General features: G+C 44.1%; 54 protein-coding genes (1 of these 54 running past the window's edge). 3 read left to right on the plus strand and 51 right to left on the minus strand.

What is annotated here, in order from left to right; translation table 11 throughout:
• Both tnpA and BUB35_RS01915 read right to left on the minus strand, forming a co-directional pair.
• Positions 1 to 191 (minus strand): IS200/IS605 family transposase (gene tnpA, locus BUB35_RS01910; protein ID WP_143158921.1); only part of this gene is annotated, 191 nt, incomplete at its 3' end.
• Positions 192 to 363: 172 nt separating this feature from the next.
• Positions 364 to 849: an S-ribosylhomocysteine lyase gene (locus BUB35_RS01915; RefSeq protein ID WP_072848744.1), complete on the minus strand. Its 486-nt coding sequence runs from the start codon at positions 847 to 849 to the stop codon at positions 364 to 366.
• A gap of 160 nt (positions 850 to 1009) precedes the next feature.
• On the opposite strand from BUB35_RS01915, the gene BUB35_RS01920 reads away from it, so the two are divergent.
• Complete coding sequence (locus BUB35_RS01920; RefSeq protein ID WP_022254980.1) at positions 1010 to 1570, plus strand: hDIG domain protein; 561 nt, start codon at positions 1010 to 1012, stop codon at positions 1568 to 1570.
• Positions 1571 to 1612: 42 nt separating this feature from the next.
• Here BUB35_RS01920 and BUB35_RS01925 read toward each other — a convergent pair whose 3' ends face one another.
• The 7 genes from BUB35_RS01925 to BUB35_RS01955 all read right to left on the minus strand — a co-directional run bounded on the left by BUB35_RS01925 (position 1613) and on the right by BUB35_RS01955 (position 9458).
• Positions 1613 to 4702 (minus strand): SbcC/MukB-like Walker B domain-containing protein, encoded by a 3090-nt coding sequence (locus BUB35_RS01925; RefSeq protein ID WP_072848543.1) that lies wholly within the window; start codon positions 4700 to 4702, stop codon positions 1613 to 1615.
• Positions 4699 to 5838, minus strand: coding sequence for an exonuclease SbcCD subunit D (locus BUB35_RS01930; RefSeq protein WP_072848545.1), 1140 nt, complete (start codon positions 5836 to 5838; stop codon positions 4699 to 4701). Before BUB35_RS01930 ends, BUB35_RS01925 begins: the two co-directional genes overlap by 4 nt.
• Positions 5839 to 5942: 104 nt before the next feature.
• The gene (locus tag BUB35_RS01935; RefSeq protein WP_072848746.1) at positions 5943 to 6989 is read right to left on the minus strand and encodes an alcohol dehydrogenase; all 1047 of its coding nucleotides are present in this window, start codon (positions 6987 to 6989) and stop codon (positions 5943 to 5945) included.
• Between the two features lie 32 nt (positions 6990 to 7021).
• A complete protein-coding gene (locus BUB35_RS01940; protein ID WP_072848547.1) occupies positions 7022 to 7612 on the minus strand; it encodes an FMN-dependent NADH-azoreductase in 591 nt (196 codons plus the stop codon).
• A gap of 24 nt (positions 7613 to 7636) precedes the next feature.
• Entirely contained in the window at positions 7637 to 8557 is a 921-nt protein-coding gene (locus tag BUB35_RS01945) for a ribokinase (RefSeq protein WP_072848549.1), read from the minus strand.
• Positions 8554 to 9018, minus strand: a complete 465-nt coding sequence (locus BUB35_RS01950; protein ID WP_072848551.1) for a DMT family transporter — start codon at positions 9016 to 9018, stop codon at positions 8554 to 8556. Before BUB35_RS01950 ends, BUB35_RS01945 begins: the two co-directional genes overlap by 4 nt.
• A gap of 14 nt (positions 9019 to 9032) precedes the next feature.
• The gene (locus BUB35_RS01955; protein ID WP_022254973.1) at positions 9033 to 9458 is read right to left on the minus strand and encodes a DMT family transporter; all 426 of its coding nucleotides are present in this window, start codon (positions 9456 to 9458) and stop codon (positions 9033 to 9035) included.
• Positions 9459 to 9595: 137 nt separating this feature from the next.
• On the opposite strand from BUB35_RS01955, the gene BUB35_RS01960 reads away from it, so the two are divergent.
• Positions 9596 to 10339: a nucleoside phosphorylase gene (locus BUB35_RS01960; RefSeq protein WP_072848553.1), complete on the plus strand. Its 744-nt coding sequence runs from the start codon at positions 9596 to 9598 to the stop codon at positions 10337 to 10339.
• 184 nt (positions 10340 to 10523) lie between these two features.
• Here BUB35_RS01960 and BUB35_RS01965 read toward each other — a convergent pair whose 3' ends face one another.
• The 33 genes from BUB35_RS01965 to BUB35_RS02125 form a co-directional block, all read right to left on the minus strand.
• Positions 10524 to 12173, minus strand: a complete 1650-nt coding sequence (locus BUB35_RS01965) for a D-alanyl-D-alanine carboxypeptidase family protein (protein WP_072848555.1) — start codon at positions 12171 to 12173, stop codon at positions 10524 to 10526.
• Positions 12170 to 13102, minus strand: a complete 933-nt coding sequence (locus BUB35_RS01970) for a putative ABC transporter permease (RefSeq protein WP_072848557.1) — start codon at positions 13100 to 13102, stop codon at positions 12170 to 12172. Before BUB35_RS01970 ends, BUB35_RS01965 begins: the two co-directional genes overlap by 4 nt.
• Before the next feature lie 3 nt (positions 13103 to 13105).
• Positions 13106 to 14068: a tRNA (adenosine(37)-N6)-dimethylallyltransferase MiaA gene (gene miaA, locus BUB35_RS01975; RefSeq protein ID WP_072848575.1), complete on the minus strand. Its 963-nt coding sequence runs from the start codon at positions 14066 to 14068 to the stop codon at positions 13106 to 13108.
• Positions 14069 to 14077: 9 nt separating this feature from the next.
• A complete protein-coding gene (mutL, locus tag BUB35_RS01980) occupies positions 14078 to 16066 on the minus strand; it encodes a DNA mismatch repair endonuclease MutL (RefSeq protein ID WP_072848577.1) in 1989 nt (662 codons plus the stop codon).
• 18 nt (positions 16067 to 16084) lie between these two features.
• On the minus strand, positions 16085 to 18706 hold the full coding sequence (mutS, locus tag BUB35_RS01985; RefSeq protein WP_072848579.1) for a DNA mismatch repair protein MutS: 2622 nt from the start codon (positions 18704 to 18706) through the stop codon (positions 16085 to 16087).
• A 100-nt stretch (positions 18707 to 18806) separates the two neighbouring features.
• On the minus strand, positions 18807 to 19211 hold the full coding sequence (locus BUB35_RS01990) for a YlbF/YmcA family competence regulator (protein ID WP_072848581.1): 405 nt from the start codon (positions 19209 to 19211) through the stop codon (positions 18807 to 18809).
• Positions 19212 to 19222: 11 nt separating this feature from the next.
• Complete coding sequence (gene miaB / locus BUB35_RS01995; RefSeq protein ID WP_072848583.1) at positions 19223 to 20653, minus strand: tRNA (N6-isopentenyl adenosine(37)-C2)-methylthiotransferase MiaB; 1431 nt, start codon at positions 20651 to 20653, stop codon at positions 19223 to 19225.
• A 125-nt stretch (positions 20654 to 20778) separates the two neighbouring features.
• Positions 20779 to 21267, minus strand: coding sequence for a prolyl-tRNA synthetase associated domain-containing protein (locus BUB35_RS02000; RefSeq protein WP_072848585.1), 489 nt, complete (start codon positions 21265 to 21267; stop codon positions 20779 to 20781).
• A 338-nt stretch (positions 21268 to 21605) separates the two neighbouring features.
• Positions 21606 to 22682: a PTS sugar transporter subunit IIC gene (locus BUB35_RS02005; RefSeq protein WP_072848750.1), complete on the minus strand. Its 1077-nt coding sequence runs from the start codon at positions 22680 to 22682 to the stop codon at positions 21606 to 21608.
• Positions 22683 to 22844: 162 nt separating this feature from the next.
• Entirely contained in the window at positions 22845 to 23357 is a 513-nt protein-coding gene (locus BUB35_RS02010; RefSeq protein ID WP_072848587.1) for a transcription repressor NadR, read from the minus strand.
• Between the two features lie 108 nt (positions 23358 to 23465).
• Complete coding sequence (locus tag BUB35_RS02015; protein WP_072848589.1) at positions 23466 to 24062, minus strand: lactate utilization protein; 597 nt, start codon at positions 24060 to 24062, stop codon at positions 23466 to 23468.
• Positions 24062 to 24856: a DUF2238 domain-containing protein gene (locus BUB35_RS02020; RefSeq protein WP_308758924.1), complete on the minus strand. Its 795-nt coding sequence runs from the start codon at positions 24854 to 24856 to the stop codon at positions 24062 to 24064. Before BUB35_RS02020 ends, BUB35_RS02015 begins: the two co-directional genes overlap by 1 nt.
• A gap of 30 nt (positions 24857 to 24886) precedes the next feature.
• Positions 24887 to 25822: an AEC family transporter gene (locus tag BUB35_RS02025; protein WP_072848590.1), complete on the minus strand. Its 936-nt coding sequence runs from the start codon at positions 25820 to 25822 to the stop codon at positions 24887 to 24889.
• A gap of 152 nt (positions 25823 to 25974) precedes the next feature.
• A complete protein-coding gene (locus BUB35_RS02030) occupies positions 25975 to 26889 on the minus strand; it encodes an AEC family transporter (RefSeq protein WP_072848594.1) in 915 nt (304 codons plus the stop codon).
• 98 nt (positions 26890 to 26987) lie between these two features.
• Positions 26988 to 27344 carry a 50S ribosomal protein L20 gene (gene rplT / locus BUB35_RS02035; RefSeq protein WP_022254957.1) on the minus strand — a complete coding sequence of 119 codons (357 nt, stop codon included), beginning with the start codon at positions 27342 to 27344 and terminating at the stop codon, positions 26988 to 26990.
• Positions 27345 to 27375: 31 nt separating this feature from the next.
• Positions 27376 to 27576, minus strand: coding sequence for a 50S ribosomal protein L35 (gene rpmI, locus BUB35_RS02040; protein WP_022254956.1), 201 nt, complete (start codon positions 27574 to 27576; stop codon positions 27376 to 27378).
• Between the two features lie 50 nt (positions 27577 to 27626).
• Positions 27627 to 28121, minus strand: a complete 495-nt coding sequence (gene infC, locus BUB35_RS02045; RefSeq protein ID WP_054329437.1) for a translation initiation factor IF-3 — start codon at positions 28119 to 28121, stop codon at positions 27627 to 27629.
• 294 nt (positions 28122 to 28415) lie between these two features.
• Positions 28416 to 30323, minus strand: coding sequence for a threonine--tRNA ligase (gene thrS / locus BUB35_RS02050; protein ID WP_087989018.1), 1908 nt, complete (start codon positions 30321 to 30323; stop codon positions 28416 to 28418).
• A gap of 400 nt (positions 30324 to 30723) precedes the next feature.
• A complete protein-coding gene (locus BUB35_RS02055; protein WP_159432849.1) occupies positions 30724 to 31632 on the minus strand; it encodes a magnesium transporter CorA family protein in 909 nt (302 codons plus the stop codon).
• Positions 31633 to 31659: 27 nt separating this feature from the next.
• Complete coding sequence (locus BUB35_RS02060; RefSeq protein ID WP_072848600.1) at positions 31660 to 31971, minus strand: YbjQ family protein; 312 nt, start codon at positions 31969 to 31971, stop codon at positions 31660 to 31662.
• 235 nt (positions 31972 to 32206) lie between these two features.
• Positions 32207 to 32821: an MntP/YtaF family protein gene (locus BUB35_RS02065; protein WP_143158923.1), complete on the minus strand. Its 615-nt coding sequence runs from the start codon at positions 32819 to 32821 to the stop codon at positions 32207 to 32209.
• 138 nt (positions 32822 to 32959) lie between these two features.
• Positions 32960 to 33547 (minus strand): TetR/AcrR family transcriptional regulator C-terminal domain-containing protein, encoded by a 588-nt coding sequence (locus BUB35_RS02070; RefSeq protein WP_159432850.1) that lies wholly within the window; start codon positions 33545 to 33547, stop codon positions 32960 to 32962.
• 139 nt (positions 33548 to 33686) lie between these two features.
• On the minus strand, positions 33687 to 34688 hold the full coding sequence (trpS, locus tag BUB35_RS02075) for a tryptophan--tRNA ligase (RefSeq protein ID WP_159432851.1): 1002 nt from the start codon (positions 34686 to 34688) through the stop codon (positions 33687 to 33689).
• Between the two features lie 27 nt (positions 34689 to 34715).
• On the minus strand, positions 34716 to 34937 hold the full coding sequence (locus BUB35_RS02080) for a PspC domain-containing protein (RefSeq protein ID WP_072848608.1): 222 nt from the start codon (positions 34935 to 34937) through the stop codon (positions 34716 to 34718).
• A 16-nt stretch (positions 34938 to 34953) separates the two neighbouring features.
• Complete coding sequence (gene radC / locus BUB35_RS02085; protein WP_072848612.1) at positions 34954 to 35640, minus strand: RadC family protein; 687 nt, start codon at positions 35638 to 35640, stop codon at positions 34954 to 34956.
• Positions 35637 to 36119, minus strand: coding sequence for a DUF402 domain-containing protein (locus tag BUB35_RS02090; protein WP_072848615.1), 483 nt, complete (start codon positions 36117 to 36119; stop codon positions 35637 to 35639). Before BUB35_RS02090 ends, radC begins: the two co-directional genes overlap by 4 nt.
• 18 nt (positions 36120 to 36137) lie before the next feature.
• A complete protein-coding gene (locus BUB35_RS02095; RefSeq protein ID WP_072848619.1) occupies positions 36138 to 36434 on the minus strand; it encodes a putative quinol monooxygenase in 297 nt (98 codons plus the stop codon).
• 168 nt (positions 36435 to 36602) lie between these two features.
• A complete protein-coding gene (gene sstT, locus BUB35_RS02100; protein ID WP_072848622.1) occupies positions 36603 to 37832 on the minus strand; it encodes a serine/threonine transporter SstT in 1230 nt (409 codons plus the stop codon).
• Between the two features lie 92 nt (positions 37833 to 37924).
• Positions 37925 to 38809, minus strand: a complete 885-nt coding sequence (gene sdaAA / locus BUB35_RS02105) for an L-serine ammonia-lyase, iron-sulfur-dependent, subunit alpha (protein ID WP_072848624.1) — start codon at positions 38807 to 38809, stop codon at positions 37925 to 37927.
• Positions 38810 to 38825: 16 nt separating this feature from the next.
• The gene (sdaAB, locus tag BUB35_RS02110; RefSeq protein ID WP_072848626.1) at positions 38826 to 39488 is read right to left on the minus strand and encodes an L-serine ammonia-lyase, iron-sulfur-dependent subunit beta; all 663 of its coding nucleotides are present in this window, start codon (positions 39486 to 39488) and stop codon (positions 38826 to 38828) included.
• Between the two features lie 379 nt (positions 39489 to 39867).
• A complete protein-coding gene (locus tag BUB35_RS02115) occupies positions 39868 to 41274 on the minus strand; it encodes a uracil-xanthine permease family protein (protein WP_072848628.1) in 1407 nt (468 codons plus the stop codon).
• Between the two features lie 125 nt (positions 41275 to 41399).
• Complete coding sequence (locus BUB35_RS02120; protein WP_084730515.1) at positions 41400 to 41972, minus strand: 5-formyltetrahydrofolate cyclo-ligase; 573 nt, start codon at positions 41970 to 41972, stop codon at positions 41400 to 41402.
• 65 nt (positions 41973 to 42037) lie between these two features.
• Positions 42038 to 43426 (minus strand): MATE family efflux transporter, encoded by a 1389-nt coding sequence (locus BUB35_RS02125; RefSeq protein WP_072848630.1) that lies wholly within the window; start codon positions 43424 to 43426, stop codon positions 42038 to 42040.
• A gap of 279 nt (positions 43427 to 43705) precedes the next feature.
• Here BUB35_RS02125 and BUB35_RS02135 point away from each other — a divergent pair, with 279 nt between their 5' ends.
• The gene (locus BUB35_RS02135) at positions 43706 to 45055 is read left to right on the plus strand and encodes an MATE family efflux transporter (RefSeq protein WP_072848650.1); all 1350 of its coding nucleotides are present in this window, start codon (positions 43706 to 43708) and stop codon (positions 45053 to 45055) included.
• A 56-nt stretch (positions 45056 to 45111) separates the two neighbouring features.
• Here the strand turns inward: BUB35_RS02135 and BUB35_RS02140 are convergent, their stop codons facing one another.
• From BUB35_RS02140 to fusA, 9 genes are all read right to left on the minus strand, one after another.
• Positions 45112 to 45618, minus strand: coding sequence for a hypothetical protein (locus BUB35_RS02140; RefSeq protein ID WP_072848653.1), 507 nt, complete (start codon positions 45616 to 45618; stop codon positions 45112 to 45114).
• Positions 45619 to 45645: 27 nt separating this feature from the next.
• Positions 45646 to 46551: a hypothetical protein gene (locus BUB35_RS02145; protein ID WP_072848654.1), complete on the minus strand. Its 906-nt coding sequence runs from the start codon at positions 46549 to 46551 to the stop codon at positions 45646 to 45648.
• A gap of 221 nt (positions 46552 to 46772) precedes the next feature.
• Entirely contained in the window at positions 46773 to 46898 is a 126-nt protein-coding gene (locus BUB35_RS19425; protein WP_242949176.1) for a PF20097 family protein, read from the minus strand.
• A gap of 12 nt (positions 46899 to 46910) precedes the next feature.
• Positions 46911 to 51242 carry a PolC-type DNA polymerase III gene (locus BUB35_RS02150; protein WP_072848655.1) on the minus strand — a complete coding sequence of 1444 codons (4332 nt, stop codon included), beginning with the start codon at positions 51240 to 51242 and terminating at the stop codon, positions 46911 to 46913.
• A 30-nt stretch (positions 51243 to 51272) separates the two neighbouring features.
• On the minus strand, positions 51273 to 52322 hold the full coding sequence (ispG, locus tag BUB35_RS02155) for a flavodoxin-dependent (E)-4-hydroxy-3-methylbut-2-enyl-diphosphate synthase (protein ID WP_072848656.1): 1050 nt from the start codon (positions 52320 to 52322) through the stop codon (positions 51273 to 51275).
• Between the two features lie 194 nt (positions 52323 to 52516).
• Positions 52517 to 54148, minus strand: a complete 1632-nt coding sequence (gene groL / locus BUB35_RS02160; protein WP_072848657.1) for a chaperonin GroEL — start codon at positions 54146 to 54148, stop codon at positions 52517 to 52519.
• A 38-nt stretch (positions 54149 to 54186) separates the two neighbouring features.
• Entirely contained in the window at positions 54187 to 54474 is a 288-nt protein-coding gene (locus tag BUB35_RS02165; protein WP_022364353.1) for a co-chaperone GroES, read from the minus strand.
• A gap of 250 nt (positions 54475 to 54724) precedes the next feature.
• Positions 54725 to 55594: an NAD(P)/FAD-dependent oxidoreductase gene (locus tag BUB35_RS02170; RefSeq protein ID WP_084730516.1), complete on the minus strand. Its 870-nt coding sequence runs from the start codon at positions 55592 to 55594 to the stop codon at positions 54725 to 54727.
• A 253-nt stretch (positions 55595 to 55847) separates the two neighbouring features.
• On the minus strand, positions 55848 to 57671 hold the 3' portion of the coding sequence (gene fusA / locus BUB35_RS02175; RefSeq protein WP_072848658.1) for an elongation factor G. Its footprint extends 249 nt past the window's final position; the window shows 1824 of its 2073 coding nt (coding positions 250–2073); the start codon falls outside the window, past its right edge; it ends in the stop codon at positions 55848 to 55850.

Consider the following 57671-nt stretch of genomic DNA (forward strand, 5'->3'; position numbering starts at 1 on the left):
CGAATCAGCATATGTATATGATCCGGACAACATTCTGCTGCTATGATCTCTATCCCTTTTCTTTCGCATAATTCTCTAAGAATTTTCCCTATTTCAGCTTTCATTTTTCCATATATTACCTGTCTTCTATACTTTGGTGCAAATACAATATGATATTTACATTCCCAACTCGTATGTGCTAAACTATTCATATAAAAACCTCCTATGCTTTCTTGTGTCTTGGCGGACTCAAGATGATGATAGCATAGGAGGTTTTTGCTTGAAGCTGAAGCTCACTGATTCCCCCGGCATAGCCGGGGGTTTTTATTGGATTCACCAACAAAAAGCCGCCAAACCTCTCGGTTTGACGGCTTTTTTCCTTGATTATCCCTGCTGTCTGGGATAAACCATATTTTCTTCTTTGATCTGTTCCAGCACTTCTTCCAGGAACTTTCTGCATTCAATTTTTGTAATTTCCAGATTATGATCCAGATAGTTACCGCACATTTCCGCTTTTGCCGCAGGAATTTCACCTGTAAATTCAGCCATATAGCGGTATGCGTCTGCCATGATCGGCGCAACATCCTTGGATTCCAAATCGCCTTTGAAAATCACATACATCCCTGTACGGCATCCCATGGGACCAACATAAATGGTCTTATCTGCCCACTGGTCATGTCCGCGGAAAAAGGTTGCCATCAGGTGTTCAATGGTATGCATCACAGAAGTATCCATAACCATTTCACGGTTGGGTTCTTTCATTCTTACGTCGAATGTGGTCAGTACACCATCACCCACGGTATCTTTTCTGGAAACATAAATTCCTCTCAACAAACGATTATGGTCAATGCCAAAACTTGTAACGTCCATAATGATCCTCGCTTTCTGTACTCTGTTCTGTTTTCCTATTGTATCTTTTTTTGACAGAAAAAGCAATAGCGCACGCCTTTGGAAAAACCATTGCTTTTTATACTACAAACCGTTATAATGTATAAAAATAGAAACATCACCAAGGAAAGAGGGAAAGATTATGGCAAAAGAACTGACAAGAGATGAAGCATTTGCATTATTAAAGGAATATAACAAAGAACCTTTCCACATTCAGCACGGCGAAACCGTAGAATGTGTTATGCGCTATTTTGCACAGGAACTGGGCTATGGCGATGATGTAGAATTCTGGGGTATGGTAGGTCTGCTCCACGACCTGGATTTCGAACTTTATCCCGAACAGCACTGCATCAAATGCCAGGAAATCATGAAAGACCTGGATCTGGATGAAAAACTTATCCACGCTGTTGCCAGCCACGGCTATGGTATCTGCTCCGATGTAGAACCCGTTCACGAAATGGAAAAAGTGCTCTTTGCTACAGACGAACTGACAGGGCTTATTGGTGCTGCTGCATTGATGCGTCCTTCCAAGAGCGTACAAGATATGGAACTGAAATCCCTGAAAAAGAAATTCAAAGACAAATCCTTTGCTGCTGGCTGTGACCGTGACATCATTCGCCGTGGTGCAGAACAGCTTGGCTGGGAACTGGATGATCTGCTGAACCGCACATTGCAGGCAATGAAATCCAATCCCAATTACTAAAGCATAAAAAGGCTAGAATCTTCTATGATTCCAGCCTCTTTTTTATACTTCGAAAGAAACGGTGCTGCCTCTGCTGCTCTTTTTCACGATTAACTTCTTTTCAATGCTTTCCTTCAGTTCTGTTACATGGGAAATGATACCTACCATACGATCTCCGTAAGAAAGCTGCTGCAAAATCCGTACGGCCTGTTCTCTGGATTCTTCATCCAATGCGCCAAAGCCTTCGTCAATGAACATGGCTTTGATTTCCACACCGCCAGCTGTCTGCTGGATCAAGTCAGACAGTCCCAGTGCCAGACTCAAAGAAGCCTTGAAAGCTTCACCGCCGGAAAGGGATTTGACTCCTCTGGCCTTGCCTGTGAAATAGTCCATAACTTCCAGTTCCAGACCAGACTGAGAGCGTTTATTGGCTGCCACTTCCGCACGGCGCAAATGGTAGCGTCCATTGGTCATTTCCGCAAAACGCAGGTTGGCTGCTGCCAGAATCCGGTCAAAATAGAATCCCTGTACAAACTGCTCGAAAGCAATCTTATCTTTCTGTGCCAATTCCCCATTGGCTGTCTTAGACAGTTCCACAATAGGAAGATAATCCTTTTCTGCTTTTTTCCAAGCCTGCAATTCTTTCTGTGCGCTTTCTGCTGCCTTTTTTCGAGTTTGCCACAGGGCTTTCTGCTCCTGTACTTTTTCCTGAATTTCTTCCTTTTCCACGCCCAGGCGTTTCATTTCTTCTTCCAGTTCTGTCAAATCCTGATAGATTTTGCCTGCTGCTTCTGTTTGTTTATTCTCCAGGTTTTGTTTACTTGTCTGCAACGCCACAAAATACGCCCGGTTTTTCTCCTCGGTCTGCTCCAGAATTTCTCTGGAAACAAGGGAATTTGCAAAATCCGCTTTATCTTTGAATTGCTGTTCTTCCAGTGTTTTCAGGAAAGCATCTTTTGCCTGTTCCTTCGCTTCGCAGCTTTCTTTAAAATTATCTCCTGTCTGCTGCAAAAGGGCTTGCGTGCCTGCCAATGCTGTTTCTGCCTGCTGTTTTTTGTCTGCCACATCCTGCAACGCTTTTTCTTTTTTTCTAATAGCATCACAAAGTTTTTTCCATTCTGCCTGGGCTTCTGCCAAAGTACCATTGCCAATGCGCTGTACTAATTGATTGAATTCCCCTTTCTTCTGGCTCAGTGCACTTTCCTGCTGACGCAGTAATGTATCTGTTGTATCTAAAGATTTCTGCAAGCTCTGCTGTTTGGCTTTTGCTTTTTCCAGTTCATCAGGAACTTTCAACAGTTCTTTCTCCTGTTTTTTCGTTTCTCTCAACTCTGTATCCAACTTATTTTCTTCTGTTTGCAAGGAAACTTCCAATTCCTGCATTTGAGAAATATTCTCCAAGCCTAATTTTTTCAAACCATTTCTCACTTTTTCCCGTAAATGTTCCAGAGAAATATTCCGTTCACCACTTTTTCTGGAAAGGGTTTCTGTCTTCTCCCGTTCTGTTTTTTCCACTTCTCGCAGTCGATTCCACTCTGCTTGGGTAGGTGCTTGGGTGGAACGCACCGCTTTTGCCGGATGATGCACAGAACCGCAGACAGGACAAGGCATGCCTTCCGCTAGATTTTCCGCCAGAATGCCAGCCTGGGCATCCAGATAATTTCTTTCTGCCTGATCTGCCACCGCTTTTGCCTGTTCCCATTTTTCTTTCGCTGTTTGATATTTTTTCTGAATCTCATCAAGTGTCTTTCTTATTTCCAGACCATCCTGTAAGGCATCATTCGTTTCCTGCAACAAATCCTTCTGTTCCTGCAAACGATTTTTCTCCTGTTCCAACGCTGACAAACGTTGCTGTACAACAGGAAGCAGACTTTCCTGCTGACGTAAAACTTCCAGATGATCTTCCAAAGTGGTCTTTTCTGTTTCCAGCTTTTCTTTTTGTGCCGCTGTTTCTTGGATTTCTGCCTCCTGACGACGGATTTCTTTCTCTGCCTGTTCTTTCGCCTCAAAATCCTTCAAACGGTCTTCTTTTTTTGCCGCTTCTGCCCGATCAAATTCCAACTGTCCACACAAAGGTTCCAATGCTTTTTCCTGTTCTATACTGTTTTGAAGGACTTCCTTTTCTTTTTGTTCCTTATCTAACAGCCCTTTTAACTGCAATTCCAGACGATCTGCTGCATCTTTTTTCTGCTTCCAGTCCAATGCTTTGGGCTGTACATAGTCAACAGCGCGACGCTGTTTCTGGAGTTCTTCTTTTTTCAAAAGCTGCGCTGTTTCTTCTTCTAAAAGAGATTGATATTGTTTTTTTGCTTCTGCCAAGGCATCCAAAAGACGATTGGTGTTTTCCCCATCGGCTTGCTGCGCCGCAATTTTCAGACGTTCTTCTTCTTTTGCGGCAATTTCTTTTTCCTGCTGAAGCCAGACGTTTTCCGCTTTTTCATATTCCGCTTCTGCTTCTGTCAAAAACTGCTCTGCTCTTTGGAGCAGTGTATTTTCGTCCGTTTCTTCAATGCCGCACTGAGAAAGATATGTCAAAAGACGCTTACCGCTGTCCTCAAAGGCTGTTCGGTTTTCTTTCTCCAATTCTTTCAGTTTTTTCTGGAATGCCAGATAAAAATCTGTATGGAATACCCGACGGAAAATGGCGCCACGTTCCACACTATCCGCATAAAGGAGTTTCAAAAATTCCCCCTGGGCTATCATAGCAATCTGTTTGAATTGCTTTGCGTCAATGCCCAACAATGTTTCTGCCGCTTTTTTCACTTTTTCTGCCCCGGACACGACGCTGCCGTCAGGATACCAAAGAGTTGCATCTGCCGTTTCTTTTGTAGTGCCTTCCCCGGATTTCTTAGGGCGCAGATAGGCGGGATTCCGCAAAATACGATAGGTTTCCCCATGATGGGAAAATGTCAAATCCACAAAAGTTTTTGTAGATGGAGAAGCAAAGTCGCTGCGCAGGCTGTCTACTTCACGGTTGGAGCCGCTGACTTCTCCGAAAAGAGCGAAACAAATGGCGTCAAACAATGTTGTTTTTCCGGCGCCAGTGTCCCCGGTAATGAGGAAGATTCCCTGTTCACCCAATTTCGACAGGGGAATCTGCACATTTCCCGCATAAGGTCCAAAGGCAGAAACGGTAATTTCCAATGGTTTCATTCTTCAACACCTCCCAAATCCTGCCAGATTTTTTCCACAAGGGCTTTTTGTGCCACATCCATTTCCCGGTCATTCTGTTTTTCAAAGAAACCGGCGAAAAGCGCAGGTCCGGACAGCTGTTCCTGATCCATTTCTAAAGACAAATCCTGCTGACTTTCCCTCCGCTGTGCCATTTCCAATGTCATCAGGTTAGGATAATATACCCGCAGTCGTCCCACAGGGTCATAGACTGCCCCTTCATCTGTCAAAATGGCTCGCACATAATCTTCGGAGCCACCTGCTTCCTCTGCCGCCTCTAAAAGATCATCCAATGTTCCTTTCATTTCCCGCAAAGGATGCAGCGGTTCTAAAGGAAGGAATTCTGTGGTAACATTGCCCTTTTCCTGTATTTCCACAAGAGTCACGCCTTTTTTCTGGCGAAGTTCCGAAAAAGAATATTTCAGAGGAGAACCGCCATAGCGGATGGTGTCCCGCCCGATGCGCTGAGGGCTATGGAGATGCCCCAAAGCCACATAGTCAAAATCAAAGAACAAGCTTGCGTCCATTTCATCCACACCGCCTAGTGTCTTTGTTTCCGAATCGCTTTCTTCTGCCGTTCCTTTCCATGTGACAAACTGGTGTGCCAAAAGTACATTGCGCTTTGTGGTGTCTATATCCACTGTTTCCAAAGCCCATTTGACCGCTTCTGCATAAGTCAGGCTTTCGCCTCCTTCCCGAAAAGCAGAAACAGTTGCAGGTTTCAAAAAAGGAAGCAAGTAAAAATGGATTTCTCCAAAAGCATCCTCTTTGGAAACATGATACAGTTTGCCGTCAAAGGCACCGCAAATATGCAGATTCTGCTGCTGCAAAATGCGGCTGCCAAAGTCTACACGTCCAGCGGAATCATGGTTACCAGAAATGGCATAAACCGCAATGCCCATCTGCTGCATGCTAGTCAAAAATTCATCCAAGAGCTGTACCGCTTCCACGGGTGGAATGGGTTTATCGTATAAATCACCACTAAGCAAAATACCATCCGGTTGATGTCTTTCTGCCAAAGCGCAGACCTGCTCCAACACATACCGCTGATCCGACAGCATGGAAAAAGCATATACCCGTTTTCCCAAATGCAGGTCACTTAAATGAAACAACTTCAATTGTCATTTCTCCTTTCTGTTACAAATTTCTTCTAAAAAAGAAAAGCCCATTTCTCAGGCTTTTCTTTTTTGGAAATGCCCCGAAAGACATACCGTTTTTATTTTCAATCTCTTTCATAAGGTGTGATGACCCATTTGATGCAGCCATCCAGTTTATTTTCAAATACCCGATAGCCTTCCATCACATCGTTCAAAGGTGCACGATGGGTAATCAGGCAGGATGTGTCGATTTTGCCGCACTGAATCATTTTCATGATGTCTTCACAGCAGTTTGCATCCACGCCGCCTGTTTTGAATGTCAGGTTTTTGCCGTACATCAAATGCAGAGGCAATGCCTGTTCTTTTGCGTAGAGCGCAACCAGAACCACAATGGCGTTGGGTCTTGCCACTTTCCATGCCAGCTGGAATGTATTTTCACCACCAGCCACTTCAAAGACACGGTCAGCGCCTCTGCCGTCTGTCAGGCGAAGGACTTCCGCCTCCACATCCACTTTTGTAGGATTCAGGCAAATATCAGCCAAGCCCTGTTCTTTTGCCAGTGCCATTCTTTCTCCGCTCACGTCAACAACGATGACTTTCGCAGGGCTGTACAAACGGATGCTCATAAGGGTGCAAAGACCTGTAGGACCTGCGCCCAATACCACAACAGTATCCGCAGGTTTGATTTCGCCGATGCTTGCAGCCCAATAGCCTGTTGCCAGAATATCGCCATTGAACAGTGCTGCTTCATCAGAAACATCATCGGGGATAGGTGTCATGCCGTTATCGGCAATGGGTACACGAACATATTCCGCCTGACAACCGTCAATACGGCAGCCCAGTTCCCAGCCGCCTTCCACACAGTTATTCACATAACCTCTTTTGCAGAAGAAACATTCGCCGCAGAAAGTTTCCACATTTACGGAAACACGGTCGCCTGCTTTGAATTTCTTCACAGCGCTGCCGACTTCCACAACTTCCCCTACAAATTCATGACCCAAAACGGTATTTTCTTTTGCACGAGGCACAGTGCCATGTTTGATATGTAAGTCACTGGAACAGATTGTGGAGCGTGTCACTCTGACGATAGCATCTCTGGGGTCTTGAATCACAGGAACAGGTCTATCTTCCAACACAACCTGTCCTTTTCCTTTGTATACAACTGCTTTCATTGTTTTTTCCATGGTATTTTTCCTCTTTTCTCTTAAAACTCAGCAAGCAAACGGTCGATTTCTGCCTTTGCATCTTCCAGGATTTCTTCCACAGGACGCACGCCTGTATCCAGTCCATCCCCTGCCACACAGTCATAACGAGGGATGCCAAAGAAATCGCACATTGCCCAAATATAACGGGAACCCATTTCCATAGGATTGTCGTTATAGAATCCGCCTCTGGTGGTCAGGTAAATGAGTTGATCTGCTTTACAGGTACCGAAGCAGCCTGTTTCGTTGCAGCCAAATGTAATACCTTCCACACAAAGGTTTTCAATATATACTTTCAATAAAGCAGGGAAGCTCAAATCCCAAAAAGGCGCGGCAATAACAATCTTGTCCGCCTCTGCAAACTGATGGGCATAACGGAACCGTGGATGGTCGAACTGCTTATCTGCCAGCAGACGTTCCCGCTGCTCAAAAAATCCATCTGTAAAATAAGACAAAGACTCATCCATCAGGCAAAGCTCTTCGATTTCATAGCCTTCTTTTTTCCGCAGACCTTCCAGAAAATGATCTGCCAGCTTCTGTGTTCTGGAACCTTCTCTGCGGATACAGCAGTTTACAAACAATACCTTTTTCATTTTGCTTCCTCCTTCAATCCGATTTTATTTTTTCTGTGCTTTCAATGTACCAAACACCTGATTTTTCATGTTTTCTGCCACTTCTTCATAAAGAGGCACAGAGTCTGCAGCGCCTTTCTTGCCGATAGCCATGGCACTTGCTGTGGTTGCCAGCAGCAGGCTATCTGCAACACCCAGACCATTGCCCATGCCATAGAGGAAATATCCTGTAAAGGTATCCCCTGCCGCAGTGGTATCTACCACAGGTACTTTGAAACATCCAATCTGATACATTTCCCCTGCGTAATCACAGATGGCACCTCTGCTGCCCAATGTGAGCAAAATGCCGCAGTCAGGGTATTTTTTCCGCAGTACCGGCAGAATTTCATCATCTGTCTGGCAGTTCGCAATCTGTTTACCTTCCACTTCATTGACAATGAGCCAATCCAGCAGTTCCAAAGGATAAGACAGCACTTTTTCATCCATAGGAGCAGCGTTCAAAGCGGTTTTCATACCTCTTTTGTGTGCTTCTTCCATGATAAAGCCCACCAGATTGGTTTCGTTCTGGAGCAGAACCAAAGTATCCGCGTCCATTTTGTCCAGCACTTCTGTAATATAAGCTTCTGTCAACATCTGATTGGTGCCGCCGAACAGCAGGATACAGTTCTGCCCCGCATCATCCACCTGAATGATGGCATGACCGCTGGGTGCATCCACATGAGAAAGGAGGCTCACATCTACGCCATTTTTCGCCAGTACTTCTTCCAGCATTTCGCCGCCGGAACCAATAACACCGGCATGTACCACCTGATTGCCTGCTTTTGCCGCCGCAATGGACTGATTCAAGCCTTTGCCGCCACAGTTTGTAAACAAGGAACGGGAAGATTTCGTTTCTCCCGGTTGCAAAAACGTATCTACCTGATATACATGATCCAAATTCATGGAACCAAAATTGCAAATCTTCAAGCTGCATCCCCCTTTATCTGTTTTCTTCTGTCCTGTATTTTAATGTATTCCCGCCAAGCGATGCCGGCAGTGATCAAAAAGATGCCTAAAATTCGTTTCCAGCTGAATGTCTGGAAAAATACATAATCCAGTGCCACAGACATGCCAAGCTGTCCCAAAAGTGCCAGAATGGTAGAAGCCATAGCCCCTGTATGGCTAGTGCCCAAAATCAGGAAGATCATGGCAATCAAACCACAAACACTGCCCAGATAAAACAGTGGCGGCACTTCTGTGATATGAGAAAAATTCATTTCTGCCCCATTGCCTGTTACAAAAATCAGGCACAAAGAAATGATGGTTGCTTCCACATAATTGATGAGGGCGCCATTGGCAGTCCCCAAACATTCCCCCGCTTTTACATTTACCATTTTATTGACCGTATTTAAAAAACCATTGGCTACGGCAGTTATATAAAATATCATTTCTGTTTTCCTCCTCAGCCTGTTGTTACCAGCCAAACACCTGCCAATACCAGCAGATAGGCAGGCAGTTCTTTCCAGTTGAACTTCTGTTTTTCAATGCCAAACCAGCCATGATGATCCACCACCGCAGAAGAAATCATCTGCCCAATGACGGAAAGTCCTGTCATCGCTGTGGCACCGATGGCAAGGGTGCACCAACTGCTGCTGGTAACCATACCGATGCCCATGAAGCCCACCAGATACACATACGCAGGCACGCCACGAAAACGGATTTTTTTCTTTTCTTTGCATTTCAGATACAAAATCAAAAGAACTGCCGCGATTCCGTGGACAAAAAAACTGATGCCGAACATACTGTAATAATTCCCCAACTGTCCATTGAGGGAAATCATCATGCCCTGCAGCAGCCCCGATAAAATCAAAAACAGGAAATAAATCATCTCTTTTCTCCCTTTCCAATATTTTGTTACACCTCATTGTAACATAATCCCTGTCAGACTTCAAACACCTTATGGCATCCATTGCATTTTTGCGAAAAATCATGTAAATTAGAAGAAAAAACAAAGGAGGAATCACAATGGAATCTTTACAGCCCCATATCCAACTGGGTAAAGATCTACAAATTAAATACGCTCTGATGCCCGGCGACCCTGCGCGTCTGGACCGCATCGCACCTTTTCTGGAAAACGTAACCGAACTGAAATTCAACCGGGAATACCGCAGTCTTTCCGGCACATACAAAGGCGTTCCTATCCTTGCCATTTCCACAGGTATTGGCGGTGCATCCGCAGGCATTGCTGTAGAAGAACTGCATAACATCGGTGTAGAAGCCATGATTCGTATTGGCAGCTGTGGCAGCTTACAGCCTCAGGTAAAAGTCGGCGACATCATCATCGTTAACGGTGCAGTTCGTGACGACGGCGCATCCAAAACATATATCGACGCTATGTTCCCCGCTGTTCCCGACGCACAGCTGATGCTGTACTGCATGGAAGCGGCAAAAGAACAGGATTTCCAATACCATGTAGGCATTGCCCGCAGCCATGACAGTTTTTATACTGATGACGAAGAAGCCATCGACGCTTACTGGTCCAAACAGGGCGTATTGGGCTGCGACATGGAAACAGCTGCACTGTTTACCATCGGTCATCTGCGTGGCGTAAAAACTGCTTCCATTCTGAACAACGTCGTTGCTTATGAACAGGATACCTCTGAAAGCATCGGTTCTTATGTAGACGGCGAAAATCTGGCTATGGAAGGCGAACGCCATGAAATCCTCACTGCTTTGGAAGCCTTCTATAAACTGGAAACAGGGAAATAAACATACTTTTCTATAAAAAATACAAAAAAGCTGAAACCTTTCTATGCAAAAGATTTCAGCTTTCTTTTTTTGAAAATATTTCATCAGGCATGTTCTGCCTTCACAGATTCCCTTAAGAAACAAAAAGAATATTTCTTAAGGATAACCTGCATTTCTATCGGTGTTTTTCTTTGATTTTCAATGCTTACCAGCGTCTTCTGCCTCTGCGGCGGGAAGGACTCTTCAGTGTGTAAGCACCTCTTCTGCGATGTCCACCATAGCGCATCCGTTTCAAAATCAGATAAATGATAACCAGAATGACCACAATCACAACAACCGTGATCAGACCCTTCAGGGAGAACAGGTGAGAGAAGAAAGTTTTCAGTCCATACCAGATATTGTTGAAGATGGTACCCTTTTCAATATCTGCACCAGCGTAAGCAGGCATCTGCGCCACTTCTTTGCCGTCGATGGTGTATGTTACGGTAGCAATTTCTTCACCTTTTGTCAAAGGCGCTTTCACTTTCACAGTGCCGTCTTTTTCTTCCACTTTGTAATCGTCCAGAATGGTAACAGCTGTTTCCACGCTGTTCACTGCATCTGTAGGCAGATAGGTTACCAGCGCATTCTGATAAACTAGAGGAACAGTATCACCCTGCAGTTTATTATGTTTGGTCAGAGGCACTTCTTCGATGGCTGCACCTGCTGCTGTCAGTTCTACACGAGCATAATTGTTGAAGCCATAATCCAGCAGGCTTGCGCTTTCTGTCCAACGAGCAGGATCGCTGCCTTTGAACATGACAGAAATCAGTTTCATATCGCCTTTTTCCGCAGATGCTGTCAGGCATTCTCCTGCTTCATCTGTAAAACCGGTTTTGATACCTGTTGCATAAGCATACTGATATTCATTATCTGTAACCAGGTAGTTGTGGCTCACCCAGTTATAATCCTGTGTAATCACTTCAGGATCATCGGCAAACTGTCCGTCTGCGCCATTGCCGGAGAAACTCTTTTCGGAAACGATTTCCGCCAGTGTTTCATTCTGCATAAACGCCATAGCAAACAGTGCCATATCATAAGCGCAGGAATAATGGTTTTCGTCATGATAGCCATGGGCATTGGTGAAATGGCTGTTGACTGCACCCAATTCTTCCGCTTTTTTGTTCATCAGATCGGTAAATACTGCTTCGCATTTTGCAAAGGACATATCTTCATCGTTTTCCGCTTTTCTGGCTGTAGCTGCTGCCAGTACGTTGGCAGAGTCATTGCCGGAGGGAATCAGCAGACCTCTCAAGGCATTTTCTACCGTCAGTTTTTCATTCAGCACATGACCAGCTTTACTGGAATCCAGTGTCACTTCATTGATTTCTGTACCAACGGTGATGATTTCATCAGGCTGCAAATAATCCATCACAACCAATGCGGTAATGATTTTTGTTACGCTGGCAGGATAGATTTTTTCTTTGGCATTTTTTTCATAAAGAATGGTGCCGCTTTCCTGATCGATGAGCAATGCAGATTCTGCTGTAATGGTAGGCGCACCATCTGCCTGAAGCCAAACTTCCTGCAACGCCATAGGACTTGCCGCAGCAGCACCTTCTGTTTCAGATGTTTCTCCCTCTGTTTCCGGTTCTTTTGCACCTTCCGCCTGATCTTCTCCGCTTGCTGCCTGATCGGCAGATGCATCTTCCTGATTTTCCTGATTTTCTGTATTTTCCTGTCCTTCGGTACCTTCTGTTTCCGTGGTTACCTGTTGTTCTTCGGTCGTACCTTCATCTTTTCCGCATCCGACGGCACCCAGACAAAGGGCTGCTGCCAGTGTCAAAGCAAGGACTTTATGCCACCGCTTTTTCATTTTCGTTCTCCTTTCTGTTGTTTTCTTTTTCTTTTGCGTGCTTCCATCTGTGCACGCATTTCCTGCAGTTCCTTGTCAAAGCGTTTGGAACGCAGTCCCGGGAAAGCCTTCATCAAACGGCGCTGTACCATTGTTTCCTGTTCCAGTGCACGGGCTTTGTATTCCAGACGTTCCCGAATTTCATTGAAAATATATTCCCCACGCAGTCTTTCTTCCAACTGCATCTGTTCGATATCTCCAAAAGTTTCGTCCATACGGGCTTTCCATTCCCGCAGGAATTCTGCTGTTGGATGATTTTCAAAATATTCTGCCAGTTCCTGACGAGCAGTATACAATTTTGTGCTTTCCAATTTGGCACGGAGTTCTTCTCTCGCTTCGCTCAAATGAGCCAGTTTTTCGTTCAAATGCAGAATCTGCTGTACGGTAACGCCTGCATCTGCGAAAAGATAGATCATCAGCGCTGTGCCCACGCATTCCCCCAGCACAAGAGGAATCTTTGCCACAAAATCCGCCACTGCCGGCTGAATGAGCCGCATGACAAATACCGTCAAAAGCCCCCACTCCACAGAGCGTTCCAGGCAGACGCGTCCTTTGATATTAAACTTTTTCTTGCTGTAATCCCACCACGAAGCGTGAAAGAGTTTTTCCAGCAATACCGCAATGGCGTATTCTACCACCGTTGCCACCAGAAAACCGCCGCAAAACAAAAGCAGCAGATTTTCCTGCACTGGTGAGAGCAATACCAGAATGAGCAATGCCCCTGTACCATAAATGGGGCAAAGAGGTCCATTGATAAAGCCGCGGTTCACCCATTCTTTCGTCGTAATGGAAACAAAAGCCGATTCCATTGCCCAGCCCAGAAAGCTGTAAAGCATAAAATAGTAAAAGAGCTGAAAAAAAGTAAACCCAAAAAGCTCCGATGACCACATATTTTACGCCTCCCCACTTTCTTCCGGCAGGGAAATGCCGCACTGTTTCACATAATCCACCATATCTGCAAGAGCCGTTTCTTTGTCTGTCAGGGAAAGATCAATCCACAGACCGTCGATTTGTCTGCGGAACCAGGTCAGCTGACGTTTGGCAAAGCGTCTTGTGCCTGTTTTCAGTTCGGTTACCGCATCCTCCAGAGAAATCTCTCCGGCAAAGTACGGCAGGAATTCTTTATAACCAAGTCCCTGCATAGAAACCAGACTGCCATCATAGCCTTTGTCCAGAAGCCCCTTCACTTCATCCAGCAGACCCGCTTCCATCATCAGATCTACACGCTGTTCGATGCGCTCATACAGCTTCTGGCGTTCCATGGTCAGTATGATGACTGCCGCCGCATAGGGAGATTCTTTCTGTTTCTGTTCGGCGTTGTGGTCAGAGAATTTCTGCCCTGTCATATGGTGATATTCCAGCGCACGAGTCACACGCTTCACATTATTCGCGTGGGTCGTTGCAGCGTATTCCGGGTCAATTTCCAAGAGTTTCTGAAAAAGCACTTCTGGTCCTTCTGTTTCCGCCTGTTTGTAACATGCCTGACGGAAACTGTCGTCTCCATCTGTTTCTGTAAAAGCATTGTCGTAGAGCAATGCGTTGATATAAAAGCCGGTGCCCCCTACCACAATGGGAATTTTTCCTTTTGCCCAGATTTCTTCCATATAAGCCTTGGCTTTCTGCTGGAAGATCATGACATTATATTCCTCATCGGGATCAAATTCATCAATGAGATAATGGGGTACGCCGTCTGCTTCTTCTTTCGTCACTTTCGCTGTGCCAATATCCATATAACGATAAACCTGCATGGAATCGGCAGAAATGATCTCACCACCGATTTTCTTTGCCAGCAGAATGGACATGGCTGTTTTGCCGCAGGCCGTAGGCCCGCCAATGATAATAAGCGGTTTTTTCATGGACATCCCTCAATTCTGTATGCGTTTGAATTTCTTTTCCAGTTCATAGCGGGTCAGTTCGATGATGGTCGGGCGTCCATGGGGACAGGTAAAGGGGTTTTCCAGCTTCAACAGCTGAGAAATGAGAGATTCTGCCTCTTGGATGCTCAAACGGTCATGACCTTTCACCGCCGCTTTGCATGCCATGGTTGCCACCGCTAAAATTTTTGTATCATATACATTGGAAACAGTTCCATCACTGATGGCATCCAGTATTTCCGTAAAAAATCCTACGCCGCTGGGCTCTTTCAGCAGTACAGGAACGGCGTTCAGCCCAAAAGTATCATTGCCGAAAACTTCAAAGCCAAAACCGAAGCGTTCCAACAATTCCCGATTATCTTTCAGTATCTGTGTTTCCATAGGTGTCAGCCGCAGCATCACAGGGCTTACCAGACGCTGAGAAATGACAGACTCCTGACGGAACTGGTTCATGAGATTTTCATAGAGTATCCGCTCATGGGCTGCATGCTGGTCGATGAGGTACACACAATCTCCCTGTTCCACCATCCAGTATGTGCGGAAAATCTGCCCAATGATTTTATAATTATGGAAAAACGCCTGTTTTTGTAGAGGTGTTTCCACTTTTTCCACAGGCTTTTCTTCGGAAATGCCATCCACTGCAAAATCCGCTGGAACCACTGGTGTTTCTGCTGTATAGGAAGCCACATCTTCCCGTACTACAGACCTCTCTGGCTGTTTCCGCTTCAAAAGCTGGTCTACACTGGGACCGCTGCCTGCCTTTGGCAGGTCTGTAAGTGGTGTATGATATGTTTTTTCTGTTGTCGGTTTCTCTATAAGAACAGATTTTTCTGTAGCAATAGTTTTTTCCGGCTCAACCTGTTCTTCTTCCGCAGGCATTTCCGGCAATTCCGCTTTCCGCTGAAGAATCATATCCACAAGGCTCTGCTGTTCCACCTTTGGTTTCGGTTCTGCCGCCGGTTTCTTTTCCCAACTGCTTCTGGGAATCAGCACCTGATCCTGAAAAGCAGAAGAAATGGCGTCATAGAAAAAGTCATAGACCTCATCATCATTTTTGAACCGTACTTCCAGTTTTGCCGGATGAACGTTCACATCCACCTGTGCCGCATCCACTTCCAGATTCAGCACATAAACAGGGAATTTCCCAATCATGATTCTGGTTTTATAAGCATTCTCCACAGCAGAAGAAACAATGCGGTTTTTGATGAAACGACCGTTGATAAACAGGTTTTCATAATTGCGGTTGCCTCTGGACAATTCCGGTTTTCCAATCAGTCCAGACAAGCGATAATCTCCTCTTTCAAAGGAAATTTCCATCATGGAAGTAGCCGCTTCTTTACCGTAAACATAAAATACGGAAGCTTTTGCGTCACCATTTCCTGCTGTGTGGAGCATAGTAGAGCCGTTATTGATATAACGGAAAGAAAGTTCCGGATGCCCCAATGCCAGTTTGTTCATGAGGTCAGAAACATAACCGCTTTCCGTTGCCGGTTTTTTCAGAAATTTTCGTCTTGCAGGCACGTTATAAAAGAGATTGCGGACAATGACTGTTGTCCCTTCGGTGCATGCCACATCCTGAAAAGATTTCACCTCTCCCGCACTGATTTCAATGCGGGTGCCTGTTTCCTCGTCTTTGGTGCGGGTAGTCATTTCCACCTGAGAAACAGCGGCAATGGATGCCAATGCTTCCCCACGGAACCCCATGGTATAGAGGTGTTCCAAATCCTCAATCTGGGACAATTTGCTGGTGGCATGGCGGAGGAAGGCTTCTTTTACCTGTTCCTTAGGAATGCCGCAGCCGTTATCTGTCACACGAATATACGAAATACCACCTTCCTTTATTTCCACCGTCACGGTACTTGCGCCGGCGTCCATGGCGTTTTCCGTCAGTTCTTTGACTACGGACTTAGGGGATTCTACCACTTCCCCTGCCGCGATTTTATTGATTGTTTTTTGGTCAAGAAGTTGTATCTTTTGCAAATACAGTCCTCCTTTCTATCACATGCCCTTTGCCTTTTTCTGAAGGTCAAAGAGTTTCTGCAGGGCTTCAATGGGCGTCATTGCCATAACATCCAGCTGTTTCAGTTCTTCTGTCAGCTGCATTTCGCCCATGTTGAACATATTCACCTGCTGTACGGTTTCTTCCTGCTGTTCCTGAGATTCCACCGCGATCTTTTTCGCTTTTTTCGTAATATCTGCCGCGTTGAGCTGTTTCAAAATCTGGTTACTGCGTTTGATGACTTTCGGCGGCAATCCTGCCAGACGGGCAACCTGCACACCATAGCTATGGTCTGCGCCACCCCGCTGGATTTTGCGCAGGAAGATGATATCCTCTCCCTGTTCCTGTACGGCAATGCAGTAGTTTTTCACCCCTGCCAGCTTGCCTTCCAGCTCTGTCAATTCGTGATAATGTGTGGCAAAGAGGGTTTTCGCTCCCACATGTTTTGTATCCGCGATATATTCCAATACAGCCCATGCAATACTCAAGCCATCGAATGTGCTGGTACCTCTGCCGATTTCGTCCAGAATCAGCAGGCTTTTGGGTGTAGCATGGTGCAGGATATTTGCCACTTCTGTCATTTCCACCATAAAGGTACTCTGTCCGGCACTCAGGTCGTCAGAAGCCCCTACACGGGTGAAAATACGGTCAACGACGCCGATATGAGCAGAAGACGCAGGCACAAAACTGCCAATCTGCGCCATAAGCACAATGAGGGCTGTCTGCCGCATATACGTAGATTTCCCTGCCATATTGGGACCAGTGATGATTGCCAGACGGGTATCGCCGCTGTCCAGATAAGTATCATTGGAAATAAACTGTCCTGCCATGGCTTTTTCCACCACGGGATGACGACCTTCTTTGATATCAATGATGTCGCCTTCATCCACCACAGGTTTGGTGTAATTCTGTTTTTCCGCAACTTCTGCCAAGGACTGCAATGCGTCAATGACAGAAATGATGTGGGCGCAAAGCTGAATCCGTTCCACTTCTGCCGCAACGGCGTTACGGATTTCCGTAAAGAGCTGGTATTCCAAATCCACTATTTTTTCTTCGGAACCCAGAATCAGCTCTGCCAAATCGTTCAATTCCGGCGTAATAAAACGCTCGCAGTTGGCAAGGGTCTGTTTACGGATATAGTTTTCCGGCACATCTTCCAGGTTGGACTTTGTCACTTCCAGATAATAGCCGAAAACTTTATTGAAACGGATTTTCAGGTTTTTGATGCCTGTTTTTTCCCGTTCTTCTTCTTCCATTTGTTCAATCCAAGCTTTGCCTTCGGTTTTGGCTTTGGTATAGGTATCCAGTTCATCGGAATAGCCGGGCTTAATCATACCACCTTCTCTTACAGAAAACGGAGGGTCTTCCACAATTGCCTGATCAATCAGGTCATGAATATTTTCCAGAGGGTCCAGTTTTTCATAAATTTCCTGCAAATATCCGCTTTTGCATCTGCCCAGTGTCCGTTTTAACAAAGGCAGATTTTCAATGGAATTTTTCAGCATGGACAATTCTCTGGCATTTGCTGTCTGATATACCACACGTCCCATAATACGTTCAAAGTCAAACATGGTACGGAGAATATCCTTGATTTCTTCCCGCAGGAACAAATCGTTTTTCAGTTCTTCCACGGCATCCAGACGTTTGCAGATTTCCGCTGCGGAAAGCAAAGGCTGTTCCACCCATTTTCTCAATGTTCTGGCACCCATAGCTGTTTTGGTTTCATCCAGCACGCTCAGCAGAGAGCCTTTCTTGTTTTTCTCCCGCATGGTTTCTGTCAATTCCAGATTTCTCCGGCTGGCAACATCCAATGGCATAAAATCGCCAATGGTATAATATTTCAGCACAGAAATATGCTCCAGATCATTTTTCTGGGTTTCCAGCAAGTACCACAGCAGCCCCCCTGCCGCGGAAACAGCAATTTCTTTTTTCGCCAGCCCAAAACCATCCAGAGAAGATACATGGAAATGATGTTCCAGCGTATCTTTGGCTGTCGCGTAGGCAAACATGCGGTTATCCACATCACTGAAAGCAATGCGGAAACGCTCTTTCAGGTCTTTTGCCACAGGGTGTTCCAAAAAAGCTTCGTTGCACACCACTTCTGCCGGAGAAAAACGCGCCACTTCATCCAGAATACGAGAGGCTGCCAAAATAGTCGGGAATTCTGTTGTCTGGAATTCCCCTGTAGAAACGTCGCAAACACTTAAGCCATAGCCGTTTTTCCCGCCAAAAATAGACATGATGTAATTGTTCTTGCTTTCATCCAGCACTGTATGGTCTAACACAGTACCGGGGGTAATGACGCGGATGACTTCCCGTTTTACAATGCCTTTTGCCTGTTTGGGGTCTTCCACCTGTTCACAAATGGCTACGTGGTAGCCCTTTTCCACAAGACGGGCAATGTATCCATCGGCGCTGTGGAAAGGTACGCCGCACATAGGCGCGCGCTCCTCCTGCCCCCAGTCTTTTCCCGTCAATGTAATTTCCAGTTCTTTTGAGGCGATGACGGCATCTTCAAAAAACATCTCATAAAAATCGCCCAAGCGGAAAAAAAGCAGACAATGCTTATACTGTTCTTTGATCGCAAAGTACTGCTCCATCATGGGTGTTATTTTCGCCATCCATCTTCCTCCTTTCCTATGCTATTTTACAAGCAAACCCGAACCCCTGTTTTGCAGGAGTTCGGGTACTGTCACACAATCTTTTTTACTTACTGCACCATTAGTGGCAGCCACCGCCACAGGATGCGCAGGCACTGGGGCTGCAGCCACCACTCTGTTCAGGATCTTCGCCAGCCAGTGTTGCTGTGATGATGTTGAATACAGAGTTCATGAAGTTGTTGAAGTTCATTTCTGCTGTATACAGATCTGCTGCCAGTTTATTGTTTTTAATGATTTCGCCGCGCGCTTTCATTTCTTCAGCGAATTTTTTCTGTTCTTCGGGAGCGATGCCGCCAGCCTGCATTTTCGCCTGGAATTCGTCATGCATCTGTGTATATTCTGCGACTGCTTTGGAAATTTCAGGGTCTTGTTCATAAGCTATTTTTGCAGCCAGAAGTGCTTCTACCTGAGGAGTTTTCTGCAGTTCTTCGCCCAATGTTCTTGCTAATTCAAATACGCTTGCCATGTTATTTCACCTTAAATCCTTTCTCCAATTACATAAAATGTTTTATTTTCTATAATCTTCACAGGCACTATTTGACCGATAAGGTCTTTGCTGCCTGAAAAATGCACCAGTGTATTCTGTTCGGTTCTGCCTGTCAGAATGTTTTCATCATGCTTGCTGACTTCTTCCACCAATACAGGCAGGACTTTGCCAACCTGTTCCTCTGTTACTTCGTGAACGATGGGGTTCAACACCTGTAACATACGGTCGAAACGGTCTTTCACCACATCTTCCGGCACCTGATTTTCCATCTTTGCCGCAGGAGTGCCTGTCCGTTTGGAATAAATGAATGTAAAAGCAGTGCAGTAACGTGCTTTGCGGATTACATCCAGTGTTTCCTGGAAATCTTCTTCTGTTTCACCAGGGAAACCAACGATGATATCTGTACTCAGTGTGATTTCCGGCATTGCTTCCCGTACTTTCCGCACCAGTTCCAGATAACCTTCCTTGGTGTAATGACGATTCATTTTCTTGAGGATTTCCGTACTGCCGGACTGGAAAGGCAGATGCAGGTTTTTGCAAACCTTATCACATTCCTTCATTGCCAGAATCAGTTCATCGGACATATCCTTGGGATGAGAAGTCATAAAACGAATACGTTCAATGCCTTCCACCTCATTTACCATACGCAGCAATTCTGCGAAGGAAACTGGATTTTCCAGATTTTTACCATAAGAGTTTACATTCTGACCCAGCAGCATGACTTCTTTGACGCCATCTGCCGCCAGTTTGCGTACTTCTGCCAGAATGTCTTCGGGTGTTCTGCTGCGCTCTCTGCCGCGTACATAGGGCACAACGCAGTAAGAGCAGAAATTGTTACACCCGAACATAATGTTGACACTTGCCTTGTAAGGGAAATGTCTGATGCTGGGCAGGTCTTCCACCACTTCCTGATTTTCCTGCCAGATATCGAAAACGGTGCAGCCGCTTTCTTCTCTGGTTTTCATCAGTTCCGGCAGCTTATACAGATTGAAAGTGCCGAAAACCAAATCCACGTGACGGTATTTCTGACGGATGGTTTCCAACACCGTATCCTGCTGCATCATGCAGCCACAAAGTGCTACCACCGCATTGGGATTTTGTTTTTTGTAATGTTTCAGCCATCCCAGTTTGCCGTATACCTTCAGTTCCGCATTTTCACGGACACAACAGGTATTGTAGATGATGAAATCCGCTTCTGTTTCTTCCTGGGTACGTTCATAACCCATTTCATCCAGCATACCTTCCAGTTTTTCCGAGTCATGGGCGTTCATCTGACAGCCCATAGCCAAACTATAAAACTTTTTGTGTTTGCCGGTTTCCGCAAAATATCTGTCGTTTTCCTGACGAATCTCGCGGATATATTCCATTTGCCGCGCCAGTTCCGCTTCCGCAGGCAGGGCGGTTGTTCTTTGTCTTTCCATGGAATTTCCTTTCTATATTGTTATTCTGCGCACAACAAAAATTGTCCGCATTTGGATTTAGTATACCACAATACGACTTGTTCCTCAATGGCAAATTCCCAGAAAAAACGGTTTTTTCTCATACATTATAAGGAAAGAAATGTAACGGAATTACCGTGTTCCTCAATGATCTGTACCAGATCGGAAAAAGCAAGAAAAACGGAAGCCGTATTGTCATTGGGATGTACGCCAATGGCATCCAGATTGCGGAAATCTTCGTCAAAAATCACTTCCACTGCACAGTCTGTATCATTTAGAATGACAAAAGGTGTTACAGAGCCTTTCGTCAGTCCCAGATATTTCATGAGGCGTTCTTCTGAAGCGAAGGAAAGACGACCTGCGCCGATTTTTTCACCCAAGCTTTTCAGATCTGCCTGCTTATTTTCACGGATGACTACCAGAAAATGGCGTTTGCCTTTGTTATCCCGCAGGAACAGATTTTTGGCAATATCTTCTTCTTTTTCCAGACCGATTTCCAGCATTTCATCAATGGTAAATACTGCTTTATGATCAAACCATTCATAGGAAATCTGTTTTTCATCCAAAAACTTTCTCACATCTTCTTTCTGATACATATGTGTAACCCCTTTTTCTCTCAATGGCTTCATTATACGGTTTCCGGCATAAAATGGCAATCTTTTCCCGAAAAAAGGGGAATTGTTCACAAATTGTTTACATTCTCTACATACGGCATTCACAGTCATTTTGTATCCTATAAGTGTCCAAAGCAAGGGCAAAGCAAGAAGACATAGTAATACATACCCTCCCCTTTTGAAAAGAACCCGCTTCCCTCGGGTTCTTTTCCTTGTTTAGATCCCCCTCATACTTTATTTTACATATTGCAAAAGCATCGGATGGCTCAGGGGCTGCTTCATGAGAAAACAGCCGTCACAGTTTCCGATGCTTTTTTACATTAAATATCCAGTTTCATATCGCCAAAACGAATCCAGCCTTTTTTCCGCATGATTTCGGAAAAAATAAAAGACAAAATGGCAGGCAGTATAAAGTGGAGCAAAAGAATCTGGAACAAAAGCAATCCTGCACCTCTGCTGCCAGCCATGGTCTGCCATGTCATAATCTGCCCCACCAGACCGCTAGTACCCATGCCACCGCCGGCGGGATTATTTTCCATCTGAAAAACCACCGTTGCCAAAGGTCCCAAAATAGCTGAAGTCAATGTTGGCGGAATCCAGATCAATGGATTTTTCACAATGTTAGAAATTTGCAGCATAGAAGTGCCAATGCCCTGTGCCAGCAGCCCATCCCATTTATTTTCCCGAAAGCTGGCAACAGCAAAGCCAATCATCTGCGCAGAACAGCCAACGGTAGCCGCACCAGCAGGCAGACCAGACAATCCCAGAATGATGGATAACGCCGCAGAACTGATAGGCAGTGTCAACGCAACACCCATAACTACAGAAATGACAATCCCCATGAGGAACGGCTGCAAATAGGTTGCTACCCGAATCCAATCCCCCAACTGCGTCATAGCTGCGGACAAAGGAGGACCAATGAGTGTTCCAATACAGCCGCCCACACCAATGGTCACCACAGGGGTTACGATGATGTCCACTTTTGTTTTGCCGGAAACCAGACGCCCGATTTCCAAACCAGCTAATGCTGCAATGAATGCCCCCAAAGGGTCACCAGCGCCGCTGAGAAGCATACCACCTGTTTCCGGGAACAATGTCCCATTGGCAAAAGCTGCGGCGTTAGCGCCCAAAAGACCTGTCACAGCAGAGGAAAACACAACCATCCGTGGCGCTTCCATAACATAAGCTGTACCAACACCAATGGCTGCCCCTGTACACATAGTAGCAAAATTACCTAATGCCACAATGAACGTCCCCACATCGCCACCAATAAATGTCCCGATTTGTTTGATAATCAAACCTACAATCAGCGTACAGAACAACCCCAAAGCCATCCCATTCAGACCATTGATAAAATAGCGTTTGAGTATTTTCTGCCAAATTGTATTTTTTTCCACGAAATATTCCGCCCCTTTCAAGGTGTATATACACCTATATTTACATGAGTTGTATGGTATCATATTTCGTCAAAAAAAGCAAGACATTCTCTTCATACATTTTCATCAAAAAAAGGATAAACGCCCTTTTAAAGAGGTTTATCCTTTTCATTTCCATATGATTTATTTCAGCAGATATCCAGCATTTTGCAGTTCCGCACAGATTTCATCCAATGTCTGTTCATCTTCTGCGGCAATGGTATGGCTATGTACGCCATTGGTCAGTTCCAATAAGGGCATACATCCTGTTTCTTCCGTTTTAGCCAGAAAATTCTGGATATCTCTGCGGCTTTTGATCCGTAAAGATTCTCCAACACTGCCGTATATGGGATGATCCACATGGGTATTCAATATATATCCGCCCAAATCTACGATCAGCTGCATTTCATCACCAATCTGTTCTCTGTTGTGACATACACGGATTTCTCGTCTATGTAAACCATCTGTTTCTTTCTGGAGCAAATACCCTTTTGCTGTCGCAAGCAAAGGCAGTCCTCCCGCTTTGATCATTCCCATATCCTTTACGATGACCTGACGAGTCACGCCAAATTGTTCCGCCAATTGACTGCCGCTGATGGGTTCTTCCTGTTTTTTCAGCAATTCTATGATTTTCTGCCGCCTTTTTTCGCTTTCCAAGGGTATGCCTCCCTTCCCTTATGATCACTCTCTGCTTCAAACATATTATCACAGAAAACAAAACTTGAAAAGTCTTTCCCTTTCCATTCTTTTCCAATCAAAACTTTTTTACAGTCCCAGACTTTCATGAATGAGAATCACTTCTGCATCCATACCCATCATAGGTTCCCACAGAACGACCATTGCTCTGCAAACCCGTTCTGGACTTCTGCAATCTTGACATCCATTTCCTGTCACAACGCAGGGTGTCTTTTTTCCAAACTGTGCCGCTCTCTGAGGTGCCGCAATATTTCTGGCACGGGCAACAGCCTTTTCAAAGTCTGGTTCCAGCTTATTTTCACCAATGACATAATAAACTTTTTGATGCCCAAACAACGTGGATGCCACACGATTGCCAACGCCGTCAATATTGATGATTTCTCCTGTTTCCGCCAGCGCATTGGCAGAAGTCAGGTATACGTCTGTCTGCATAGCCGCTTTTCGTGCCATATCCTTATCCTGTTTCCAGTGCCAATAAACAGTATTATGGCTGGAAAGCATATCATACAGTCCCATCACATCCAATGTAGCAGAACCGCCAAAGCCAACGCTGACGCCATCAATTTCTCCATTGAGATAGTCTGCCGCTTCTTTTGCTGTTGCAAATTCTTTGACAGCATATCCACGTTTTTTCAGATTTTCTGCTACCTTCCCAAAATCAGCCATTATGACTCCTCCTCTTTCTTCTCTTCCTCATGCAATACAACAGGAATCAGACATGCAGCAATTTTGCCTTTCCCTCTTGTTTTTACATAGAAAAATCCAATAATAGAAAAAACAACTGCCCCAATGAAATTTACCATCAAATCTTTCATGGTATCAATGAGACCAATATCCACATATCCGCCCGGGAATTCCATCCAGTCCTGTCCATTGACCACCAGACTGGTGATGGGTTCACGGACAACATTGTTCAGCCCTGATGGATTCAGCAATACAGAATTAACGCTTTGCACAAGAAAATCCTTCTGCATATCCGTATGTAAGAGCTGATCCATAGAAAATTCAAAAAATTCCCACAAAACGCCTACGGTCATGGAAAAACAAAAAGCAACAATAGATAAAAATAACGGAGATAACCGAAATGTCATCCGTTCACTGCGATTAAACAAATCCACCAGACAAAATCCCACTGCTGCCACCAAAAAACCATTGAGTGTATGAAGCATGGTATCCCATCCGGGAATCAGTGTATAGAAGGAATTGATCTCGCCCAAAATTTCTGCTGCAAAGATAAAGCAATAGATAATTCCTTCCATAACTGACGGAATATCAATGGCTAGATGCTTTTCCAGAAAAATAGGCACGCAAAACAAAACCAATGACAAAATGCATACAAAAGCATTTTCATAGCTTCCCATAATAATAGAACGTACCAAAACCAAAATAATCAACGCAGACAAAACACCGCGAATGGTCAAACGGCGTTTTGTACGTTTTGACATTTTTTTATGATCCAAACAGAACACATCCTTTCTTTGCCATATTTCTTAAATAAACAGGAAGAAGAAAAATGGCATGGTCAATATGCTCAAAGCTGTTGAAATAAAGATATAACGAGAAGCCGTTTTTTCATCGGCTCCATACTGGGCTGCCAAAATGGCACAATACGCACCGATTGGTGTCGAAAGCCCTACAATGACAACGCCCAAAACCAGCTGATCTGTGATAAAAGGACGCAGCATCAGATAGGCTGTCAGCGGTACAACAATCAAACGGATGATAGAAATCACATACGCCCAACGATCATAAATCATTTCCTTCAAACGCATCCGTCCCAAAACAGCACCGATATAAATCATTGCCAAAGGTGCAATCATATCCCCAACCATTTTCACAGTACCGCCAATGGCTTCCGGCAACTGGATATTGCCAATAAACAGAATCATACCAATGATAATGGCAATATTCACTGGCAATTTCAATAACTGACGCAGAGAAATTTCCACTGGATGGCTGCCATCGCCATATCTTCCGATGATCCAGATCCCAAGTGTATAAGATGCCAGATTAAATGCCGCAGTGGCAAACGCGCAGTAAAATACGCTGTTTCCGCCAAAGATCATAGAAATGACAGGTACACCCATGAAGCCAATGTTAGCAAACATACAGCTGAACACCCAGATACCCAGATTCATATGAGGCACGCGGAAGAGCTTGCCTGTTCCAAAGCCGACCAACATGCCCCAGATATGCATGATCATACAAGTTACAAAAACCACAATACCTTTCTGCAGCAATTCCGGTGTATAAGACAGCTGCATGGATGAAATGATGAAACAAGGCACAACAATTTTTGTCAAAAATCCAGAAAACTTATCAATAAAACAATCATCAATGATATCCTTTTTCTTCGCAAAGCAACCAATCAAAACCAGTAAAAAAATGATAATCAATTTATTTACTGCTGTTATAAATACTTCCATTATCCATCTCCTTTTCCTTTCTATCTCTTCATAAACTTCCCCATATTCTTATTATTTTATCACACTTTTCCTGATACGCAATATTTTCTCAAATTCAGAAAACAATACAGAAAAAAATCTCCGAACTGCATGATTGTTCGGAGAAAGTCTAACTATATATGCATCACCATCATCAAGATTGTAATGATCAAAAGGCTGAATGGCAGCATAAAAGAATTGAGCACTGCGGCAACAGAACGGTTATATCCGCAACGTTCTGTATACACAGGAGCAACGCTCAAAATAGGTCCAAAAACCACCAGTGCCAAAACCTGACGGTACAGCAGCGGCAACGGCAAACAGAAGTAAATGATCAAAGCAAATGCAATGCCTGCAATCAGACGAACAGAAATGACAGAAATCATATCTTTTGCTTCGCTGCGTCTGATTTTTGGTTCAAAGAGCAGACCAATGAGAAACATTGCCAAAAAGGCATTTGCTTCTCCGATCATCCCTGCCACAGTATAAACAGGTTCCGGGAAACGCAGATGCAATCCTGCCATGACAATCATCAGTAAATATGTAACAAAAGGCATGGAAGAAAATAGTGTTCTGACAATTTCTTTTTTATCCATCTGTCCTCTGCCCTTTGCTACCGTCATGGCAATGGTAAATGTACCGCCAAAACACATCATGGCATTGCTCACATCAAACATGCAAATAATGGCAACTGCTTCTGCATCGAAAAAGCTTTGCAGATACGGCAGTACGCAAAGCCCTAGGTTATACCCTGCGCAATTGATTAGAAAAAAGGCACGTCTTGCACCATTCATTTTTCTTGTCAGCAAAAGCACCAGACCAATGACGGCAAAGTTTGTCAAAAAACCCAGACCAATGGGTACCAAATGGGTCTTACTCAACGTCAGTGTCGCAAAGTTATGGATAATGGACATGGGCAGCGTAATCTTCAATACCAGATTTGCCAAAACCCGGCTATCTTCTGCCCGAAACAATCCAACACTTTTGAGTATAAATCCCAGTGCAATGATCAGCAGAAAACCTGCAGCCTTTACAATGATCGCTTCCATCCCACAATACCTCCCCAACAGATAATTCACAGAAAAAGAAAATGGATAAAACCCTGCTTTTGCAAGATTTTATCCATTATTTCCTACCCGAAAATTGATTAGCTCAATTTTGCTTTTGCTGTGTTTACCAGTGTTGTGAAAGCAGCGGGATCAGATACAGCCAGTTCAGCCAGCATTTTTCTGTTGATGTTTACATCAGCCAGTTTCAGACCGTGCATCAGTTTGCTGTAAGAGATGTCGTTCATTCTAGCTGCTGCATTGATTCTTGTGATCCACAGGCTTCTGTAATCTCTCTTTGTCTGTTTTCTGCCTGCGAAAGCAAATGCCATTGCTTTCATTACAGACTGTTTTGCTACTCTGTACTGTTTGCTTCTAGCGCCACGGTAGCCTCTAGCCAGTTTCAGTACTTTTTTATGTCTTTTTCTAGCGTTCAACGCGCCTTTTACTCTTGCCATGTTAAAGTCCTCCTAAAAAATATCCTCGAAATTATGCGTAAGGTAACAGTCTCTTTTTCACGCTGTTCAGAACAGTTTTGTCTACTGTTGTAGCGTGTCTCAGATTTCTTTTTCTCTTTCTGGACTTTTTACCAAGAATATGCTGTGTATTGGATTTCTGTCTTTTCAGCTGACCTGTTGCAGTGATTTTGAATCTTTTCGCTGCTGCTTTTTTTGTTTTCAACTTAGGCATTTCGTATTCCTCCTAAAAAACCATTTTGTTTACTGTTTTCTGCCGGCTTATCAGCCTTTGGGCGCCAGGAACATTACCAGGCTCTTGCCTTCCATCTTAGGTTCTTTGTCAATCACGCCAAATTCTGCTGTTTCTTTTGCAAAGTTTTCCAAAATCAACATGCCCGCTTTGGAATGACCGATTTCACGACCTCTGAAACGGATGCTTACCTTAACTTTATCCCCGTTTTTCAAAAATTCGTTGGCCTTCTTGACCTTAACCTGAACATCATGGGTATCGATACTGGGGGACAAACGCAATTCCTTTACGTCCACTGTTTTCTGTTTCTTTCTCGCTTCTTTTTCTTTTTTCGCCTGGTCGAATTTGTACTTACCGTAGTCCATAATTCGACATACGGGCGGTTTTGCTGTCGGTGCGATTTTCACCAGATCCAGCTTTCTTTCGTCAGCGATTTTCTGGGCGTCTCTGGAAGACATGATGCCGAGCTGTTCGCCATTTTCGTCAATCAGTCTAATTTCCTTGTCCCGAATTTGTTCGTTAATCATTAAGTCAGTAATAGCCAAGCACCTCCTAAAAATTTTTTGAAATATTCCCTTTTCGGCTGCATAAAAAATAGCGCCGGAAGAAATCCGCCGCGCACACAGAAAAACAGAGGAACCCCTGTTTTGTACTACTGTATTAACCTTATCAGCCCATGCCATAAGGTGAGAAGCGGAACTTCTTCTTTGTTACCTGAAAAATTATATCACGCATTTCTCTTCGCGTCAATGTTTTTTTTAAATATTTTGAAAAAACAGAAACCCCTGATGCACAGGGGCTTCTGCTGAATGCTTTATTTATCAATCCAGAGCTTTTGTTCTAACTTCTTCCTGGATTCTTGCGATAACGTCTGCCAGATCCATCTGACCTTCTTCGCCGTTCTTTCTGGAACGCAGGGAAACTTTGTTGACTGCCTGATCTTTTTCACCAACTACGATGATATAAGGCACTCTTTCGTTTCTTGCTTCACGAATCTTATAACCGATCTTTTCAGCTCTGTAGTCTGTCTGTACACGGATACCAGCTGCATCCAGTTTGTCAGATACTTCTTTCGCATAATCGGAGAATTTTTCGGAAATAGGCAGTACTTTTACCTGAACGGGAGCCAGCCATGTAGGGAACTGACCTGCAAAGTGTTCGATCAGGATACCGATGAAACGTTCGATGGAACCGAAGCATACACGGTGAATCATAACAGGACGTTTTTTGCTGCCGTCTGCTGCTGTGTATTCCAGTTCGAATCTTTCGGGCATCTGCATATCCAGCTGGATTGTACCACACTGCCATGTTCTGCCGATGGAGTCTTCCAGATGGAAGTCGATCTTAGGACCATAGAATGCGCCGTCGCCTTCGTTTACTGTGTATTCGATATGGTTTTCTTCCAGCGCGTTGCGCAGACCGTTTGTAGCGATTTCCCAATCTTCATCGGAACCCATGCTGTCTTCAGGTCTTGTGGACAGTTCGATATGATATTTGAAGCCGAACTGTTTGTAAACGCCGTCGATCAGACGGATAACGCCACTGATTTCGTCTTTGATCTGTTCAGGTGTCATGAAGATATGAGCATCGTCCTGGTTAAAGCAACGAACACGCATCAGACCGTGCAGAGCACCAGATTTTTCATGTCTGTGTACCAGACCGATTTCACCCATACGGATAGGCAGATCTCTGTAGGAATGCATATCCTGTTTGTAGATCAGCATGCCGCCGGGGCAGTTCATAGGTTTGATTGCATAGTCTTCATCATCGATAACTGTTGTATACATGTTATCTTTGTAGTGTTCCCAGTGACCGCTTCTGTACCACAGGTCTCTGTTCAGGATCAGAGGTGTAGAAACTTCTACATAGCCTGCTTCTTTATGGATCTGTCTCCAGTAATCCAGCAGTGTATTTTTCAATACCATACCATTAGGCAGGAAGAAGGGGAAACCAGGACCTTCTTCAAGCATTGTGAACAGTTTCAGTTCTTTGCCCAGTTTTCTGTGGTCACGTTTTTTGGCTTCTTCCATCATTGTCAGGTAAGCTTCCAGTTCGGATGCCTTCGGATAAGCTGTACCATAGATACGGGACAGCATTTTGTTCTTTTCGCTGCCTCTCCAGTAAGCGCCTGCTACGGATGTCAGTTTGATTGCTTTTACGGGTTTTGTGCTCATCAGGTGAGGACCTGCGCACAGATCTGTGAAGTCACCCTGTTTGTAGAAGGAAATCACTGCATCTTCAGGCAGATCCTGAATCAGTTCTACTTTGTAGGGTTCTTCTCTTTCTTCCATGTATTTGATTGCTTCTGCACGAGGCAGTTCAAAGCGTTCGATAGGCAGATCTTCTTTTACGATCTTCTTCATTTCAGCTTCGATGGCTTCCAGTTCTTCAGGTGTGAAAGCTTTTTCTTTATCGAAGTCATAGTAGAAACCGTCTGCGATTGCAGGACCGATTGCCAGTTTTACTTCAGGGTACAGTCTTTTTACAGCCTGTGCCAAAATATGAGATGTTGTATGACGGAAAGCGATTTTACCAGCTTCGTCTTCAAATGTGCAGATGCTTACTTCCGCATCTTTGTCTACTACATAACGCAGATCTTTTACTTCGCCGTCAACGATACCTGCACAAGCGTTTCTTGCCAGACCTTCGCTGATGGATTTTGCGATATCCAGAACGGACATTGCGCTGTCAAATTCTTTTACTACATTGTCTTTCAGTGTAATCTTCATATCCAATCTCTCCTTTTGCATGTGATTTTTTGCTTTGGAAAGTGCGATTTTTTTGCAATAAAAAAATCCCGTCCACTTTCCTTTCGGAAAAGGGACGAGAGTTATAATCTCCCGCGGTTCCACCCTTATTGTTTAGAAAACCACTCATTTTGACGATAACGGTGTCGGCCGTGCCGGATTAGGGCCACTCGGAGGTGGTTTTCGTACTCTTCTCAGGTGCAGGATACTCACAGCCACGACAGAAACTCTGCCGAGATATCCCTCTCTGACCACCCGAAAAGGACTACTGTCCTCGTCGACGTTTATACATCAGATTATATCACACAAAAATTTGCTGTCAACACTTTTTGAAAAAATTTCGCAGAAGATTTCCGGGAGCTAAAAAACATACATTTTCACCTCAGAACCACTTATTTTTCTTAAAAAAGGCAATGCCAATGGCAATAAAAGCCACAGAAAGCAGGATGACCATCAAATAACCATGTTCCCATCCATACTCCGGCATCTGGAAGTTCATGCCGTACCATCCTGCAATGAGGGTCAAAGGCAGAAAAATGGTTGTTACTACTGTAAAGACCTTCATGGTGGTGTTCAGACTGATATCCACTTCCGCTTCATAGGATTCCCGAATCTGTGTCACAGCTTCCCGCAGGTTCAGTACATTCTGATAACTGCGCTCCATCCTTCTGGAAAGCATTTTAAAAGACCGCAGCGTCTTTCCGTCAAAAATATGATTCTCGTTTTCAATTACCACATCCAACAAATTCAAAAATTGCTCATAATATCGCTTCATGAGCATGAGACGTTTCCGCAGATGGATGATTTCTGACACAAAATTCTTCTTCTGGGATGTAATAAGCGCCTGTTCTAATTCCAAAATTTCTTTTTCAATTTTATCAAATGCCACTTCTTCTTCCTTTGTCTGGGTTTCCAGAAAAAGATAAATCAGCCGTTGGAAAGAAATCCGTTCTCCTAGCCCTTCGGCACAATCCCGCAAAACGTGTCTGACGTGTTGGGCTTTAGAGGTGAAAAACAATGCATAATTTTTTTCCAGATAAATAACCACACTGCCGTGGCTGATGAGGATATTGTGGAAGTCCGGCATTTCCAGACTGATGCAGTCATAATTTTCAAAACTGTCATAACGGGCAAAACCAAAGCGCCGCGCGTCTTCCAAAACATGATAAGGAATCTTTCGCAGACGTGCCTGCTCCTGCATCATGTCATACGTAAAAATACCGATGTACGCCCGATTTTCCGGCTGTTCCTCTACAAACTGGTAGCCGCTTTCATCAATCTGTAAATACACTGCTTCCACCCCCTCCTGCATTTCACATTATTTAAATTTTACTGCTGTGCCGTACGCCATAACCTCTGCTGCACCCTGCATGATGGCACTTGTGGAAAAGCGAATGCCGACAATGCCGTCTGCCCCCAGACGTTTCGCTTCTTCTTCCATTCTCTGCATGGCGATATCTCTGGCTTCTTCCATCATTTCTGTATACCCCTTTAATTCACCGCCTACAATGGATTTCAGACCCGCGCCAAAATCTTTGCCAATGTTTTTGCTTTGAATAGTGGCACCTTTTACCAAGCCTAAAACATCGTATTCCTTGCCCATAACCAGTTCTGTTGTTGTCAATAACATATCCATTCGCTCCTTTCTTTATACCGCGCTTTTTTTCATCATATCACACAGTTTTTAGAAAAGAAAACATTTTATCTTACAAAAATATAAATTCTTGACACCACGAATAAGCAATAGTAAACTAAAATTAGTTTTAGTTAACTTTTAAAAAAAGAAAAGAGGTGAACAAAATGAAACAACACCGTTTCTGGGCTTGGGCAATGCTGTTCTGCGGATTTATGGCATTCTACACCGGTTATAAACACAAATAATTTTTCTTTGCATCATGGTGAAATTTCATGATGCTTTTTAAATTGTCCACAGACACGCTGCTGCAACAACCCAAATACATCCTGTCACAATGCGCATTTTCCGCCATCCTTTGATTCCCTGCCAATATCCATAAGCCAAACCAAAAACTGAAGCTAGAAATAAAATCAAAAAAAATTTCCAATCCATACCAAAAGATTTTTCCCATACAGTAAATCGCTGCACAACCTACGCATAAAAACATCAGACCATGTTTGAAAGCATATTGAGCAAATCCCTCCACGGACCATGGATGAATACAGTTTTCCTCCAGTCTTTTTTCCCGTATGCCAAGAAAAATCATCGCAAAACCAAGAACAGTAAAAATCACACTTCCTATTCTTGCTATATTATCTATGTTTTCAGAAACTGAGAGGAAATCCGTCCACTTCCATAAGCATACCATTCCCAGCAAAAACAAAACAAGCTGTACTGCTGCGAAAATTCCTCCCAGAAGAATGATTTTTCTTTTTGTTAAGTTCGCCTGAATGGCACCGGCAGCAATAGACAGCCGAAAAGCTTCCGATGCCAATCCACATAATACCAATACATAGATCATCATGGACATTTCCTCACCCCATTTCTTCTTCCCAATATAAAGAAAAAAGACCACATCTTACAGATGCAGTCTTTCATTGCTGTTTTCATTTATCATACAAAACTGTATATTTGTTTATGCTTTCTATACAATAAAGCACTTTTATCTATTTTCCTTTTCTTCACCGGAAACCTCTTTCACAACATCTTCAAAAGAAACGGTGATCAGTGACCAATGGGCTTTCTCCACTTCTTCCGCAGAAATAGGCATACCACTTTCCAGCCACTTCATCAGCAGAAACGTTTCTGCATTGGCATAATATTCTGCCAAAATTTCCGGACGGAAAAAATGAGGCACTGTTTCTGGAAAAGGTGTGCGTTTTGCAAAAACCTTCTGAATCAATGTAACAAATGCATGGAAAACGATTTCACGAAAAGAATTCTGTCCTTGTATTTTCACTGCACGCACATAAAAATCCTTTTCTTTTTCCATATTGGCAAGCATCAGGCGAATGCCCTCACGAAATAAACCTACATCAAAAAGCTGTTCTCCCGGACGGATGATTTCTTCCGTAAAAATCCATTCCACCAGGTCATACTTATCTTTGAAGTGGTTATAAAATGTTGGGCGGATAAAACCTGCCGCATCCGTAATGTCTTTGATGGTAATTTTTTCAAAACTATGGTGCAGCATCAGCTTTTTCAAGCTCTCTGCCAATATCTGCTTCGTCATTTGCGTTTTTTGATTCACCGGCATCACCTCAATTCCGCAGAATACCGATTCAGTATACCTTATTTTAACAGAAAATGCAACTTTCCCCAAGTCATCACGTATTTCCTATAAAAAATGGACAAGGTGTCATACACCTCGTCCATTTCCAGTTTTCTAATCATCGAATAACGGGAGGGAATCCCACTTTCTTCTGAACTTTTGTCAATGTTCTGGCTGCCAGTTTGCCGGCACGTTCTGCACCGTATTTGATCACTTCGTCCAGATAATCTTTGTTCTTTTCCAGTTCTTTTACGCGTTTCTGAACAGGCTCCAGTTCTGCTACAACAGCTTCACCTACAGCTGTTTTGAAGGCACCATAGCCTGCACCATCGAATTCTCTTTCTGCTTCTTCCATTGTTTTGCCTGTGCAAGCGCAGTAAATGTTCAGCAGGTTTGTGATGCCGGGTTTATCTTCACCGTGGCGGATTTCGCTGCCGGAGTCAGTCATAGCACGTTTTACTTTGTTCATGATGACAGCAGGTTCATCCATCAGCAGAATGGTGTTGTTTTTGTTTTCATCAGATTTGGACATCTTCTTAGTAGGTTCCTGCAAAGACATGATTCTTGCGCCAACCTTGCCGATATATGCTTCAGGAATCTTGAATGTTTCGCCGTAAATGCCGTTGAAACGTCCTGCAATGTCTCTGGTGATTTCCAGATGCTGACGCTGGTCTTCCCCTACAGGTACCAGGTCTGTCTGATACAGCAAAATATCAGATGCCATCAATACAGGATATGTGTACAAACCTGCATTGATATTATCTGAATGTTTTGCAGCTTTATCTTTGAACTGTGTCATACGGTTCAATTCACCCATATAAGTGAAGCAGTTCAAAATCCAGCCCAGTTCTGCGTGCTGAGATACATGAGACTGATAGTAAATAGTATTTTTTTCAGGATCGATGCCTACTGCCAGATACTGTGTCAACAGATCCCTTGCCTGCTTGCGCAGTTTCACAGGGTCCTGACGAACGGTAATCGCGTGCATATCTACGATACAGTACAGGCAGTCATAATCATCCTGCAAATTTGTCCAGTTCTTCAATGCACCCAAATAGTTCCCCAAAGTAATCATGCCAGAAGGCTGCATGCCACTGAATATTCTTTTCTTTTCTTCCACTTTCGTTTCCTCACTTTCTATCAAAAATTATTTCTTTTCGTCAAATTCGGCATCAATATATCCGTCATCAACGGGAATGACAAACACGCATACCACGTAAACGATTAAGCCAATGAACCCGCTGGTCATCAAAGATACCAAAACCCAAATCAGACGTACCAGTGTTGCGTCGATATTGAAATATTCTGCCAAACCGCCGCAAACACCGGAGATTTTCACATTATTTTTAGAACGATATAACTTCTTCATATTCAAAACCTCCTGTTTATTTTTTCTTTAAATAATCATGTTCCAAAAAACTAAAGTATTGGTTTTCCGCAACAATGATATGGTCTGCCACTTCTATGCCGATTTCATGTAGAATTCTTGCCATACGTGCAGTTAATTCCACATCGGAAAAAGATGGCATCAGCGTTCCACCTGGATGGTTGTGCATCAGGATCACAGAAGAAGCCTGATAACGCAAGGCAGCTTCCACCACCAGTCTGGGATGCACCACAGATTCATCTATCGTGCCTTCCGAAATCATGCATGTGTGTATCAATTGCTTCCGATTATCCAAGCATACGACATAAAATCGTTCATAATGATAATGGGAAAGCAGATCTACAGCAAAAGCGCCTGCGCGGGAAACAGAATCCAAAACAGGTTTATCCCGCCATTTTTCCTGCTGCAAACGATGTGCCAACGCACTTTGCAAAACCAACAGCACTGCTGTACTTTCTTTTACACCACATCTGCGGCTGATGTCCGCTGGATCTGCAGAAAGCAGCATAGAAAGTGTTCCAAATTCAGCCAACATCTTATGCGCCAGCGGATTCACATCTCCCCGTGGCACAGCATAATACAGCAATAATTCTAGTAATTCATGGTCTGCAAAACCCTTCGCACCTTCAGCCAAAAATCGCTGACGCATGCGCTCCCGATGCCCCTTATGCACATTTTCGCTCATTTACTTCCCTCAATTTCCAGATATTTTGTCAGCTCGCCAAAATTACCTCCATAAATGATTTCCAGTAATTTTTCCAGACGACGCAGGCACTTTTTCACCAGTTCTTCTGTGATAACGCCTTCATCCAGCATATCTGCCAGCTCTGCCAAATCAACAACCTTTACAAATCCCGATTCATAAACAATGACGTCTGCCAACAGGTCTGTAAAAAGATAGCTGTTTTCCTGGGCATCATAGGTGGTATCAATGATATCACAATAATAATACACCAATTCCTCTTGATCATTCAGAAACTTACTGACTTTATAGCCATCTTCCAAAAAATAACAGGATACACCGTGGCTGAATTTTGCCTTTGGACGAAAAACATTCCATTTTGTTACGATTACCTTTTCATCCTGATAAACTAAAATATCATCCCGCAGCAAAATGGTTTCCTGCGGCATAAAACGTTTTCTATATAACACCGGGTGTCCCATACGCTATCCCCTTTTCTATTACTCTGTAAATGGCAGTACATCACAAATGGAAACCTCTGAAGGCTTTGTCCGCAGCGGACCAAACTGAGGTACGATGCTCTGAAAATGCGCTGTTGCACGATGTTCCTCCAGTGCCTTCATGTCCTGATATTTTTCTACAAAATAATAAACACAGGCATCAGCCTGGTCTGCAACCAAATCATAAGCAATGCAACCGGCTTCTTTTCTTGTAGCCAAAACCAGTTTTTCCGCCAGTTCTGTGAATTCTTTCTGCTTTCCTTCCATTAAGGTGTTTTTTGCAATCAGCATAATCATATTGCATCTTTCCTTTCTTCATGCTGTTCGCCATGATACATATATGAAATTATAATGAATTTTTTAGAAAAAAACAAGGCAGCAAAGAAAAATGTATAAAAAAATAAAACCCTGCTGACCAAAGCCAGCAGGGTTTTCGTACAACCTGTGATTTTATTTTTTATGAAATTAGATAGGCAGTGTTTTGCCTTCTTTTTTCCAATCATGGAATTCAGCAGCTGCTGTAAACAGTGCGTCTGTGGAGGAGTTCAGACCTGTTTCGCAAGAGTCCTGAACAACGCCGATGATGAAACCTACACCTACAACCTGCATTGCGATGTCGTTACTGATACCGAACAGGGAGCAAGCTAGAGGAATCAGCAGCAGGGAACCGCCGGCAACACCGGAAGCACCACATGCGGAAATTGCTGCTACAAAGCTCAGCAGGACCTTCATTGCCAGAGGTACTTCCATACCCATGGTATTTACGCATGCCAGTGTCATAACTGTGATTGTGATCGCTGCACCTGCCATGTTGATTGTTGCGCCCAGAGGAATAGAGATGGAGTAGTTGTCTTCATCCAGACCCAGGGATTTACACAGGCTCATGTTAACAGGGATGTTAGCAGCAGAACTTCTTGTGAAGAAAGCTGTTACGAAAGATTCTCTCAGGCATTTGAATACCAGTTTGTAAGGGTTCTGTTTGATCTGAGTGAACACGATGATAGGGTTCAGGATCAGAGCAACAAATGCCATACAGCCAACCAGGATAGCCAGCAGTCTGCCGTATTCTACGAAGATTTCCAGACCGTTTGTGGAAACTGTTGTGAATACCAGACCCATGATACCGAAAGGAGCAAAGCTGATTACCCATCTAACTGCCTGAGAAACAGCTTCAGAGAAATCGAACAGTGCTTTCTTTGTTGTATCAGATGCAGCTTTCAGAGCCAGACCGAAGATAACAGCCCAAGCCAGGATACCCAGGTAGTTCGCATCAACGATGGAACCCAGAGGGTTTGCTACGATGTTTGTCAGCAGGTTTGTGAATACTTCTGCCATACCGCCAGCTGCTTCGTATCCTTCAGCAGCTGCAACGTCACCCAGAGGCAGTGTTACATGGATGAAATGGCAGGCAATTACCGCTACTACCGCTGCAAGGAATGTACCTATCAGATACAGGATAACAACACGACCCATGGTTTTGCCTCCGCCTTCGTTACCGCAAGCCAGAGCTGCAATTACCAGGAAAAATACCAGTACAGGCGCGATTGCTTTCAGAGCGCTTACAAACAGAGTACCCAGAATGCCGATTCCTGTTACACCAGGAACAGCCAGACCCAGGATAGCACCCACAATCAAGCCACAAATAATACGTTTTACTAAGCTAATGCTATTCCACTTACTAAGAATGTTTGTCATGATTATGATTCTCCTATTAAATTATAAATGTTCAATATTGCGTTTTGTCAGGTTGTACGAACTTAATATTGAAAGTATTTTTGCCTCCCCTTTTATTGGCAGCAACCAAATACTTTTTCACAAAGCTTTTTACCTGTCGGTGTTACAGCCAGACCGCCTTCTGCTGTTTCTTTCAGTGTAGAAGACATAGCGTCACCGATTTTCTTCATTGCAATAATAACTTCATCGGCGGGAATCGCACTTTCAATTCCTGCCAGCGCCAGTTCTGCCGCAACAAATGCATTGGCAACACCAGCTGCGTTTCTCTTGATGCAGGGGATTTCTACCAGACCTGCAACAGGGTCACAAACCAGACCCAAAATATTTTTCAATGCAATGGCGCATGCATGTTCACACATCTTAGGTGTACCGCCACAGATTTCTACGATAGCAGCAGCTGCCATAGCGCTTGCTGCACCGCATTCTGCCTGACAGCCACCTGCTGCACCAGCAATGCTTGCGTTGTTTGCAATGACCATACCCACAGCAGATGCTGTGAACAATGCCATTACCACGTCTTCATTGGGAATGTTTCTGCTTTCGGAAATGGTCAGCAGAGCAGAAGGCAAAATACCACAGCTGCCTGCTGTAGGCGCCGCAACAATTCTGCCCATACAAGCATTGGTCTGAGAAACAGCCAGTGCTTTTGTCATGGCATCCCCAAAGATTTTACCGCAGATATTTCTGTTTTCCTGTACTGCACGCATCATTTTGTATGCGTCGCCGCCAGTCAAACCACTTGCGGAACGTTTGTCTGGATCCAGACCTTCCTCTACAGATTCACGCATAACCTCTAAAGAGCGTTCCATCTGCGCGTACAGAGCTTCTTCTGTGCCTTCTGTAGCTTCAGCCTGTTCACGCAGGATGATTTTGGAAAGAGGTTCGTTTGCCTGTGTTGCTGCTGCAACCAGATCTGCCAAAGAATCGTATTTAAACATAGTTTCACCTCTCTCCTTAAATTGCTTTCAGAATGGTGCAGGAGAAAATATGAGGATTTTCCAGAATTGCATCCTGCACGGATTCATTGATATCACCATCGATTTCGATGGTCATAACAGCCGTACCGCCCTTGTGGTCTCTGCACAGAGAGAAGCCATGAACGTTTACGCCTTTTTCTGCCAAGATTTTTGTAACAACCGCAATCATACCTGGAATATCCTGATGAGGGATTACCAGTGTATCAGATTTCCCGTTGATGGAAACTGCGGTGCCATTGATTTTATTGATGACAATGTTGCCGCCACCAACAGAAGCGCCCTGTACCTGTGCAGTTCTTCCTTCTGCATCTTCCAGAGTGATTTCTGCTGTATTGGGGTGAGCACCATCGATATCTGCTTCTTCAAATTCGAATGCCAGACCTTCTTCTTTTGCCACATCCATGCTGACACGAATGCGTGCATCATCTGTATCCATACCCAAAATGCCTGCAATAACCGCTTTATCTGTACCATGTCCTTTGTATGTTTTCGCAAAGGAACCACTGAAACGGATATGGGCTTTTACAGGTGTCGCGCCCAGAATGGACCGTGCATACTTACCAATACGCACAGCACCAGCTGTATGGGAACTGGATGGACCAATCATGATCGGACCGATAATGTCAAATGCCTGTAACATAATATCCTCCCCTATTCATTCTTTTAAACCTTCCCAGAAATCTTAAAGTTTTATTAAAATCTTAAGATTTTGGTCACTACAATTATATATGATAAAATTCTACAAAGTCAATAGAAATAGCAAAAAAAGTTTACAACGGAAGGACATTTTCATACATTGCTCAAACATTTGTCTTTGTATGAAAGACAGTACAAGAATTTTTATGATTTCTACTAAAAATACTATGTCTTTTTTTGCCAATTCTCCCAAAATTATAAACTAATTTAATTTTACCAATTGATTTTTTCTATTGTTTCATAAAATTCATTGTTACTTTTTGACTGCAATAAAAAAGTGATAAAACCGAAATATCAGGTTTTATCACTTTTTTTGTTCAAAATTAATCTTTTACAACTTCATCTTTGGGCAAAAGTACATGTAATACAATTGCAACAACTGCTGCAGGCACAATGCCGGAACCGCCAAAGATCAGCTGCAGTGCCTGAGGTGCTTTTGCCAAAATTGCGCTGTTTGCACCAATACCATAACCAACGCCCAGTGCTACAGACAGAATGGTCAGGTTTCTAGGTGTCATAGGTTCTTTTGTAACCAGCTGGATACCGCTGACTACGATAGAGGAAAACATCATAACTGCTGCGCCGCCCAGAACAGCCTGAGGCATGATGGAAACCAGTGCACCCAGTTTGGGGATCAGACCGCACAGAATCAGGAATACTGCACCTGTAGCCAGCGCCATACGGTTCACAACTTTTGTCATAGCAACCAGACCAACGTTCTGGCTGAAAGAAGTGTTTGGCAGTACACCGAAAATAGCAGCAAAAGTGGAGCCTAAACCGTCACAGATAACGCCACCGGACAGTTCTTTGTCAGTTGCCTCTCTACCCATACCACCTTCCATAACACCGGAGATGTCACCAACAGTTTCTACAGCTGTTACAACGAACATGATCAATACCGGTACAATGGCTCTCCAGTCAAAAATGATCTTCACTGGCATCAGTGCAGGTACTGCAAACCAGCTTGCTTCTCTGACTTTGTCCCAGTTCAGCACCCAAGCTTTTGTGTATTCCACGCCGTCTGCTGTCACACCTGTTGTAGGCAGTACAAAGCCCATGATGAAAGCAACGATATAACCAGCAATGATACCGATCAGAATAGAAGATGTGCTTGTAAAACCTTTTGTGCCATGTTTTACAATCAGGATAACCACCAGTACAAATGTAGCCAGCAGCAGGTTTTCAATGGAACCATAGTCTGCTGCGCCGCTGCCGCCGCCAAAAGAAGAGATACCAACGGAAATCAAAGACAGCCCGATGGACAATACAACGGTACCTGTAACAACAGGCGGGAAAAATCTACGCAGGGGTTTCAGGAAAAATCCCAGTACGCCTTCCATCAAACCGCCGATAATGGATGCCCCCATAATAGCACCGTAAGCAATAACACCGCCGCCCATATTGGCAACGACGCTGTTAAATACGCCGATAAAGCCGGAACTTGTCCCCATGATAATGGGTACCTTCCCACCAACGGGACCGATGGCAAAAAGCTGAAGCAATGTTACCAAACCTGCAACCAACATAGCATTTTGCAGCAGGCTAACCTGCAGATCCGCAAATTCACTGCCAACGCCCAAACCACATGCGCCTGTGATGATCAGCAATGGTGTCAGGTTCCCTACAAACATGGCAAGTACATGCTGCAGTCCCAGGGGAATTACCTGACGCAGAGGCATTTTTCCTTCAAAGGAATATGCCGTTCCAGATAAAACTTTTGTGTCTTTCATAGTCCTCTTCCCTCACATACCTTTTACTTGAATTTTTACCAAAACTCATTTTATTTGATTTTTCGACAAATGTAAACACTTGTCATAAAAAAATCCTGTTTTTCTTTTTCCACAAACAGGATTTCTTAGCTTTTTATGGGAAATATGCCCTTTTCCGTAACCAGAAAATCCCCTTTTTGGTCAAAAGTTTCTGACGGAATTTCATCCAACATCAGTTTTTCTCTGCAAATTACAACACGAACGCCATTGCATCTTTCCAAATATCTATCATAATATCCGCCGCCATATCCCAACCGATTACCTTTTCTGTCACAGGAAAGGCACGGCAGGATAATCAGATCAATCTGTTCCGGCATCAGCACCTCACATCCTGCCTTCGGTTCCATAATGCCGAATTTTCCCACTTCCAAATCTTCTTCTTTTGTAATGATATATGCTTCCATATGTCCTTTTTCCAAACATTTTGGCACGGCTACTTTCTTATGATGTTTCCATGCATACTGAATGATGGAATGGGTATCAATTTCCGACGGTGTACCAACAAAACAAAATATGGATTTTGCTTTTTGAAAAACTTCCATTTCACACAAAAAAGCAAAAATCTTCTGACTGGCTTCTTCATTATATTCTTTCGTAAGCACAGCTATTTTTTTCTGTATTTTCTTACGGCATTGCTTCTTTTCCATTTTTTTATCCATATTTTACGCCTCCTTCTATATAGAAAAGAATCCAAAACACCACAGCGTTTTGGATTCCTCATTCTTTATGCAGCAGACTTCCGCAGTTCCAGAGCCACTTTTTCTTCTCTCCGGCGCAGGATGCCACTCATACATTTCAAATATACCAATACAGATACCCCTGCACTAATCAAGTCAACAGCAGGTTCTGCAAAAAAGACATTCTCAATCCCAAACAGCAACGGGAAAATCATCATTGCCGCAAAATAGAGCAGCTTTCTGAATGTAGAAAGCACAATGGAATATTTAACTGCAGACAAACCTGTAAAGCCATCCACAATGGTATACTGCACAGCCAGAGGCAAAATCATCAGTGTCATAATCTTAATGGCCTTCATAGACAATTCCATATAAAAGGCATCATTTGTAAACAGTCTTACGAAATATGATGAGAAAACATGTGCCACCACCATCATCACAGCTGTAAAGATCAGGCAAAGAATCAGTGTATATTTCTGTCCGCTTCTGACACGATCCATCTGGCAAGCACCATAGTTAAATCCCAGAATTGGCTGTGTAGCCCCTGTCATACCACCCATAGGCAGTGTAACCATCAGGAAGAAGCTCTGTGCAATGGTATTGCAGGTTACCAGCTGGTCACCATATCCAGGACCGCCATAATGCTGCAAAACCATATTCATGGCAATGATCAATCCACTATCCAGTGCCACAATAATAAAAGGAGAAAGCCCTGTCAATAAAACTCGAAACATCAATGTCCGGTTATAGCCGCCAAAAGTAATGCGTACTGGCGGTCTTCTGCCGAAAAGGAACAGCAGTACAAATGCACAGGATACCATCTGCGCAATGACTGTTGCCACGGCGGCACCAGCTACTCCCATATTACATCCAAAAATAAATACAGGGTCTAAAACGATATTTGTAATTGCCCCCACAACGACAGACATCATAGCGATTTTAGAATATCCCTGACAGATGATGAACGTGTTCATCCCCATGGATAATATAGCAAAAATACTACCTGCCGCATAAATGGTCATGTAGGTATTTGCATAGGGGAACGTCACTTCACTTGCACCAAACAGCATCAGCAATGGCTGCTTGAACAAAATCACCAGCAGGGTAATCACAACTGCCATAACAATCATCATCAGAAAACAGTTTGCCATGATCTGAGAGGCACCCTTTCGGTCATTCTCCCCCATTTTGATACTCATCAATGGAGAGCCACCAATACCAACCCACATAGAAAAGGAAGTGATGAGGGTAACAATCGGTCCGCAGATCCCAACACCAGCCAGTGCCGTGGCGCCAATCTCTGGAATATTCCCAATGAAAATTCTATCCACAATGCTGTACAACACATTAATAAACTGTGCCAACATCGCTGGTATGGCAAGGCGTACTACCAATCCTGCCATGCTGTCTGTGCCAAGGTTATTTTCTCTGCGCATACGGCTCCCTCCATCCCTGATTTTTCCAATAGAAACGGATAAAACATAACACATTCCCATATCCGAAGTCAACCATTTTTCCAAAAAGAAACATGCCTTTTTCTGCTGAAAAATATCGCTGTTTACCCGTGAAAATTGGTGAAATTCCTTTCGGAATTCTCCTTGACATTTACTGTCCCACCCCTTATAATGATATAGCATTCACGGAATGCTTCGTTTGATACACTAACGCTAACAAGGGTATATTCTTGTTAGCGTTTTTTTTGCAAGGAGGATTTTATGGAAAACAACACATTTCTGGAAGGAAAAATTGCTGCGCCCCTGATTCGTTTTGCAATCCCACTGATGATGTCGCTGGTACTACAGGCTTTATACGGCGGCGTTGACTTGATGGTCGTAGGGAAATTTGGTACCACCGCAAGCATTTCCGCTGTTGCTACCGGCGGACAGGTCATGCAGGCAGCAACTGTCATCATTACTGGCTTAACCATGGGTGTAACGGTACTGCTGGGGCAAGCCATCGGTGCAAAAAAACCGGAAGAAGCTGCCCATATTGTTGCTGGACAGATCAAACTGTTCACCTGCATTGCTTTGCTGATTACAGTGGTTCTTGTTTGTTTTGCAAAACAGGCATCTCTGCTGATGCGTGTTCCCGAAGAAGCCCTGCCCGAAACCATTACTTACATTCGCATTTGTGCTTCTGGTATGATTTTCATCACCGCTTATAACTCTGTCAGCGGCATTTTCCGTGGTATGGGCAACTCCAGATCTCCATTTTTGTTTGTATTGATTGCCTGTACCATTAATATCATTCTGGACTTTGTTTTTGTTGGGCTGTTCCACATGTCCACAGCAGGTGCGGCACTGGCAACGGTCATTGCACAGGCAAGCAGCTTTTTCTTCTCCATTGTTTATATGAAATACACCAAAAAGCGTCGCCTGCCCTTCCGCTTGAAACTTTCTGACTTCAAGCAAAAAGGCGCTGTCCGCAGAATCATTTCTTTGGGTCTGCCCATTGCCGCACAGGATTTTCAGGTAACGGTATCCTTTTTGATCATTACATCCATCCTCAACTCTTTAGGGGTTGTTGCTTCCGCCAGCGTTGGCATCGCAGAAAAACTTTTTGTTTTCCTTGCGCTGGTACCCATGAGCTTCATGTCTGCCCTTTCCGCTTTTGTTGCGCAGAACGTTGGGGCAAACAATATCAGCCGCGCCACAAAGGCATTCTTTGTAGCAGTGAGAATCTCTTTCTGCTGTGGATTCATGGTGTTCCTGCTGACATTCCTGCAAGGAGATTTTCTGGCGTCTATCTTTACCAATGACCCGGAAGTTATTGCATCCACCCAGTTGTATCTGAAAAGCTGTTCCTTTGAATATCTGCTGACAGCCATCAACTTCTGTATGCTGGGATATTTCAACGGCAGAGGCAGAACAAAATTCGTTTTGCTTCAGGGGGTTTTGACCGTATTCCTGGTACGTATTCCCCTTTCTTACTTCCTCAGCCGTCTGCCGGGTACAAACCTGCTCATCATTGGGATTGCGGTACCTATGTCTGCCCTCTTTGAACTGCTTTTGTGTATCGGCTTCTTTATCAAATTACAGAAAGAAAAGAAAGTGGTCATGCCTTAACCATCGAAAAGATAAAAGGCACGAAATTCCAAAGAATTTCGTGCCTTTTTGATTGCTTATTTTGATAAATGCATCTCTTTCCACCGAAAATATCCGAAGCCTTCTGCCATTGTCAGCAAAAATGTGCAGATACCATAGGAAAGCAGAAATCCTTTCTTCATAAATCCAGATTTGACTTCTATATTTTCTAAATCGATTGTACTTCGGTCTACCACACGGTATGGATATACCACCTGTGATGTTACTGCTGCTGTGGTATAAAAGGAATCATCTTCTGGAATATCATGCGCTTCCAGAAGGCAGTATCTGGGAAAAAATAAATTTCTCTGTAATTCTAATATTTGTACATCGCCTTCCCTTTCTATCAGCATCAATTCCGAATCCTTTAAAACTGTATGATCTAAAATATGGGCATTTTCAAATTCCCCATAGGCTTTTGCCAGACTTTCCGCCTGCAAAGGGCTGGAAATGGGGCAAAACAGCAACCCCTGTATACAAACAGCAATACAGAAATTGACCAGAATCATAACAATGCCAAAAAAGACCGCTTTTCCTTTCTGCATAGCACAAGCCTCCTCACAGTCCTATTTTTATTTTAACGATTCTGCCGCCTTCTCAACTTCGCTCCAATACTCCTGCTGTTTTTCAAAAACGGCTTTTTCCATGACAACCGCTTTCCGCATCTGTTTATCCCATTCCATAGAGAAATGTCCGAAATGGTTTACTGCTTCCCGCAGGGGAATATAAACTTTTCCATTGATATTCTCACAGGAAATGTTTGTAGAGAAATAATTGTTTTTGATGATGCCATTCTGGCAAGTCAAATTTTTTGTATTTCCATACTGGGTGGCAAAAATGGTATTCCAGTCCTCCAGAGATATCTGCAAGGTACCATTGGCATCAATAAACGCATTCTGGAAAACATGCAGATAACCATTCAAAAACATTCCCAGTTTATTGAAATCAGCATAATCCACAGAAGTCACTCTGATACCTTGGATATACAGCATCACATCGTATGGATAATAGGTTTCCTCTATGGTTTCCAGCTTTATCACAAGACTCTGCATTGTTTCCGAGGAAATCTCCATATATTCTGACTGGATATCTACAGTTTGGTCTGAAATTTTGTCCTTTGTGTAAGTGATTCTGGATAGGATATTCTGGTTTGGATACACCACATACTGTACATCCTGATTGTCTGCCTGTTCATCAGAAAGCACATAAAATCTATAACGGTCATATCCATAAGGCAGTTCTGCCGATTTTCCTGTCAACCACGCATTTTTCCATTCCGTCAGAAAATCCTCCACTGCCGCTGGCTGTGTCAAATAATAACAACGTCCTGTGTCCAAATCCTGCAGCTGTATAACGGTTCCTTCATACATATTCGACTGCTCCACTATAGCATTTGTCACGGGAACACCCTGTCTATACACCGCTGTTGGCATCATAACGCCCACCACACAGCAAAGCAAGAAAATTCTCTTTTTCATAGCCATTCCCCCGTTCTTACAAATACCAAAAACTCCCTTTTTTTCAGCATACTGAAGTTTCAAAAAAAATACAATGAAAAAGCGACAATCTTACGTTTCTTGTAAGATTTGTCGCTTTTTTGTTATATTTATTGATTTTCGTCCTCATAGGGCACAATGACCCAATGACAATCCCGACATACATAAGCTTCACATCTAGGGCATGTCATATTATGGGTCGTCTAAGAAATATCGCCAATTTTTGAAGCTTCTATAAACCACTTTTTCAGTTTACGAGTATAGACCACTTCTCGCGCACTGTTGATCCAGCCTTTTTCCATTTCTTTTCCGCATTTCGGACAGTTCATAAAATGCCCCCTTTAGAACAGACTCAGCTGATTGGTTTCAGGAATGCCGTTCAAAACGCCATTTTCTTTCAGCAAATCAATGAGGGAACGTCCCAAAGAAGTTCGTTCTTTCAGCTCCTCAATGGTATGGAACTCCCCTGCCGCTCTGCCATCCACAATGCTCTGCGCCGCATTGGTGCCAAGCCCCTGCAAAGAGTTGAAAGGCGGAATCAGCCCTTCCTCTGTCACAATGAATTTTCTGGAGTCAGATTTATAGAGGTCAATGGGCAGGAATTTGAAGCCGCGGGCATAAAATTCCACGATCAATTCCAGAACCGTCATTTTTGCCTTATCTTTCGCTGTTGCCTCCATACCTTTGGCATGGATTTCCCGCATAGCCGCTTTGGCAACGTCCATACCCTTGCACATACAGCTATAGTCAAAATCATCACAGGCACGTACGGTGAAGTACGTTGCGTAATATGCTTCCGGATAATTGATTTTGAAATAAGCAATACGGAACGCCATCATGACATATGCTGCCGCATGGGCTTTCGGGAACATGTACTTGATTTTCTGGCAGGATTCGATGTACCAATCTGGCACATCTGCCGCTTTCATATCCGCAATGTCCTCATCGGTGAGCCCTTTCCCCTTTCTGACTTTCTCCATGATCTTGAAGGATTTCTTCTTATCCACACCTTTATTAATGAGGTAAATCATGATACTATCACGGGTGGAGATGGTTTCTTTCAGGGTGATGGTGCCGTTTTCGATAAGGGTCTGGGCATTGCCCAGCCATACGTCCGTACCATGGGACAAGCCAGAAATACGGAGCAAATCCGCGAAAGTTTTCGGTTTTGTATCCAACAGCATGCCACGCACGAATTTTGTACCAAATTCAGGAATACCCAAAGTCCCTGTTTCACAGCCGATGTCCTCTGCTGTAACCCCCAACGCCGCCGGAGATTCAAAAAGGGACATGGTTGCTGGATCGCCTAGAGGTACGGTCTGGGGATTGACGCCCGTCAAGTCGTAAAGCATACGAATGACGGTGGGATCGTCGTGCCCCAGCAGGTCTAATTTCAGCAAACGACCACTGATGGAATGATAGTCAAAATGTGTGGTTGTGACTGTGGAATTCACATCGTTTGCCGGACGCTGAATGGGGCAAAATTCATAGATATTATGGTCACTGGGTACAACCATCAGACCGCCGGGATGCTGCCCTGTGGTACGTTTGACACCAGTACACCCATTCATCAGACGGGTAATCTCCGCATTATGGGCAGTGATTTCCCGTTCATCAAAGTATTTTTTCACAAAACCATAAGCCGTTTTATCTGCCAAGGTGCCAATGGTACCGGCTTTGAACACATGCCCTACGCCGAACAATTCTTCTGTATAGGCATGGGCTGTCTGCTGATATTCCCCAGAAAAGTTCAAGTCAATATCCGGTTCTTTATCCCCTTCAAATCCAAGGAATGTCTGGAATGGAATATCGTGACCATCCTTATGCATGAGTGTACCGCATTTCGGGCAGTTCATATCAGGCATGTCACATCCGCTGGCTTCTTCCATGGCGTAAGATTTCACCAAATCCGAATCAAAGTCGGAATATTTGCAGTTAGGGCAAACATAATGGGGTGGCAAAGAGTTTACTTCCGTAATCCCTGCCATGTTTGCCGCAAAGGAAGAACCTACGGAACCACGGGAACCAACCAGATAGCCGTCAGCCACAGATTTCCATACCAGTTTCTGCGCAATGATATAAAGCACCGCATAGCCGTTGCTGATGATGGAGTTCAGTTCTGTTTCCAAACGCTCCTGTACCAATGGCGGCAAAGGATCGCCATAAATGGAATGCGCCTTATCCATGCAAATCTGCCGCAGCTGCTCATCGGCACCCTCAATTTTAGGAGGGAATGTTTCATCTGGAATGGGCTTGATTTTTTCAATCTGGTCCGCAATGAGGTTGGTGTTGGTAATAACAACCTCTCTTGCCTTTTCCTCTCCCAGATAGTCAAATTCCGCCAACATTTCATCTGTTGTTCTGAAATACAGGGGCGGCTGGTTGTCCGCATCGGGGAAACCTTCCGCTGCCATGATGATTTTACGGTATGCCGCGTCATCAGGGTCAATGAAATGCACGTCACAGGTTGCCACAACAGGCTTGCCGTAAGTTTCACCCAGTTCCACAATCTTCCGGTTCATGTTTTTGATATCCTCCATCGAGTGAATATTTTCCACTCTAGGAGAATCAATCATAAATTTATTGTTCCCCAAAGGCTGGATTTCCAGATAATCATAGAAATGCACCAGTTCTTCAATACGCTGTTTGGGTTCGCCGTCCAAAAGAGCACGGTACAGTTCCCCCGCTTCGCAGGCACTGCCCAAAATCAAGCCTTCCCGCATCTGCATAAATTTGCTTTTAGGGATTCTAGGGCGACGGAAGAAATAATCAATATGAGCCATGGAAACCAATTCGTACAGATTCCGCAAACCTGTATAGTTCTTCACCAGAATGATGGCATGATAAGCACGGAGTTTTTTATAGTTCACCGTACGGCTGGCAAGGACATTGATTTCATCCAAGGTGAAAATCTTCTTTTCTGCCAGCATATCCAAGAATTTAATAAATACTTCCGCTGTTGCTTCCGCATCGTTGACCGCGCGATGGTGTCCATTGAGGGTTACACCCAAGTGTTCACAAACAATGTCCAATTTGTGCTTATTCAGTTCCGGCAGCAATGCTCTTGCCAGTTCCAAAGTATCTACAATGGTATGATGTAGTTCTCCCAGACCAGCTCTTTCTGCCGCAATGCGGATAAAGCCTGTATCAAAAGAAGCATTGTGGGCTACCAGTACAGTATCTTCACAGAATTTCAAAAATTCCGGCAAAATATTTTCGATGGTGGGCGCGTCTTTCACCATATCATCAGTAATACCTGTCAGTTTTGTGATTTCCGCGGAAATGGGGCGCTGTGGATTGACAAAGGTACTGAAACGGTCAATGATTTTCCCGTCTGCTACCTTTACGGCACCAATTTCCGTAATCATTTCTTTTTCCTTAGAAAGCCCTGTGGTTTCGATATCGAATACCACATAGGTATCATCCAGATTCTGCCCTCTCGGGGAGAACACCGCATTGCCCAAGTCGTCAATGAGATAGGCTTCCACGCCATAAATGACTTTCAAATCAGACTTATCTGCCGCATTCATGGCATCAGGGAATGCCTGTACCACGCCATGGTCTGTGATCGCAATGGCTTTATGCCCCCATTCAATGGCACGTTTGATATAAGTTTTTACAGGTGTTACGCCGTCCATACTGCTCATCTGGGTATGGAGATGGAGTTCCACACGTTTTTCCTCTGCCGTATCCATACGAGGCGGAGGTGCCTGTGCCGTCATAATGGCTTTTGCCATGATGTTGATTTCCTTGGCGTATTTATCAAACTGCACTTCCCCCTGCACCCGGAGGTAAGCGTCTTTTTTAATCTTGTCTTTCAGTTCGTTGTCGAAAACAGACCGTTTCACAAAGAATTTTACCGTTGTGGAATCGGACTTATCTGTAATGTCAAAAGAAACAATGTATTTTTCCCCTTTGATTTCTCTGGGTTCGATATTGAAAATATTCCCTTCCACAATAACAGATTCCCCGGGAATTTTGGTATCTACGATCTTCACAGGAGTACCAGTAAATTCTTTGCCAAAGAGGATACCTCTGGAAACAGCTTCGCTGACTGCACCCACTTCCGCGGAAACTTTCGCCTGTTCTGCCGCCTGTGTGGCTGAAGCAATCTGTTGGAGGAGTTCCTCTGTTTTTGTCCGCTGTTCCTGTTCCATACGGGCACGGTCTTCCTCGCTGCTTTGGACGTTTTTGAACTGCACAGACATAGCCAGTCCCGTTTCTTCCTGCACCAGCTTTGCCACAGCATCATCCAGCTTTTTCTGGGACAGATAGTAAGCCATATTGTGCTTTACGAAAATCTGCATCTTTCCATCCTGATAATCCCAGTCCGCATCGGAAATAACACCGCTGCAAACTTTGCTCTGGGCTGCCACATGACTGCGAATGGTATCCCAGAAATCTGCCAGAACTGCCTTAGGTTCCTTGTCCATCAACTGATATTTGGGGAAAATATGCACTTCTTTCACACCAGGAAGCTGCTGCATCATTTCTTTCCGCAGTTTTTCCCAATACAAAGGCGGAATGACTGCATCTGCCGCAATCTCTGTTACGATTTCCCGCTCCTTTCGGTGGATGGTCAGGGAAAGCACCGTGGTTTCCCGAAAGACTTCCTGCAAAGGGGCGGAAAGAGAAACCTTATCAAATACCAGCGGAAATTTTTTCGCTGTCATATCGCCCCTCCTTTCCGTTTATTTTCCAAATCACAGTTTATCAATTTCTTCCATCAAAGCGTCTACCAGCTGGCTTTCATCTACTTTACGGATGAGTTCGCCTTTTTTGAACAGGATACCTACGCCATTGCCGCCAGCAATACCGATATCCGCTTCTTTCGCTTCGCCGGGACCGTTTACCACGCAGCCCATAACTGCCACTTTGATATCTTTTTTGATGGAAGCACAACGTTTTTCCACTTCATTTGCAATAGAAATCAGGTCAATCTGTGTTCTGCCGCAAGTAGGACAGGAAATCAGTTCAATGCCGAATTTCCGCAGACCCAGACATTTCAGAATTTCTTTCGCTGCACGGACTTCTTCCACAGGGTCACCAGTCAAAGATACACGAATGGTATCACCAATGCCCATTGCCAAAATCGCGCCAATACCTACTGCGGATTTGATGGTACCAATATAAACAGTTCCCGCTTCTGTAATCCCCACATGGATGGGATAAGGAATACTTTCTGACAGAATCCGATAGGCTTCCAGAGAGAAAGGCACATCAGAAGCCTTAATGGAAACAACAATGTCATGGAAATCATATTTTTCCAGAATTTTTACATGTTTCAGGGCACTTTCCACCAAACCCTGAGGGGTTACCCCGCCGTATTTTTCCACCAGTTCTTTTTCCAGAGAACCGCTGTTGACACCGATACGGATGGGGATATGTTTTTCTTTTGCCATTTCCACCACCTGACGGATGCGGTCTTCATCACCGATGTTACCAGGGTTGATACGAACTTTATCGATGCCCAGCTCCATGACGCGCAGTGCCAGACGATAATCGAAGTGAATGTCTGCCACCAGAGGAATATGAATCTGTTTTTTGATTTCACCAATGGCATCTGCCGCTTTCATATCAGGCACTGCCACACGCACCAGTTCACAGCCAGCCGCTTCCAGCGCATGAATCTGCGCCACCGTAGCCGCTACATCTCTGGTATCTGTATTACACATGGACTGGATAACAACGGGGTTGCCGCCGCCCAATTTTAAATTGCCAACCTGTACGGTTCTAGTCTGAGTTCTCTGCATATCTGCACTCCCTTTTATGTATTCAAATCAATATTTCGCTATGGTATAGTATAGCACAATCCGAAAAAACAGACCACACAAAACCAGCCAAAACAACAGCCTTCCCCTTGTGCAAAAAAGCTGAATGCACAAAAAAAGGAACAGAGATTTTGATCTCTGCCCCTTTTTCATAGGTATTAGAATGTTTTATCGGCTTACATGTAACCGCCCATGCCGCCGCCCATGCCAGCTTCAGGCATAGCAGGTGCTTTTGCGGGCAGTTCCGCAACGACTGCTTCTGTTGTCAGGAATGTGGAAGCAACGGATGTTGCGTTCTGCAATGCGCTTCTGGTTACTTTTGCGGGGTCCAGAATGCCTGCTTCTACCATTTCCACATATTCTTCTGTCAGGGCATTGAAACCAACGCCTTCTGCCATTTCTTTTACTTTGTTTACAATAACGGAACCTTCCAGACCTGCGTTTTCAACAATCTGACGCAGAGGAGCTTCCAGTGCTTTCACAACGATATCAGCACCTGTTTTTTCATCGCCTGCCAGGTCAGCACATGCAGCTTTTACTTTTTCTACTGCATGCAGCAGTGCTGTACCGCCACCAGCTACGATACCTTCTTCCACAGCGGCTCTAGTAGCTGCCAGTGCGTCTTCCATACGCATTTTCTTTTCTTTCATTTCTGTTTCGGTAGCTGCACCAACTTTGATGACTGCTACGCCGCCACACAGTTTTGCCAGTCTTTCCTGCAATTTTTCTCTATCGAAATCAGATTCTGTTTCTTCGATTGCAGTACGAATCTGATGGATTCTTGCGTCGATTTCGTCTTTTCTGCCTGCGCCGTCAGCGATGATGGTCAGGTCTTTTTCTACACGAACAGTTTTTGCACGACCCAGCATATCCAGAGTAGCATCTTTCAGGTCAATACCCAGTTCATCAGAGATGACCTGACCGCCTGTCAGAGCTGCGATATCAGCCAGCTGTGCTTTTCTTCTTTCGCCATAGCCAGGAGCTTTGACTGCAACGCATGTGAATGTACCTCTCAATTTGTTCAGTACCAGTGTAGCCAGTGCTTCGCCTTCTACGTCTTCTGCAATGATCAGCACTTTGCCGCCTGTCTGCATGATCTGTTCCAGAATAGGAACCAGATCCTGAATGTTGGAGATTTTCTTATCTGTCAACAGGATATAAGGATCTTCCAGAACAGCTACCATTTTATCCATATCTGTGCACATGTAAGCGGACAGATAACCTTTATCGAACTGCATACCTTCTACCAGATCCAGTTCTGTTTTCATTGTTTTGGATTCTTCTACTGTAATAACGCCGTCGTTTGTTACTTTTTCCATGGCGTCAGCGATCATGTTGCCGACTTCTTCGTCACCAGCAGAAATCGCTGCAACGTTTGCGATATGTTTCTTAGTGGTAACAGCCTGGCTCATTTTCTTGATTTCTGCTACTGCTGCATCAGTTGCTTTCTGCATACCTTTTCTCAGGATAATTGCATTTGCGCCTGCTGCGATGTTTTTCAGACCTTCCTGAATCATAGCCTGTGCCAGAACAGTTGCTGTTGTAGTACCGTCACCGGCTACATCGTTTGTCTGTGTTGCAACTTCTTTTACCAGCTGTGCACCCATATTTTCATAAGGATCTTCCAGTTCGATGTCCTTTGCGATGGTCACGCCGTCGTTTGTGATCAAAGGAGAAGTGAATTTTCTGTCCAGAACCACGTTACGACCTTTGGGACCCAATGTAACTTTTACGGTATTTGCCAATTTGTCAACACCGGCTGCCATTGCGCTTCTTGCGTCGGTGCTGTATTTAATTTCTTTTGCCATATTCAATAACGCCTCCTAAATATTGAGAAGTTTTAAAATCAGTCTTTTACGATTGCCAGAATATCATTCTGACGCATTACCAGATATTCTTCGCCTTCAAATTTGATCTGCGTAGCGCCGTATCTAGGGAAGATAACATGGTCGCCTTCTTTCAGAACCATTTCTACATTTACATCGCCAACCAGTCCGCCGGGACCTACTGCCACAACGATGGCTTCCTGGGGTTTTTCCTGAGAAGAAGAAGTCAGAATCAAACCGGATTTTGTGGTTTCTTCTGCTTCCAACTGTTTCAATACTACTTTATCTCCTAATGGTGCAAGTTTCATATTATTCTGCCTCCTTGTATTCTTGTTGTTAGCACTCATCTGTATCGAGTGCTAATTTCTGATATTATATTAGCTATTTTCCCAGGAATATTCAAATCCCATATAAGATGTTATTCTGTAAAATTTAGAAATATACAGAAAAAACCGAAGAAATTCAAGAAAAAAACTAATTTTTACTCTTGATTTCTCCGGTTTTCTTTCATTTACTCTATTTTTGCAAAAAATGAGATAATTTTAAGAAAATTTTATTTTATTTCTGCTGTTCTCTGTCCAGCTGGTCGATGGCTGCCGCTGCGGAAAGAGCTGCCACCAGACCTTCCCCAACAGCCTTTGCAATCTGATAAGGCGCACCTGTGCAGTCCCCTGCCGCATAAACGCGAGGCAGGTTTGTTTCCATTTTACGGTTTACCACAATGTTTTTGCCTTCTGTTTCCAGACCAAAAAGCAGGCTTTCAGGGGGCATAGAGTTTTTCGCAAAGAAAATACCATCACAGCCCAGTGTTTCATCTGCCAGTTCCAGACCTGTCACACGGTCATTTTCTCCCAAAACGGCTTTTGGTTTGCCATTAACTACTTTGACATTGTCCTTCAAAGACAGAACGGGCTGATAAAGAGGTACATACAGCACTTCAGAACAAATATCCGCCAAGAAGTTTGCTTCTGCTTCCCCTTCTTCATTTTCCGCTACCACAACGACTTTTTTGCCACGATAGAGCATACCGTCGCAGGTTGCGCAGTAGCTGACGCCTTTCCCCAGATATTCCATTTCTCCGGCAATGCCTTTGCTTTTGCTCAGACCTGTTGCCAGGATGATGGCTTTCGCCTGAATGAATTCATTTTCCGCATTGATCATGTAGGAATCTCCCATAGACATGATCTGACTGATACGAGCTTCTTTAAATTCTACACCGTTTTTCATGGCGTGAGCATAAAACGTATTCAGCAGTTCTTCCCCTGCCATATCCGGCAGACCAAGGTAGTTGTCCACCTTTTCTGCTGCGAAGAGCAGAGAGCTGTCCAAACTTCTGCCAAAAATCGTTACGGTTTTATTTCTCTGACGACAGTTCAGCGCCGCGGATAAAGCAGCAGGACCGCCACCAATGATTGCTACATCTAACACAAGCATTCCTCCTTCATATAAAAACAGGATAACCAAACGATGTCCTTTCATAATGCGAAAATCCCTGTTTCTGAACAACGGATACGGAATCGGCGGATTCCATGGAGCAAATACCTTGAAACCCGCCTTTTCCTAACTACCGTTGTTCATTTTCATAGTATGTGTCCATGGTTTATTGGGAACCATTTTGGACACTTGATTTCGGATTTTCTCTCATTGAGAATATCATAAAGTTATCCTATTTGCAATGTTCTTATTTCTGTTCTGCTCTTGCAGCGATAATTTTCTTCTGGATTTCCATAGGAGCTTCTTCGTAACGTTCGAAGTGGTGTCTGTAATCGCCACGGCTCTGAGTCAGAGAACGCAGGTCTGTTGCGTATTTGTGCATTTCAGCTGTAGGAACTTCTGCAACGATGCATTTCTTATTGCCAACAGCGTCCATGCTCAGGATACGACCACGACGTTTGTTGATATCGCCCATGATATCTCCCATGTATTTTTCAGGAATCAGAACTTCCACATGTTCGATGGGTTCCAGAATGGTCGGTTTTGCCTGAGGGATACCTTCCTTGAAGGCTACAGATGTTGCCATCTTGAATGCCATTTCAGAAGAGTCAACAGGATGGTAGGAACCGTCTGTCAATGTTGCTTTCAGACCTACTACGGGGTAACCAGCCAGTACACCAGACTGTACGCATTCCTGCAGACCTTTTTCTACAGCGGGGAAGTACTGTTTGGGTACGGAACCGCCGAAGATCTTTTCTTCGAATACATAAGGTACAGACAGATCGCCGCTGGGTTCGAATTCCATAACAACGTCACCGAACTGACCATGACCGCCGGACTGTTTCTTATATCTGCCGCGTACGGAAGCTTTGGATTTGATTGTTTCACGATAAGGAATGATAGGATCTTTCAGTTCCACTTCAATCTTATATTTGTTTTTCAGTTTATTGACCATAACATCCAGCTGCTGTTCGCCGATACCATAAATCAATGTCTGTTTTGTTTCTTTGTTCACTTCCATCTTGATGGTAGGATCTTCTTCACGGATCTTGGAAAGAGCTGCGGACAGTTTGTCTTCATCGCCTTTGCCTTTGGGCTGGATTGCCATGCACAGAACGGATTCAGGCAGGTTGATTTTGGGAATAACGATGTTTGCTTCTTTCAAAGACAGTGTATCCTGTGTGGAAGTGTTGGACAGTTTTGCCAGAGCGCCGATATCACCGGAATGGAGTTCATCCACTTCGATCTGTTCTTTCCCTCTGATAACATACAGGTGACCAACTTTTTCCACTGTATCTTTTTCTTCGTTATAAACGCTCATAGAAGCGTCCAGTTTACCAGTCATAACTCTGAACAGGTTCAGACGACCAATATAAGGGTCTGCGATGGTTTTGAATACAAAAGCAGAGAATCTTTCGTCGTCTGTGGAGCAGTAAACCACTTTTTCACCATTATGGAATGCATGGAAGTTGGGTTTTGCTTCGTTTGCGGGAGGTGTAAAGCGAACGATGGTATTCAGAAGCAGTTTTACACCATAGCCCAGTGTAGCGGAACCACACATTACAGGCGCGATGGTATGATTTTCGATACCATATTTCAGACCATCGTAGATTTCTTCTTCTGTCAGTTCAATGTCATTGAAGAATTTTTCCATGAGTTCGTCGCTGCTTTCTGCTGCAACTTCTACCAACATGGAACGCAGAACTTCTACTTCGTCCTTTTTATCTTCAGGCATTTCGCAGGGCTGCAGTTTGCCGTCTACTTTCTTTCTTGCATCTCTCTTAATCAGATTGATGAAGCCAACGAATTTGCCATCTGCATCATTGAAAGGAATCTGCAAAGGTGCAACGGATTTGCCGAATTTCACACGCATATCTGCCAATGTTTTTTCAAAGTCCGCATTTTCGTCATCCATCTGGTTTACAAAGAAAATACGAGGCAGATGCATTTCTTCGGTATATTCCCATGCTTTTTCAGTACCAACTTCTACGCCGGATTTTGCGGAAACCATGATCAGGGCTGTATCCGCTACGCTCATAGCCAGTTTGGATTCAGCCACGAAGTCAAAATA

It is taken from the genome of Anaerotignum lactatifermentans DSM 14214 (genome assembly GCF_900142265.1).
Classification (GTDB): domain Bacteria; phylum Bacillota; class Clostridia; order Lachnospirales; family Anaerotignaceae; genus Anaerotignum; species Anaerotignum lactatifermentans.

What these genes read in the sequence shown, in the direction of transcription:
- BUB35_RS02030 (WP_072848594.1), bottom strand. Translation starts at nt 26,889, where the DNA reads ATGGAAGCGATCATTGTAAAGGCTGCAGGTTTTCTGCTGATCATTGCA.
- thrS (WP_087989018.1), bottom strand. Translation starts at nt 30,323, where the DNA reads ATGAAGATTACACTGAAAGACAATGTAGTAAAAGAATTTGACAGCGCA.
- BUB35_RS01965 (WP_072848555.1), bottom strand. Translation starts at nt 12,173, where the DNA reads ATGAAAAAGCGGTGGCATAAAGTCCTTGCTTTGACACTGGCAGCAGCC.
- BUB35_RS02015 (WP_072848589.1), bottom strand. Translation starts at nt 24,062, where the DNA reads ATGGCTGATTTTGGGAAGGTAGCAGAAAATCTGAAAAAACGTGGATAT.
- BUB35_RS01970 (WP_072848557.1), bottom strand. Translation starts at nt 13,102, where the DNA reads ATGTGGTCATCGGAGCTTTTTGGGTTTACTTTTTTTCAGCTCTTTTAC.
- mutS (WP_072848579.1), bottom strand. Translation starts at nt 18,706, where the DNA reads ATGGCGAAAATAACACCCATGATGGAGCAGTACTTTGCGATCAAAGAA.
- BUB35_RS01950 (WP_072848551.1), bottom strand. Translation starts at nt 9,018, where the DNA reads ATGATATTTTATATAACTGCCGTAGCCAATGGTTTTTTAAATACGGTC.
- rplT (WP_022254957.1), bottom strand. Translation starts at nt 27,344, where the DNA reads ATGGCAAGAGTAAAAGGCGCGTTGAACGCTAGAAAAAGACATAAAAAA.
- BUB35_RS01925 (WP_072848543.1), bottom strand. Translation starts at nt 4,702, where the DNA reads ATGAAACCATTGGAAATTACCGTTTCTGCCTTTGGACCTTATGCGGGA.
- BUB35_RS01935 (WP_072848746.1), bottom strand. Translation starts at nt 6,989, where the DNA reads ATGAAAGCAGTTGTATACAAAGGAAAAGGACAGGTTGTGTTGGAAGAT.
- rpmI (WP_022254956.1), bottom strand. Translation starts at nt 27,576, where the DNA reads ATGCCTAAGTTGAAAACAAAAAAAGCAGCAGCGAAAAGATTCAAAATC.
- BUB35_RS02135 (WP_072848650.1), top strand. Translation starts at nt 43,706, where the DNA reads ATGGAAAACAACACATTTCTGGAAGGAAAAATTGCTGCGCCCCTGATT.
- BUB35_RS02060 (WP_072848600.1), bottom strand. Translation starts at nt 31,971, where the DNA reads ATGTTATTGACAACAACAGAACTGGTTATGGGCAAGGAATACGATGTT.
- BUB35_RS02090 (WP_072848615.1), bottom strand. Translation starts at nt 36,119, where the DNA reads ATGGGACACCCGGTGTTATATAGAAAACGTTTTATGCCGCAGGAAACC.
- radC (WP_072848612.1), bottom strand. Translation starts at nt 35,640, where the DNA reads ATGAGCGAAAATGTGCATAAGGGGCATCGGGAGCGCATGCGTCAGCGA.
- BUB35_RS02095 (WP_072848619.1), bottom strand. Translation starts at nt 36,434, where the DNA reads ATGATTATGCTGATTGCAAAAAACACCTTAATGGAAGGAAAGCAGAAA.
- infC (WP_054329437.1), bottom strand. Translation starts at nt 28,121, where the DNA reads ATGATTAACGAACAAATTCGGGACAAGGAAATTAGACTGATTGACGAA.
- BUB35_RS02145 (WP_072848654.1), bottom strand. Translation starts at nt 46,551, where the DNA reads ATGAAAAAGAGAATTTTCTTGCTTTGCTGTGTGGTGGGCGTTATGATG.
- BUB35_RS02065 (WP_143158923.1), bottom strand. Translation starts at nt 32,821, where the DNA reads ATGATGATCTATGTATTGGTATTATGTGGATTGGCATCGGAAGCTTTT.
- BUB35_RS02115 (WP_072848628.1), bottom strand. Translation starts at nt 41,274, where the DNA reads ATGAAAGACACAAAAGTTTTATCTGGAACGGCATATTCCTTTGAAGGA.
- BUB35_RS01990 (WP_072848581.1), bottom strand. Translation starts at nt 19,211, where the DNA reads ATGGCAAGCGTATTTGAATTAGCAAGAACATTGGGCGAAGAACTGCAG.
- BUB35_RS02000 (WP_072848585.1), bottom strand. Translation starts at nt 21,267, where the DNA reads ATGTATCAGAAAGAAGATGTGAGAAAGTTTTTGGATGAAAAACAGATT.
- BUB35_RS19425 (WP_242949176.1), bottom strand. Translation starts at nt 46,898, where the DNA reads ATGAACTGTCCGAAATGCGGAAAAGAAATGGAAAAAGGCTGGATCAAC.
- BUB35_RS01960 (WP_072848553.1), top strand. Translation starts at nt 9,596, where the DNA reads ATGGAATCTTTACAGCCCCATATCCAACTGGGTAAAGATCTACAAATT.
- groL (WP_072848657.1), bottom strand. Translation starts at nt 54,148, where the DNA reads ATGGCAAAAGAAATTAAATACAGCACCGACGCAAGAAGCGCAATGGCA.
- BUB35_RS02165 (WP_022364353.1), bottom strand. Translation starts at nt 54,474, where the DNA reads ATGAAACTTGCACCATTAGGAGATAAAGTAGTATTGAAACAGTTGGAA.
- ispG (WP_072848656.1), bottom strand. Translation starts at nt 52,322, where the DNA reads ATGCAGAGAACTCAGACTAGAACCGTACAGGTTGGCAATTTAAAATTG.
- BUB35_RS01915 (WP_072848744.1), bottom strand. Translation starts at nt 849, where the DNA reads ATGGACGTTACAAGTTTTGGCATTGACCATAATCGTTTGTTGAGAGGA.
- miaB (WP_072848583.1), bottom strand. Translation starts at nt 20,653, where the DNA reads ATGGAAAGACAAAGAACAACCGCCCTGCCTGCGGAAGCGGAACTGGCG.
- BUB35_RS02120 (WP_084730515.1), bottom strand. Translation starts at nt 41,972, where the DNA reads ATGGATAAAAAAATGGAAAAGAAGCAATGCCGTAAGAAAATACAGAAA.
- sdaAA (WP_072848624.1), bottom strand. Translation starts at nt 38,809, where the DNA reads ATGTTTAAATACGATTCTTTGGCAGATCTGGTTGCAGCAGCAACACAG.
- BUB35_RS01955 (WP_022254973.1), bottom strand. Translation starts at nt 9,458, where the DNA reads ATGATTTATTTCCTGTTTTTGATTTTATCGGGGCTGCTGCAGGGCATG.
- sstT (WP_072848622.1), bottom strand. Translation starts at nt 37,832, where the DNA reads ATGACAAACATTCTTAGTAAGTGGAATAGCATTAGCTTAGTAAAACGT.
- BUB35_RS02080 (WP_072848608.1), bottom strand. Translation starts at nt 34,937, where the DNA reads ATGAAGAAGTTATATCGTTCTAAAAATAATGTGAAAATCTCCGGTGTT.
- BUB35_RS02025 (WP_072848590.1), bottom strand. Translation starts at nt 25,822, where the DNA reads ATGGAAGTATTTATAACAGCAGTAAATAAATTGATTATCATTTTTTTA.
- sdaAB (WP_072848626.1), bottom strand. Translation starts at nt 39,488, where the DNA reads ATGTTACAGGCATTTGACATTATCGGTCCGATCATGATTGGTCCATCC.
- BUB35_RS01920 (WP_022254980.1), top strand. Translation starts at nt 1,010, where the DNA reads ATGGCAAAAGAACTGACAAGAGATGAAGCATTTGCATTATTAAAGGAA.
- BUB35_RS02150 (WP_072848655.1), bottom strand. Translation starts at nt 51,242, where the DNA reads ATGACAGCGAAAAAATTTCCGCTGGTATTTGATAAGGTTTCTCTTTCC.
- BUB35_RS02140 (WP_072848653.1), bottom strand. Translation starts at nt 45,618, where the DNA reads ATGCAGAAAGGAAAAGCGGTCTTTTTTGGCATTGTTATGATTCTGGTC.
- BUB35_RS01940 (WP_072848547.1), bottom strand. Translation starts at nt 7,612, where the DNA reads ATGAAAAAGGTATTGTTTGTAAACTGCTGTATCCGCAGAGAAGGTTCC.
- BUB35_RS02125 (WP_072848630.1), bottom strand. Translation starts at nt 43,426, where the DNA reads ATGCGCAGAGAAAATAACCTTGGCACAGACAGCATGGCAGGATTGGTA.
- miaA (WP_072848575.1), bottom strand. Translation starts at nt 14,068, where the DNA reads ATGAAAAAACCGCTTATTATCATTGGCGGGCCTACGGCCTGCGGCAAA.